Genomic DNA, 57671 nt, shown 5'->3' with positions numbered 1-57671 from the left:
GGAAAAACACACCTCGCCACCGGCCTCGGTTTGCGGGCCACCCAGCTCGGTCACCGGGTCCTGTTCGCCACGGCCATCGACTGGGTCGCCCGGCTCCAAGCCGCCCATCAGAACGGCCGGCTGCCCCAGGAACTGGTCAGGCTGCGCCGCTACGGACTGATCATCGTGGACGAAGTCGGCTACATCCCCTTCGAGCAGGACGCCGCGAACCTGTTCTTCCAACTGGTCTCGTCCCGCTACGAACACGCCTCGCTGATCCTGACCTCCAACCTACCGTTCGCCCGATGGGGCGACGTGTTCGGGGATCAGGTCGTCGCCTCGGCCATGATCGACCGCATCGTCCACCATCCCGAAGTCATCACCCTGAAAGGCTCCAGCTACCGCCTCAAACACACCCAGGTTGACTCGCTGCCCTCGACAAGACCGGAAAATACGGCAGAATAACCAGCGTCAAAGTGGCTCAATTTTCAGCCCGCGAAATGGCTCACTTTTCGACCATCGCTGACACCGGCCTAACCACGTTCATCTGCGAAGGGCCAGCTACGGGAACACCATGGCTGCTATGTCAGTGTCGTTGGTGGACGAGATGTGAGGCACGACGCCCAGGAGGATCACCCATTCCGTTGTCTGCGGCGGCTGCTCGCACAACCCGTGACTTTGGGCAATGCCACCTTGTTTTCAAGCCCACTCTGTTGTGCTGTGGGCAGATAAGGGGAAGGGGTGCCGCTACATGAGCGACACCCCTTCATTACTCCTGGCCTGGTTCACATTGCCGGTGGCCGTCCATCTGCCGGGAAGGAAGAATGCTGCGCCCTTAGGCCGTCGGTCGCGCATGCCAACGAAGGACGGGAATTTATCGACGACCGGATGATTTATCTCGAGGTATGCGATTTGGTATTCCTCGGACCGGGGGGAGTCGTTGAGGGCGTCTTGTCATCATGACGGGCTTGTCGAATGTGTCGATTCAGTCGCGGATATCGGCTTCGAGCTGCGCGGGTCTCCTGCATTTCGTCCCCCAACGTTTCTTGCAGGGAGGAGGGGGTGGATTCTTGGTGGTAACTTCGTCGGAAACGCCTAGGTTGAAGCCCACAGCGGCGGTTTCACCAATCACAACGTTGCCGTGCCTGTCGACATAGTCACGTACTTCCTCGGCCTATGGGTGGTGGGAGGTGCGGAAGGAGTTGGCCCCAATCCACTTCATGAGTTCAAAGTCGTGAACGAGGTAGGCACTGTCGTGGCCCTTGCGGGGAACTGGAGTGTCCTCGTGTTTTCCAAAGGCGGTGAAGTAGAGAGGCTTGCCGTTGGTGTGGAACGCAGCCTTTGCCACTTCGATGGTTCGAACGCCGACGTTCTGGACGTAGGAATCGGTGATCAGCCGAGGTACTTCCCTGTGGAGCCCCTAACGACAAGTTCCGTGTCGATGTAGTGGGTAGAGGCACTCTTCTCCGAGCCTTTGAGTGCTTTGAGCAAGAGACTAGTAGCTTCGATACCGCAGGTTTCCATCGGTGCTCGCACCGTCGTTAGCCCTGGTGTGGTGAAGTCAGCGCCGAAGATGTCGTCGAACCCTACGATGCTGATTTGGTCTGGAACTGCATAGGCGGCTGCTTGGAGCTCCTGCAGGAGGCCGATGGCAAGGAGGTCGTTGTAGGCGATCACAGCGGACGCCCCGCTGCCTACTATTGCTCGTGCAGCTGCCCGGCCGCCCTTTATCGTCGGACTGTCCGACTCCAGCTTGACTGACTCCAGGTGGGACCACTCGCACGCCTGCCGGACACCCAGCCATCGCCGTCCTGACATCCATGACGCTTCCGGGCCGGCGATAAAGGTAATCCTTCGATGTCCATGCCCGGCGAGATGGCGGACCCCTTCACCCAGCCCCTTCTCTACGTCGGGTACAACGCAGGTGATTCCCTCCACGTCGCGATTAACCACTATGACTGGCTTTTCTTCGGCTAGCTGCCTGATGTGGTCATCTCTCATACGGGGACTCGCCAGTATCAGGCCGTCCACGCTGGCCAACATGCGCTGTGCGGCTGATTGCTCTTTCCGGGAAGACTCAGCCGACTCGGCGAGGATTACCGAATAGCCATGATCTGCAGCCGTTGATTCTGCTCCCCGGATTGTTCCGAAGAAGGTTGGATTTGCGACATCGGCAACAATGAGCCCGATTGTGCTGGTTCTTCCCGTGGGAAGGGCCTTTGCGAAGGGATTCGCTTGATAGTTGAGTTCAGCAGCTGCATCTTCGATGAGCTTGCGGGTACTGACACTTACCCGGCCGGGCTTGCTGAGAGCTCTGGAAACAGTCGAGGGATTGACACCCGCCAGCTTCGCAATGTCGTAAATGGTGGCGTTGGCCCTGGACGGCCTGCCTTCGACTATGCCGCGGACGCTCTTAGCTTCCGCTTTTGGGGGTGAAAGTTCAGTCACTACTACAGCATCGGGAATATTCCCCATGAAATCAAGCGGTTGCCATACATCTCACTTTTGTTGACACGTTTTGATACTGGCCAAAGCGATCGACGGGCATACATTCGCCTTACCGCGCCGCTTCTGCCAGCTAGCACTTGACTGACTACCTGTTGGCAACCGGTTGACAAACAAGCGAGTCAGCCCGGACCATTGACGTATGCCACAGTCGATTGCCTCCCATCTGGACAGGCTCCTGCCCGCTGATCCAGGAACCCGACGCATTGCGCGCGAGCTCCTGCAGCGCGTCGAGGACCTCCCCATCATTTCCCCGCACGGGCACGTTGACGCCGCAGTCATCGAGCAGAACACCCCCTTCCCGGATCCCGCCGCGCTGCTGGTGAGCCCGGACCACTACGTCACCCGGCTGATCCACGCCAGCGGTGTCCCGCAGGAGAAGCTGCGCGGATCCAACACCTCCGAGCCCGACTCCCGCGCAGTCTGGCGTGAGTTCTGCAAGGCCTGGCCGCTGTTCGAAGGCACCGCTTCGGGCTACTGGCTCCGCACCCAGTTCACCAGTGTCTTCGGTTTGGAAGGCGAGCTGAGCGAGGCCACTGCGGATGCCAGCTATGACGCGATTTCCGCCAGACTTTTGGAGCCGGGCTTCAGGCCCCGTGAGTTGTTCAAGGATTTCAACATCGAGGTTCTGGCCACCACCGATGACCCGCTGGACACCCTGGCGAGTCACAAGGCCATTGCCCAAGATCCCACCTTCCACGGTCGTGTCCTGCCCACTTTCCGCCCCGACGCGTACCTGAACATCGCCCACCCGTCGTGGTCGGCGAACGTGGACAAACTCATCGCGGCAGCGGGCGACGGCGGCACCGGCTATGGCGCCTACATCACCGCACTGGAGAACCGGCGTCGTTATTTTGTGGAACATGGTGCAGTGTCCGCAGACCATGGCGTCCGCACCCCGGCCACGCACAAGCTCGACGTGGCGGACGCAGCCAGGCTGTTTGACCGCGCCCGCTCAGGCGACGCCACGGCGCAGGACCGCGACGATTTTGAAGCGCACATGATGTACCAGATGGCCCGCATGTCCGTGGAGGACGGCCTAGTGATGACGATCCACCCGGGCTCGTACCGCAACCACCACGAGCCCACCTTCAACGCCTTCGGCGCGGATACCGGGCACGACATCCCGTTCGCCATCAACTACACCGATGCCATCCGCCCCGTCCTGCAGGACTTCGGCACCGCCAAGGATTTCCACCTGGTTCTCTTCACGCTGGATGAGACCGTGTTTTCCCGCGAACTTGCCCCGCTGGCCGGCTTCTATCCGTCCGTGTATCTGGGTGCGCCGTGGTGGTTCCTGGACGCACCGGATGCCATGCTGCGGTTCCGCTCCGCCGTGACCGAGACCGCAGGTTTCTCCCGTTCCTCCGGCTTCATCGACGACACCCGCGCCTTCTGCTCCATCCCCGCCCGGCACGACGCCTCCCGCCGCGTTGAAGCCTCCTTCCTGGCCCGGTTGGTGGCCGAGCACCGGGTCAGCGAGGAGCGCGCCCACGAACTCATCGTGGACATCGTGGACGGCTCACCGCGGCGGGTGTTCAAGCTGTGAGGACTGAAGTGCAACCCCCGCCTATTTTGCCCGCGGACCTGCCGCAGCTGAACCGCGCGCTCCACCCGATGCCCAAAGCCCCGGTCCGGATTGTCCACCTGGGGCTGGGCGCCTTCCACCGCTCGCACCAGGCCTGGTACACACAGCAGGCTTCTGACGCCGCGGAGTGGGGGATCGCCGCGTTCAGCGGCCGTCGGCCGGATGCTGCTGACATACTCGCAGCCCAGAATGGTCTGTTCACGCTGGTGCAGCGCTCCGGTAAGGGAGACTCATTTGAGCTCGTCGGCAGCATCGCCGAGGCCGTTGACGGTGCGGACCTGCGGCGGCTGAAGGAACTCGTGGCCTCTCCGCAGACCTCGGTTGTCACCCTGACTATCACCGAGGCCGCATATACGCCGGACGAGGCCAACGGCGGCGCTTTGGAGTCAGCAACACCGCTGGGCCGCCTTGTCCTGGCACTCGCCGCCCGGCGGGAGGCAGGTGCGGGACCACTTGCTATCGTCTGCTGCGACAACCTTGCGCACAACGGAACGGTGACCCGGAAGGCTGTTCTCGCCCTTGCCGCTTGGCCTGCAGGCCAAGCTGGCGCTTTCGCCGGATTATCAGAATGGATCGACGCGAACGTGAGCTTCGTCAGCACGTCCGTGGACCGCATCACCCCAAGGACCACGACGGCGGACATTGAGTTGGTTGCCGATGCCTGCGGTTACCGCGATGCGGCGGCCGTGATTACGGAGCCGTTTCACAACTGGATCCTTAGCGGCAGCTTTCCCGCCGGCAGGCCCCGCTGGGAAGATGCCGGGGCCGTGTTCGTAGACGACATTGCGCCCTACGAGAACCGCAAGCTATGGCTGCTCAACGGGGCGCACTCCATCCTGGCGTACTCCGGATTGCTCCGGGGGCATAAAACTGTTGCCGAGGCGCTCTCCGACAGTGCTTGCCGGGCCGCCGTGGAGGAGTTTTGGGATGAGGCATCCCAACACCTGCCCATGAGGCTAGGCATCCCGGAGTACCGGGCTGCCCTGCTGGAACGGTTCGGAAACGAGAGGATCGCGCACCTCCTGACGCAGATCGCCGCGGATGGCACCACCAAGCTGCGGATGCGTTCCTTGCCCATCCTGGTCGCCGAACGGGAAGCGGGACGTTCCGGTGACGGGGCTGCGCGGATGATCACAGCCTGGCTGGCCTATGTGACTTCCGCAGTGGAATTCCAAGATCCGCGGGCAGGGGACATCAAGAACGCGCTCAACCGTAGGGGAAGAGAACGGACGGCGGCGCTTCTGGCGCTGCTTAGCCCCGAGCTCGCCAGTGACAAAGCCTTCGTTGAGCGCCTCGATTCCCAGCGGTCCACCTTAGTGGCCGCTTCTGCCCACAACTTGTGATCACCCCAGCATCCATAACTACTGGCCCTTTGCATCAAACCTTGGAGACTCCATGACTCAAACATCACCCACCGTATGGCCGCTTTCTGGATTTGGCGATGAAGTCGATCCCGACCCGGCGGTACAGTCAGCAGTCCTCTTAGCTCTCGGCGCCAGCCACATTGAGGTACGCAGCGCGTGGGGGGTCAACGTCTCCGAGTTCGAACCTGGGCAGGCCGCAAGGCTAAAGGAAATTCTGGACGGCAAAGGGCTCAAAGTCTCTGCCGTGGCGAGCCCCATCGGGAAAGTTTCGGTGACCCTTCCTGTTGAACATGAAGTGCAGCGGCTCCGTCAGATCATTTCCGTGGCCAACGTCTTGGAGACCAGGTACATTCGAGTCTTTTCCTTTTACCCGGGGGAGGGCCAAAGCCAAGACGAGGTCCGTGAGGATGTGATCCTACGAATGAGAGCGCTTGCCGCAGAAGCTGCCGGAGCTGGAGTTGTCCTCCTTCACGAGAATGAAAAGGGAATTTACGGGGACACCCCTGAGCGTGTTCTGGATCTCATGACCGAGGTCAACTCTCCAGCCCTGCGGGTCGCGTGGGATAACGCCAACTTCGTCCAGGTTGGAGTGAAGCCGTATACCGAAGGCTATGCCCTGTTGCGTCCTTACCTGGAATACCTTCAGGTAAAGGACGCCCTGTTGGCCAGCGGAGAGGTCGTACCAGCGGGACAAGGGGACGGTGAACTGAACGCAACCATAGCTGCGCTGAAGGCAGATGGCTATCGCGGCTTCGCCTCGTTGGAACCACACCTCGCCAGCGCCCATGAACTGGGAGGCTTCTCAGGGCCTCGCGCCTTCGGTGCTGCAGCCCGCGCGTTTGCGTCATTGGCCGCAGAGAATGGAATTGAGCTCTCGTGACCGTGCTGAAAGCGGCTGTTGTCGGATGCGGTGACGTTTCGGCGGTACACCTTCAGGCAATATCAGATCTCCCAGGCGCCCGGCTTGCCGCCGTCTGCGACACAGACCCTGCCAGGCTGGGGGCAGCATCGTCCGCCTATGGCGTCCCAGGATTCGCCGAGCACATCAGCTTGATTGAAACAGTGAGACCTGACGTGGTGCATATTGCCACACCACACAACACGCACGCATCCATCGCCGCAGATTGTTTGGAACGGGGCGTGAACGTCATCGTTGAAAAGCCGTTGGCGCACACTCTTGAGGAGGGCCGCCGGTTGGTGCAGGCCGCGAAGGCGAGCAGCGCAAAAATCGCCGTCTGCTTCCAAAACCGCTACAACGCCACCTCTCAGGCCATGCACCAAATGATTCACTCAGGTGAATTGGGCAAGGTGGTAGGGGCATCCGCCACTGTGCTGTGGCATCGCAATGCTGACTATTACCGCAACAGGCCATGGCGCGGCAGTTGGGCGGCCGGCGGCGGCGGGTTGATGATGAACCAGGCTATCCACACCGTAGACCTCCTGCAGTGGCTCGTGGGTGACGTGGTCTCCCTCGCGGGCAACTCATCCACTCGCGCATTGGGTGACACCATCGAGGTGGAGGACACAGCCGAGTTCTTGGCAGAACACGCCAATGGGTCTCGAAGTCTTTTTTACGCGAGCCTCGCGAACTCCATTAATGCGCCCATCACCTTGGACATCGTCACAGAAGAGGCAACCCTGAGCCTCCGCGGCGACCTGACCGTCACGCACATCGATGGTCGCAGGGAGGTTATTGCGGAAATGAAGCGAGATCCGCAAAAGGAAGTACCGACGGGCGGCCGGGCCTATTGGGGCTTGTCACACGAATTACTCATCAAAGACTTCTACACCAGAATTGGTGACCCCGAGCCGTTCTGGATTAATCCTGATGAAGCCCTTAAGTCACTGGTTATCGTCAAGGAGCTCTACCGCCAGAGTTACCCGACACGTCTTGAGACCGTGTCCTGAATTCCGAGCCGCTGCCCTCAGCCTTGAACGATCAAGCGGCGGCGATTGAGGGCGTTCTCCATTGAACGCCACCCGACAAAATCGATTAGACGGAGAAAGATAAACATGGCCAAAATTGGCGTCCAGGCAATGATGTTGATGCAGGACTTCGCGCAGGACGGGGCATTCGAAACGCTCAAGAAAGTAAGCGCGATTGGGTACAATGCGGTAGAGATTTCGCAGATTCCCATGTCCGCGAATGTCGTGGACGAGTTGGACCGCGCCCGGACTGAACTTGGCATGGAAATGGCGGCCCTGTCCGTGGCGGTAGATCTCCCCGCTGGTCGCCCAGGCGATACGCTCAAAAAGGACTTCGCAAAGATCGTCGACGACGCCAACCGTCTCGGATCCAAATTCCTGCGCATCGGTATTATGCCTTTCCCGGCCCTGAAGTCAATAAATGCTGTAGCCGACTTTGCAAAGGAAGCAAATGAATACGCGGAGCAGCTGAAAGAACACGGCATCGGTCTCTATTACCACAATCATCACATCGAATTTGCGAAGTTCGACGGAAAGTACATGCTGGACATTATTGCCGACAATTCCCCTGCGATGGGCTTGGAACTTGACGTGCACTGGGTTCAGCGCGGTGGCCACGACCCCGTGCGCACGATTAACAAGTATGCGGGCCGCGCCGCCATGATCCACCTCAAGGACTACCGCGTGGGCGAAGTGCCGGAGACCGCTTTCGCCAAGCTCGCCGCCCGGGACGCCGAGGGCTTCCGCAATGACTTTCGAAACGTTATTGAATTCGCTGAAGTGGGCGAGGGCAACCTCGACTTTCCAAGCATCATTGCCGCGTCCCAGGCCGCAGGCGCGGAGTATTTGCTCGTCGAACAGGATGAACTCTACGGCCGCACGGTATGGGAAGCGCTCCAAACGTCCTATGACAACCTCGTGGCAATGGGGCACTCAAACCTTTTCTAACCCCGGCTTTAAGCAGTCAAACAAGATATGGAGAATTATCAAATGAGCAAGAAAGTCCGCCTTGGCATAATCGGTCTTGGGCAGCAGGGCAGCATGTACGCTCACTTCATCAGCACAGGTAAAGTCCCCAACATGGTCATTGGTGCCGTCTGCGACGTCGACGCGTCCAAGAAGGAAGAAGCTGCTGCCAAGTATCTGGACATCCCGTTCTACGATGACTACATCACTATGCTCGACAGTGGAGACGTGGATGCTGTAGTGACCTGCGTGCCGCACTTCCTCCACCCCGAGATGGGTATCGAAACGCTGAAACGGGACATCCACGTGCTCGTCGAAAAGCCCGCTGGAGTGTACACAAAGCAAGTGTCGGAACTGAACGAGTTCGCAGCTAGCAAGCCCGAACTGTCGTTCGCCATCATGTTTAACCAACGGAACAACCCCCTGTACCAGCGGCTCAAGGAGATCGTGGAGAACGGGGAAATCGGCGACATCCGCCGGACCAACTGGATCATCACCACCTGGTGGCGCCCACAGGGGTACTACAACTCAAGTGAATGGCGGGCCACCTGGGGCGGCGAAGGCGGTGGTGTCCTGGTAAACCAGGCGCCTCACCAGCTGGACCTCTGGCAGTGGATTTGTGGTGTTCCCAAATCGGTGTACGCAAAGGTTGCATACGGCTTCCGCCGGGACATCGCAGTTGAAGATGAAGTTACAGCCCTAGTCGATTACGGCGACGGCGCCACGGGCGTCTTCGTCACCGCAACCCATGACTTGACCGGCACGGACCGCTTCGAGATCCTGGGCGACAAAGGCAAGATCATCGTCGAAAACTCCAAAACGGCCACTGTGACCCGACTGGTCAAGCCGGAGCGTGAACTCAGCGATTCGATGGGTATGGACGACATCCGCAAGGTAGTCACCGGGCAGCTGGACTCCGATGAGCTTTACGCTTCCGAAGTCATCGAATTCCCGTCACCTTGGGGGGTACAGCACGCGGGCGTACTGGAAAACTTCGCCGCCAATATCCTGGACGGAACCCCGCTTCTGGCCCCGGGCTCGGACGGCATCAAGGGTGTTCGTCTGGCTAACGCAATTCACCTGTCGAGCTGGACGGGGAGCGAAGTCGACTTGGACTTTGATGAAGACCTGTTCCTCGCTGAGTTGAACAAGCGCATCCTGGCAGAAGGCAAGTTCCCACAACGCTCCTAGTCATTGGCAGCGACACTTCCTCCGGCTCACGCGGAGTAGATGCGTAGGCGACCGTGACGATAGGGCCCTGGTGACCAGGTGGACCGGCCTTGCGGGGCCTCCGGCTCGTCCCAACTAACCGGCATCCGCGGTGCAGGTGGCGCCTATCCGCTCTTCGCGACCTCATAAATCAGACTTGAAAGGACCTGCTGTGAAAATCATTGCTGCCGACGTCTTCGTGACGAGTCCCTCCCGAAATTTCGTGACCCTCCGGATCACCACCGAGGACGGGGTGACCGGCATCGGCGACGCCACCCTCAACGGCCGTGAACTTGCCGTTGCCGCGTACCTGAAGGAGCACGTTGCGCAGCTGCTGATCGGTAAGGACCCGCACCGGATCGAGGACACGTGGCAGTTCCTGTACCGGAGCGCCTATTGGCGGCGGGGACCGGTGACGATGGCCGCGATCGCCGCCGTCGACATGGCCTTGTGGGATATCAAGGGCAAGATGGCCGGGATGCCCGTGTACCAGCTCCTCGGTGGGGCGTCGCGGAACGGGTTGCGCGCGTACGGGCACGCCTCGGGCGCGGATATCCCGTCGCTGTTCGATTCGGTGCGCGAGCACCTGGAGCTGGGGTACAAGTCGATCCGGATCCAGACCGCCGTCCCCGGGATCAAGGCCGTGTACGGGGTGGCGGCGCAGGCGCAGGCCTCGGGGGAGCGGTATGACTACGAGCCTGCCGGGCGTGGTGCGTTCCCGCTGGAAGAGGACTGGGACACCCGGGCGTACCTGCGGCACCTGCCGACCGTGTTCGAGGCGGTCCGGAACGAGTTCGGCCCGGAGATCCCGCTGCTGCACGACGGGCACCACCGCATGACGCCCATCCAGGCCGCGAAGCTGGGCAAGGCGCTGGAGCCGTACGACCTGTTCTGGTTTGAAGACTGCACCCCGGCGGAGAACCAGGAAGGCCTGCGCCTGGTCCGCCAGCACACCACCACGCCGTTGGCGATCGGCGAAATCTTCAACACGGTCTATGACTTCCAGACGCTGATCAAGGAACAGTTGATCGATTACGTGCGGGCCGCGTCCACGCACTTTGGCGGGATTTCCCCGTTGAAGAAGGTCATGGACTTCGCTGCGCAGTACCAGATCAAGTCCGGTTTCCACGGGCCCACGGACATTTCCCCGGTGGGCTTCGCCGCGCAGCTGCATGTGGGCCTGGCGATCCATAACTACGGGATCCAGGAATACATGCAGCACTCGGCCAGGACCAATGAGGTCTTCGAGCAATCCATGACGTTCACCGACGGTTACCTGCACCCGGGCGACAAGCCCGGCATCGGCGTCGAATTCAATGAAGAAGCCGCGGCCGCCTACCCGTACCAGCAGGCCTACCTGCCCTACAACCGCCTGGTCGACGGTACCGTCCACGACTGGTAAGGAAAACAGTGAGTAACAATCAACCCGGAAACGCCAAACCCCGTGTGGTGGTCATGGGCGTCTCCGGCTGCGGCAAGACCACCATCGGGGATCTCGTGGCCCGCGAACTGGGCGTCCCGTTCCTGGACGGCGATTCCCTCCATCCGGTGGAGAATGTCGCCAAGATGGCCGCCGGCACACCGCTGACGGATGAGGACCGCTGGCCCTGGCTCGCGACGGTGGGCACCGAGCTGGCCAACGCGGGAGATGGCGGGATGGTGCTTGCCTGCTCCGCGCTCCGCCGCAGCTACCGCGATGCGATCCGCGAACAGGCTCCGGACACCATCTTCCTGCACCTGAACGGCAGCAAAGAGGTCCTGAAGGCACGCACAGAAGGCCGCACCGGGCACTTCATGCCACCGGCACTCCTGGAGTCACAGCTTGCAACGCTGGAACCGCTCGACGCCAACGAAGCCGGCGTCCACGTCGACATCGCCGCACCCGTAAACGAAGTAGTGGCCACGGCGCTGGCCAACATCCCGCACACCCACGTCTGACCCTCTCGCGGCCGGTGATGGCTGCCGCCGACCAAAAGGGCTACCTGAATGCTGTTACCAATGAAGGAGAAAAACTGTGAAGATAACCCCGGGTAGCGTCGCCGTCATCACGGGAGGCGCCAGCGGTATTGGTTTTGGCCTGGCAGAAGCCCTCGCGGAACGAGAGGTCCGTCTGGTTTTAGCCGACGTCCGAGAGGATGCCCTTGAACCGGCTGCTGATGCCCTCCGGGCAAAGGGCGCGGAGGTTGCGACCGTCCGCACCGACGTCACCGACCGGAATTCCGTGGAAGGGCTTGCGCACCGCACCTTGGAACTATTCGGACGGGTCGACCTCGTTTGCAACAACGCCGGCCTGATATGTTCCGGCGCACCCCTCTGGGAGCAGAGCACACAGACCTGGGACCGAATGATCGCGGTCAAGGTCATGGGAGTTGTCCATGGAGTCCAAGCCTTCGCCCCCATCATGATTAAGCAAGGCGCAGGGCATTTTCTTAACACTGCATCGTCCGGCGGCCTGGCGCCATTGCCGAACCGCACACCGTACACCGCCACAATGCACGCGGTTGTAGGTTTGACCGAGACTCTCGACCTCGAACTCAAAGCAGAGGCGCTGGCCCTCGGGGCGACCGTGCTGTGTCCTGGCCTCGTGGACACAGCAATCGGAAAGAACTCGGCAACCTTGGGCGCAATCAAATTGTCGTCAGGCGCCGAGGGGGCGATGCGAAGCATCGCGGCTGCTTCCGGAGGGATCCTCACGCCGCTGGAGGTTGGCGAGGCAGCGATAGCCGGCATTGAGGAAGGCAGGGTCCATGTAGCCCCCGGTAATGACGTTTCCGCCCGCGCTAAAGCAAGGGTGCAAGGCCTGTTGAGGGACTTGGAAAAGTCAGGACAGGTTATTGAAACCCATTGATGTCATGACTCCCGGGAACAGACCTAAAAAACCAAGAGCCCACGCAACGAAGCACAAGAAGGGTTCATCCACTGGTTCGATCCTCAGGACATTGACCGGGCTGCTTACGGGCCTTCTTGTAGCGCTCTTGGCGAGCTCAATTATTTCCACCTCAATTCCTCGAATTGTTAACGACCTAGCGGGATCCCAGGCCACTTTCACTTGGATCGTGACCGCCACTTTACTGGCCATAACTATTAGCACGCCGATTTGGGGCAAATTGGCCGACCTACTAAATCGGAAGGCATTAGTGCAGGCAGCCCTGGTGATCTTTATCGCAGGTTCCCTGCTGGCTGGCGCTGCACCTGAACCAGGCACTTTAATCGCAGGACGCGTCATTCAAGGACTGGGCGCTGGCGGCTTGCTGACTCTGGTGCAGATCATCATGGCCGATATCATTAGCCCGCGAGACCGTGGAAAGTATATGGGCTTGACGGGCGCAGTCATGACAGCGGGCTCCGTGGGAGGACCGCTGCTCGGTGGAGTCATCACTGATTTCGCTGGGTGGCGGTGGAACTTCTTCGCCTCAGTTCCCTTCGCCCTGGCCTCGCTCGTGCTGATTCAACTTACTCTTCACTTGCCCCGGAAGCCTCGGACCGTGACCATCGATTACGCCGGAGCCGTCTTCATAACCGCCGGCGTGTCGAGCCTGCTGATCTGGATAACTTTGGGTGGCTCGCAGTTTGAATGGCGTTCACTTCAATCTTTGCTGTTGCTGGCGGCATCCCTCGTACTGCTTATCGCTGCCGTCCTGATAGAAAGAAAGGCCGCAGAACCGATTATCCCGCTGTCTCTGTTCCGGAATCGTTCCTTCTCCCTCACTGTTATCGCCAGCATCTCAGTAGGTGTGGCGGTCTACGGTACGGCAGTATTCATGAGCCAGTACCTGCAGCTCAGTCGCGCGGCCACCGCTACGGACTCTGGACTTATTGCCATGCCTCAGGTCATTGCAGTGGTGGTGGCGTCCACGGTCGTTGGCGCCCTGATCAGCCGCTCGGGTAAATGGAAATTCTGGATGGTCCTGGGAGCCAGCTTCCTCACCTTGGGCTTGGGTTGCTTGGCAACCATAGGCGTGGCGACACCGATACCACTCCTGTGGACCTATATGGCATTTGTTGGATTGGGCATCGGGATGGTTATGCAAAACCTCGTCCTCGTCACTCAGAACACGGCCGAGGTAGCGCACCTAGGCGTAGCAAGCGCCGGGGTAGCCTTCTTCCGCACTCTAGGCGGAACAATCGGAGTCACGGTACTTGGCGCAGCCCTTTCCTCAAGGGCAGCACAAGTCATAGCGGACAAATCCGACTCCTTGAGGGCGCAGGGGATTGACCCATCGGTGATCAGCACCGGACGGCTACCAGATATGGGTTCCCTAAGCGATCCCCTTCGTGCCGTGGTTGCGGAAGCCTATGCCCAGGGAGTGGCCGGAGTATTTCTACTATCCACGCCGCTTGCGCTGCTTACTGTTGTCGCCATCGCTTTCCTTCCCAATGTGCCTCTGAAGCGAAAGACAGGCCTTGAACAACTCGCGGAAACGGAAGCAGAAATCGCCGTGGACATCGCCGGGGGAGAGGCACGGCTAGCTGTTAGCGAATCGGAAGGTACGAGGGAATTGTCAACAGACTCCCGCCGCCCGTAAACCCTGACCCGTCCGAGGGCAGGCACCCACCGGAGCCCGTAGGGCAGCCCGGCAAGACACCAAAAAGACTTTCAGAAAGGAGAACCATCATGAGCAACGTTGCAGTCATCGGACTCGGAATCATGGGCCTGCCCATGGCCATCAACCTGGTCAAAGCCGGCCACACCGTCACCGGCTTCAACCGCAGCCAGGACAAGATCGACAAGCTCGTCTCCGAAGGCGGCAAGGGCGCCTCGAGCATCGCCGATGCCGTGAAGGATGCCGACGTCGTCATCACCATGGTGCCGGACTCCCCCGACGTCGAAGGCGTGGTCAGCGGCAAGGACGGTGTCTTCGCCAACGCCAAGCCGTGCGCCCTGTGGATCGACGCCTCCAGCATCCGCCCCGACGTCGCCGTCCGCCTTGCAGCAGAGGCCAAAGAAGCCGGCCTCCGCCCCCTGAACGCCCCGGTTTCCGGCGGCGAACAGGGCGCCATCGACGCCGTCCTGTCCATCATGGTGGGCGGCGACAAGGCAGACTCCGACGACGCCCAGGACGTCCTCAATGCCGTCGGCAAGACCATCGTCCACGTGGGCCCCTCCGGCTCCGGCCAGACCGTTAAGGCTGCAAACCAGCTGATCGTCGCCGTCAACATCGAAGTCCTCGGCGAAGCCATTGCGTTCCTTGAGGCCTATGGCGTGGACACCGACGCCGCCCTCAAGGTCCTCGGCGGCGGCCTGGCCGGCTCCAAGGTCCTGGACCAGAAGGGCCAGAAGATGCTGGACCGCAACTTCGACCCCGGCTTCCGCCTCGCCCTCCACCACAAGGACATGGGCATCGTCACCTCGGCAGCCCGTGAAGCCAACGTCGCCATCCCGCTTGGCGCCGTCGCCGCACAGCTCGTCGTCGCCACCGCCAACCAGGGTGACGGCGCACTGGACCACTCCGGACTCTTCAAGCAGGTCCTCCAGCTCTCAGACCGCTAGTAGCGGCCCGGGAAATCCGTGCGTTGCGTCCCGCCTCCTCCATCCGGGCATATTAGGAACAGATATGGCACTCGCCCCTGAAACGGCAGCAGACCTCGTGTATGAAATATTCGACCTCCAACGAGCAGTGCGTTGCATCGCTGCATTTACCTCACGAGGGGAAGGAATGGGCGCAGCCCAGCATTTCGTACTTCGGCTTGTAGGTGAGGGGGAGTGCCGGGCTGCTGTGCTCGCTGCGCGGCTCGGCATTGGTGCCCCAGTCCTGAGCCGGCACATCGCGGATTTGGAGGAGCAGAGTCTAGTCGTTCGTCGGAAAGATCCAGGTGATGGCCGTGCTCAGCTTGTTGCCATTACACCATGGGGTCTGGAAAGACTGCGACGCTTGGAGGCCGAACGATCAGCAGCCTTTCAAGAACATCTCTGGGACTGGAACGAGGAAGATGCCCGCAGTGCGGCGAAAACACTGCACCAGCTAACTCAGTCGCTCGTCAAATCTGCCGTGCAGGCCCGGAGCACAACTAGCTAACACCCACGGCCTTCATGCTGGAGTCCAGCCCAGGAGTATTGGTCTGCTGGAAGGCGCACGCTGCAAGTGGTCTGTCCCTCCGACCTTGCAGGCGTGCGCGCCTGGTCAAGAAAGCGCCTCTGCCTCCTCCCCCTTAGGACTGTCTCGTATGTCTCCCTCGAAATGTGTAGAGCCAGGCACCCTTAGGAGGGCTCTTTCCAGCGCACGTATAAACAGAAACGGGATTGCCAGTGGATTTCCTGCTTGAATACAACCTCGTTGATGGCGTTTTGATGTGGACCCTTACGGTGCTCACAGCTTGGCTCCTCGTTGTCCTCAGCTGGCGCAGGGTTCCCTTGTGGTGGCTGGCAGCCGCCTGGATTTTCACGGGCGGCGCGCTGCTGGCGTGGCTGACCCTGTGGGTGTTCGAGTTCGTTTTAGATGTCGTTAGCAACCTTCCATGGCAGGTTAGGGCATGGTTTACTTCCTTCGTCGGGGCTTCGGTACTGACAGGGGTAACCTTCTGGAAGTCTCCTCGGTGGAAAAAAGTTTTGGCTGTAGGTGCTGTCCCGATTTTTGTGGTCACGACCGTAGTCGGGATCAATTCCTACTACGGTCTTCGGCCCACCGTTGCGGCGCTGCTGGGTATATCGCTTGCCCCTCAGCTGGACATCAATAAACCAGCGCAAGACATGACCACCAGCATGCCGGTTCTATGGAGGGACTGGGAAGCTCCGCCGAACATGCCTGCCACCGGTGTCACGAGGACTCAAGTTATTCCAGGAACGTTATCGGGATTTACTCCCAGACCTGCCGGAGTGTACCTCCCTCCAGTCGCCCTTGTGGATTCCCCCCCGGCTCTGCCGCTGGTGGTCATGATGATGGGCCAACCCGATGACCCTGATCCCCGTTTCGCCGCGGATGCACTTAATGAACTAGCGGCCCGGAACCGAGGTCTGGCACCGATCGTAATCGTGGTTGATCAACTGGGTAATCCGCTTGTCGACGACCTTTGTTTGGATACAGCCCGATTTGGCAACGTTGAGACGTACATCAACAAGGATGTCGTGGAGTGGGCGCGAAGGAATTTGAACGTCATCGGTGACGCCAGGTACTGGACAGCGGGTGGATATTCACACGGCGGCCAATGCGCCATCTCATTCGCCGCCAAATACCCGGAAACATGGGGCAACGTCCTTGATGTATCAGGAGAAGAGTACCCCGGAGCCGAGCACCCCGGAAGCACTCTACGAGAGATATTTCACGGGGACCAGACCGCATACGACGCGCAAAAACCCGAGCACATTCTCAATATCCGCCAATACAAGGGCATCCATGCAGTCTTCACCGCCTGCCGCGATGATCCGGCCTACATGACCGCTGCCCGGAAGATAAGCACAGCAGCCAGCCACGCTGGAATGACCGTCAACCTCCTGGAGATCCCGGAAGGCGGGCACGGCATAGGTGCCCTTGCAACTGGCCTTCGCGACGGTTTTGGGATCCTATACCCCCGACTGGGCTTATCCAATCCAACGGACGGACCGGCTCCATGACAGTCAGGCACAGGCAGGCACAAAGCACAAAAGGCTTCTCCCGGCGGTATCTACTTGGCGCCGGAATTTGCCTAATGTCCTATCCGCTGCTGGAAACACTCAGCCAGAACCGCAAATTGGAACAAACAGAACCGTGGGAAGACGATAACGAGAGGCAGCGCGAATTTCCGGACGAAGACGACGTATCCATACCCCCTCAACTACCACGGACACTGTCTGTTCCAAGCCGTGGGGAAGTAATCAGGTCTTTCACCGGGCAGGTTCCCGTCTACTGGGGACTTGAAGCGCCAGGGGTGCTGAAACGGCTACCAGCAAGTTCGGGAGGGGTGGTCCTCACAGTGGACTTTTGCGGAGGACCCGGTGGCAACGCAGTGGATACGCTCTTGCTGAATGCCCTGCGGCAAAACGGGATTCCAGCCACCCTTTTCCTCAACTCCCGCTGGATTAGAGAAAATCCTTTGAAGAGCCAAGAACTCGCCAACGATCCTTTGTTCGAACTCGCAAATCACGGCTCCGCCCATTCTCCCTTGTCTGTGAACGGAAAAAGTGCCTACGGCATCCCCGGGACGAAAGGACCAGAGGAAATTTACGACGAAATAATTACAAGCAACGCCGTTCTGGAAGATTTAACCGGGCGGCCCCAACGCTTCTTCCGGCCTGGGACCGCATATATGGACGATGTAGCCGTACAAATAGTCCATGCCCTGGGGCTCATTCCAACCGGCTTCAGTATCAATGGAGATGGAGGAGCTACCTTCACTGCTTCAATCGTTGCCCGAGAAGTATCATCAGCTGCACAAGGGGACATCGTGATCGTCCACGGCAACCACCCCGAGGGTGGAACCGCCCAAGGACTCATTCAGGCCTTGGCCTCAACACGGGACCTAAACGGAAAATTCATGCACTTCCCGGCAACCGTAGCGTAAGCGAATGGTGCCTAGGAGTGCGCTGAACAATTGGCGGAAGTGAGGCGTGCCTGCTGGATCTTCGGGACTAGTGATTTACGGCTGGTTTCATGCAGGGACGTGAGGATGGGCAACGCGGATATTTGGATGTCGAGGCGCTGGCTCGGGAGTTGTTAGCTCCGGGCAGCGTTTTCGCTCATCTGGCCACGCATCGGGGCGGTTGTTTCCGGATTCGGTGATGGAGGATCTCTTTCCGTCGCGGCGGGACTGGCCTTCCGTTCCGGCGCCGGTGATCGGGTCGGTGCAGGCGTTGCAGGGCCTCTTTGACAGGGGAGACCGTCGAGGCGCTTTGAGCGCATTCTTGGAGGTTCGTGTGGAGCTGGTCGACAGACACCCGGAGATTTGGCGCCAGCAGAATGCCCGGCAGCACGATGACCCTGAATCAGGTCCACCGGGTTCTCCAGGCGGTCTTTGGTTGGGAGGACATGCACCTGCACAGGTTCACAGCCTTGGAGCCCTTTGTGAGGCTGCGGCCGGCCAATGGCGAAGTTCGCGCGACAACCTGACCGTGGCTCCCGAAGCAGGAGTGCCTTGATCCGGACGACAGACCTGAGGAGGAATTTTCACGGACGCCATTAGCCAAATTTTCCCGACCCAAATCAGGGTCACCGCTGGCGGCCTGTCCTACAACCTGTCAACCGGGCCTTGGCTGAGGAGTTCTGACTTCCGGTCTCTGGAGGAAACACCACGAAATGGTGCCAGAAAAAGGGCGCCTTCCGCAGCCACTCCCCCCGCACATTGTAAAGAGCCGATAGCCGAGATTCCGTCAAGCTACGGCCACGGGGGTTACGGCTCAACGACGGCGTCGGTAGGGGAGTGGTTCAGTCCAGCGTGGCGTGGCGCAGGTACTGGAAGACGGTCTCTGCTGATTCCGTAGTCACGAGCAAGTAAGGCCTTCGGGACACGTTGCCGGCGCGCTGTACCAGCTCGGCGGCCCGTTCCGGTGTGAGAGTCTTTCTCCTGCCTTTGTAGGCGCCGCGCTGCTTGGCCAGGGCGATGCCCTCCTTTTGGCGTTCCCTGATGAGGGAGCGTTCGAACTCGGCGAAAGCACCCATGACGGGGAGCACGAGGTTGGCCATGGGGGAGTCCTCGCCGGTGAAGACCAGGCTCTCCTTGACGAACTCCACCCGCACGCACGCAAGTCATCGAGATTTCGCGCGAGCCGGTCCATGCTGTGCACAACCACGGTGTCCCCGTGGCGGGCGAACCGCAGCAGTTCGGTGAGCTCCGGCCTAGCGGTGTCCCTGCCCGAGGCCTTGTCGGTGAAAACTCTGTCAAAAACTTGGCCTTCGAGCTGGCGTTTGTCATTCTGATCCAGCATGCTCACCCGCACGTACCCGATCCGCTGCCCCGCCATATGCGCCTCCGACCCTCGTCCTGTCAGGTTGAGTTCTAGGCTCGTGTAATGCTCATGGCGTTGGAGAGCTTGGTACCGCCGTTGTTGCCCGCGAAGAGCATTGCACCGAGAGAGGCGGCCAGTGGCGAGCTCCGGCAATTTCTACATGCCCGATGGGAAGCAGCCGCCCGGAGGCGGCCTCACAATCTAGCACTGCAACCGCTTGCCTCAGCGCCAGCAAATGCTCCTGCCATCCAATCTCGACCAAGCAATAACACGCCTTCCCTTGGCTTATCGCGGAAGTCGGCGCAATGCAATCGGTTGACATACTACCGTCGCGTTGTGATACTGGACACGCCTCCGCATAAATAGGTGGGGCTTTCGGTAAGACGTTCCACTTTGGCCACTAATCCAGAGGAACCATGGATCGGAGCTGTCCAATCGGGCAGAGCATCCCACCTTGGGTTCAGAAGCGCTTTCCATTTATTGCCTTGGCCTACCGGCACACCCTGGCTGACGAAGACAGAACTTCCCCGGCGCCTGTTCGCGTTGCTCCAATCAAGAATCTCCGATGCCCGAGTCACGACCAACGGCCAAGACGCCGCAAGCCACTCGCCCACTGATTGGGGGATATCCGGTGGCGAGTAGCATTCCCCGGCAAGGTCCAGAAATTTCTCGAGTACCAAAAGTTTCGCGCGGAGTGCTGATCAGTGTCACAACCAAGAACACCGGAGTTGGCGGGGAAACGAGCGGCACGTCCGAGAGGCTGCACTACGAAGGCAGTAGCGCCAGTTGACCGAGCTCCGTCGGAGACATGACTTCGGCCCGAGTACGACTTAGCTCGGCCCCCGCGCTACCAGAACTTAAGACCAAAGGAAGCCATGATGAAGCAACCCCGTCAGGGAACCCCGACCTACGCGCGCCGCACTGTGCTATCGGTTTCGTTCGTACTTGCGTCCAGTCTCGTGCTCCAAGGTTGTTCTTCGGGGAATAGTGAAGCTGACAGCGGTGACATCGAGCTGACAGTTCTCAACCAGTCCCGTGGACAGGCCGAAGCGCTGACTGCCCTTGCGGCGAAGTACTCTGAAGAAACAGGCATCAAAGTATCTGTCGACACCCCTGGTCCCGCGGACTTCATGTCCAAGCTCCAATCTAAGGCCCAGTCCAATTCCATGCCGGATTTGTTCTCCTCCGTTGGCAATTCAGAGATGGCACCCTTCTACAAGGCCGGTTGGGCATTCAACCTTGAGTCGGAAATGAATGGCGACTGGAGCAAGAATTTCCAGCCGGATCTCCTCAAGGTGACAAAATTCAATGAGGGCAACCCTGATGGGGTGAAGGCGGGAATTTACAGCGCACATTGGGAGATATCGGTATACGGGCTTCTCGTTAATCCGGACAAGGGAACCATAAATCCCTCTGTTGCTCCCGCGACTATGGCAGATCTGACGAAGAAGCTAGCCGAGGGAGGCGAAAAGGGGCAGGGTAAATTCTCAATCTCAGCCTCGATGGTTCCCAACCTGATCCAGTACTACGCATCAAACTATATGAGTGACGAGGAAATAGACGCAACTTTCTTGGGCAAAGCGAGCTGGAAAACGGAGGCCTGGCGAAAGACGTTCAAACTCCTTGAGGACCTTGCAAAGGCGGGAGCTATAGCAAGCAACACGATTCCGGGAGGCTCGGGGGATAACGCCGCGGTCGAGAAATCGTTCTTCAACACGCGAGATATAGGAGCAATTTTTGATGGCTCTTTCTCAATTGCAGTGGCAAGGTCGTCAGCGCCTGACTTCACAAATTACCGATCGCTTCCTCTTCCTAAAGCGGCGGATGCAACGCATGAACCCAGAGCGCGCTTTGATACGGGCAAGGGTATGTCAGTGAACGCAAAGGGCAAGCACACCAAAGAGTCCCTGGCGTTCCTGAAATGGCTCACGGCTGCAGAGCAGCAGACGTACTTTGCTAAAAAAATGGGAATACTGCCATCCAATCCGGAAGTCTTGAAGTCCGACACGATTTCTGCCCAGGCAGAAGGCTTCCGAGATCTGCTCCCGACTCTCCAAGTTGTCCCATCTTCGCTTTCGACGGACGTCAAGAATGTGATCCAACGTGGCTCTCAGAACCTCGTCCTGGGGGAGACGACGCCGGACAAGCTTCTTGAAGATATTCAAGTTGCCCAGGACAAGAGCAAATGACAAGCCAGCTAGAGATTCAGCCGCGGCTACATAGTCCGTTGAGGCAGTCGCGGCGATCACTGCGGCGTAACTCTACTGGTTGGCTGTTTCTCGCACCTGCCGTCCTGCTGATTGCCGCGTTAACTGTCATACCCTTTGGGCAAGCGATCCTACTGAGCTTTCAGGAATGGGACGGTATAAGCCCGGACTCTCCGTTCGTCGGGCTCGACAACTATTCCGCCGTCCTAAAGGATCAGGTTTTCTGGGCCTCGATGGGCAATGTCCTTGTCTTTGCGGTGGTCGGGTTCTTCCTGGGCAACGGTATCGCCCTCGCTATGGCCATAGCAGTCAACAAGGTGCCACGAGCAAAGGCGTTCTTCAGGACGGCCTTCTACCTTCCAGGCGCATTCTCGGTAGTAGTTGTAGGCCTGATTTACTCCTGGCTGCTGGAACCGCGGATTGGGATTGTTAACCGTGGTCTTGAAGCAATTGGCGCCGGTTCTCTCTCGCAGAACTGGCTAGGTAACCCGGAAATTGCGCTTTTCAGCGTTGCGCTGGTCTTTGTCTGGTACCACTGGGGCTTTGCCTTTATCCTCTTTCTCGCCGGACTGCAGGACATCCCGAACGAACTCTACGAGGCCGCCAGCTTGGACGGCGCACCCGGTCGGACAAAGTTTCGCTACATCACATGGCCGCACCTCGCTCCCGTTACTAGCATTGTGAGCGTGCTGACGCTGCTCTCCGCCTTGCAAGTTTTCGGCACAGTACAAGTCCTCACCAATGGAGGCCCTGGCTACCACACCATGGTACCGACCCTTCAGATATACATCGAAGCATTCGCCAATCACCGTTATGGAACAGCTGCTGCAATGTCTGTTTTGTTCGGCGGTGCACTGGTCGTCCTATCACTTGTGCAACTCGGAATCTCGAGGCGGAGCTCCCGTGCCTAGTTCTCTCAGAAAGCTGACCCCTCATGTCCTCAGTTGAAGTGAAGGATCAACCGCCAACTTCAGAGGTGCTCACAGCGCGTACAGATGCAAAAGTCCACAAAGGCGGGCGTCCGCGTAAAATGGATAGATTGGGTCTGTACGGGCTACTTGCTGCCGCCACTATCATTGCTTTGTTTCCGATCTTCTGGCTTGTTTCGGGCGCGTTCCAGACGATAGACGAACTGTACAGTGGGACAAGCCTCTTGCCGAAGGCGCTTCAATGGTCCAACTTCGTTGACGCTTGGACCAAAGGTGACCTAGCAACCTATCTCACAAACAGTGTTATATACACACTGTGCGCAGTAGCCGGCATCCTGATCATTTCAAGCTTGGCAGGATACGCCTTAGCTCGAATGGATTTTGCCGGCAAGGGAATGTTTACTGTGGTGATCTTGGCTGTAATGGTCATACCCGCACCGGCAATGTTCCTCGCCCAGTATAGGCTTTTGATTTCGCTGGGCCTGACTAACAGCAGGATCGGGTATGTGTTGATCCTTATGACTGCTGGAGTTCCCATGGCAACTCTAATTATGCGGAGCTTTTTCTCGAGCCAGCCAAGAGAACTTGAAGAGGCGGCGGCACTTGACGGCGCCTCTTCATTCGTAATCTTCTTTCGCGTGATAATGCCCTTAGCCCGACCAGGGCTTGCGGCGGTTGGTGTGATTCAAGGACTGAATGCCTGGAATGAGTATCTTATGGCCCTGGTCCTGTTCGATGATGATGCTCTTATGCCGATTCAGCGCGGACTCACCAGCTTCGTGTCGGCCGACTCTCCGCAACAGCACATCCTACTTGCTGCTACAACAATTTCGATTGTGCCAATTATCGTGTTCTATTTGCTGGCCCAGCGCCACATTGTTAAAGGCCTCGGAGCTGGGGCCACGAAGTAGAATTGAATACTTACACCGAAGCGATTGAAATGCATTTCGCGTATCCGATTCACAGCTTCCTTATGCAACCGACGATCAATCGGGGGGCCGCCGAGGTTCCTGAGCACCGCTGGCGGCCTGCCCTACAACCTGTCAACCGGGCCTTGGCTGAGGAGTTCTGACTTCCGGCCTCTGGAGGCAACACCACGAAATGGTGCCAGGAAAAGGGCGCCTTCTGCAGCCACTCCCCCGCACATTCTAAACAGACATGAACGGGTATTCAGGAGCCGGGAATAGCGCCCGGCTTGCCGCATGACGGCAATTAACCTTTCAGCACCGGATGAGAAAGAGCAAATGATTCAAGCACCCAGCACGATCCGTCGCGTAACGACGACGGACGCCTCCCGGATCGACGATCTTCTGAACTCGACCATCGGCAGAATCATCCCAGACGCCGTTGAGCTGAACCACGGCATCAGAGTGACCCGAACCGGACCAGGAGAATACACTGTCGAAACCGCCGCGGATATTGCTTGCGGTTACACCGTCTATGAGGACAGTGTATGAACACTGTTTTAGTGACGACTGAGGCGCCCGAGCCATTGGCCCGCCGAGATCGACGACCAGGCTCGGTGCTAGTAACAGCCGGGCCGTGGAACCATGCATTAGATGCAGGAGACCTACGGGCGCAAGGCATCCAAGGGCACTTCCTGACCCAGTCTCCGATCACGAGCAGTTGCAAGAACGAATGATTGAATGCGGAAATACCGAATTCGTCAGCAGGCGGGAGTTCTCGCAGCCACTTCTACTCCCGTTATTTAAGAGCCGATAGTTGATCTTATGTAAAGCTGGCGCTGAAAGGGGCTCCCGGACCGGCTTCCGGCGACCCCCTGGACGGCCCTTCAGAATTGCGTCAACAGCAGCAATTCGCATGGGTGTTCGGACGCGGTCCCGACCCCGCACGTTCGGCCCGCAATTGGCGAAGCTCCAGTCAAATAGCGGTTGACCGGAGCTTCGGTCCATTATGTGCCGGTGAACCTTAGGATTCCCTGTGAGGCTGGCAGAACCGGGTATGACAGCGAATTATGTAAAGCTCACGCTGACAGGGCTTCACGAAGGCTCCCGACTAAGCCGCCCTAAGATGGCGAGCGATTAGGATCGCTAAGTTGAATCACCCCCCCCATGAAGGAGGCCTTGTGAGCGAATACGCTACGCCGAAAGTGTTTGTCCGCTATATAGGAGACGACGGTGAGGAATGGGATGCCGAATACTCCGAGTTCGCGCCAGTTGCCGGTCAATTCGTCTTTCACGGAACGCAGGCCTACCGCGTCGCAGAAGTCTGGGACATTCAAGCAAAGCACGGCGCCGTGGAATACGGCCTGACCGCCTTCCTGGATGCCGTCGACGTTATGGAACACCGCCTAGGCCAGCACGCGCCGTCGTACTACGGCGGGTAGCCTGGCGGGTGCCTCATGCCCTTCAGGCGTGAGGCACCCCATCCGCTAGCCCTCCCAGGCGTTACCCCAGCGAGGAAGTCCAGATTCCCCACAATCTTGACATCGTACGCGGCCGGTCCTAGAACTCAACCTGACAGGTCGAATGTAGGGAGGCTCAGGTGGCTGGACAGCGAATCGGATACGTGCGGGTAAGCACCCTGGACCAGAACGAGAAGCGACAGCTCGAAGGACAAGTTCTTGACCGCGTCTTCACGGACAAGGCCTCCGGCAGAGACATAACAAGACCGCAGCTCACGGAACTCCTGCGGTTCGCCCGCGAGGGAGACATCGTCGTCGTGCACAGCATGGATCGGCTCGCCCGCAACCTCGATGACCTCCGTGCTCTGGTCCAGGGCCTCACCCGCCGGGGCGTGCAGGTGGAGTTCGTCAAAGAGAGCCTGGTCTTCACAGGCGAGGACTCCCCCATGGCCAACCTCATGCTCTCCGTCATGGGTGCCTTCGCCGAATTCGAACGTTCCCTCATCAGGGAACGCCAAAGGGAAGGAATCGCACTTGCCAAGCAGCGCGGAGCCTACAAAGGACGGAAAAAGACCCTCTCACCCGAAAGTGCGGCCGAACTCGTACAGCGGGCGGGCAGCGGCGTTCCGAAAACCCTCCTGGCCCGTGACTACGGAATCAGCAGAGAGACGGTGTACCAATACCTGCGCCAAGCCAGACTGGAGTAAACCGCTCCCCTGCCGTGAGAACGTTTGCAGCGGTGTAAGCCTAAAAGGTTGATCGCCCATCAGTTTCTGATGCCTAGAGGCGTATACCCGAAGCGTTGGGCAGAGGCCTTCTAAACGTGCCCCTTCTCTATCTGATGGGCTCTCCACCGCAGCAGGGCCATCGTGATTGATCGGAAAGGGCCAAGTCCTTTGAATATGCCGCTGTTGAGGTCCTTACTTGACTCCAATACAAACCTAACCTTGGCGTGGTGAGTCCTCTGGAATGCCTTCTCGACATGTTCATCCCAGACCGCGTCAGGACCGACTCTCGACCGTTCTCCCACGAGTGTCGCAAGGTCAACAATCGCCTCCCGATACTTACCCGCGGCAGAGGAGACATCCATGGGACTGACCAGGGTAAGTCTGGAATGACTGAGGTGGTGGGCCCCCGATAAAGCCGAAGTGATCAGCGGTTGGCTTCGGCTCTTGAGGTCATGGTCTACGAATCGCTCGGCGGCAGCAAGAAACTCTGAACATGCCGCCATCTTCTCGTTTCGCAACCATTGATTGTGCTCGTTGACGTGAGAAAAACGGCTCCCTGCCCACGTCCCCGCGAAGGCAAACAGACCCGTCAGCAGCACAGGTACCAGATTCAGATACTCCCCAAGGTTCATGGTCGGATGGTAGCGCGAGGGGGTGACCTTTTTTGCAAGTATCCGTGATTCACTCTGTTTCACCAACAAATCAGATGTGGAAGTCTTGTACTGCACTCACACTGAGATCATGCAGCCTTCCAAGCCTCTTCTCCGATTAGTCCAGGTTCCGCGTGAAAAGCGGTGCGGACCCCGGGCGTGCACAGGCGATTATGAAACACGCGCAGCTGGATCTGTGGCGGACCAAGACCGGGAATAGCAGGGGAACTTGGCCACCCGGTGAATGGCCGCCGACAGAGTTGAAAACACAGTCGGAGATCCGGTGCCAGGGCACTCCTCCAGTGCGGAGACCGTTCACTGATAGGGCGCGTTATGTAAAGCCGAACTCTGCGTACCTCATCTGATGCATCAGTGCGTGCGCCCACTCTCACTTCAGCTCCTGGCCCCAATAGGCGACTCCCCAATCGAGAAGGATTCACAAGCGGAGCACAGCATTCACATGACGAGGGAACGCGGAGAGTCGATTCGCAGGGGTTCGATCACTAATTACCGTTGCCCCTGAGGCAGCCTCATCAGGTCAGAAACAAAACGTGACGGTCCGTGAAATCTGTCGTTCCAACCTTCGAGTTCCCAACCCGGCCCGTGAATCAGGATGACCAGTCGCAAGGCCCTGGTTACTGCTACGTAAAAGTTGCGTCGCGCCTCATCCACTGACTGGTCGGCTGGCGGAACCCAAACCCTGCGTCGTCGATCAAATGCCCAACGCGGTATTATGCCTTCACACAAACCGGGCAGGATAACTGTGTCAAACTCTCTTCCCTTCGCGCTGTGATACGTCGTGAGCATCACCTTGCCGCGCGCCTTTCCTCCGGCAATGTCGACCACAGTCATAGCGCTGTCTGCCCTCGTAGCGTCCCGGAATCGGTCCAGGGTCGACCGGTCACGTTCGTCTGGCGACGCGGTGCTGAGTTCTTCTAGCCCTGCATTCTCCACCAATTCCTCAAGGAACGCTGCAGCCGACACAGTCTCCCGCGTGTTTGCGTGGACTTCCACGAGGGAAACGAGCGAGCGACCGATTTCTCGAATCGAGTCATTAGCGTGTCCAAGCCCCGCCGCCACTCGCAGGGCTCGTAAGTGGGCCGCTAAATCCGAAATCGTTGGTATTGCCACGTCAGTACAGTCGCTGCTAGCGCTCAAAGGACCGGCAGTCCTCCTGGCAGCACAGGACGAGATAAAGTCTGCAAGTGGACCTGATGGCAACTCTCGCGCCCGCTCTACGAGGACAGGTAAGTCTTGTGCTTCCAGTTCATTCAAGAGAGCATCCAAGAGTGGTCCCTTGGCAGGGTACAGCAGCGCTATGTCTTCTGCCGGGACACCGTTGACGATCTGGGCCTGGACCAACCGAGCGGCGGCTTTCGCGTGAGCAGCCAGTGAGGGGCCGACCGCAATTGAGTCCACCTGACCCTTGTGCTGATTTCCTGGGGCGGCGCGATAGCCTCTCGATTCGTTGAGGAGCCTTTGGCTCGCGGAGACTATTACGGGTCCGCTTCGATAGTTTGTAGTCATGGGTATTGCCAAAAAATCCCCACGCGAGGCGAGGTCGCGAAGAAAACGAGGATCCGCTCCATCGTGAGCGTACATAGTCTGGTCCGGGTCACCTACGGCTGTGACTGTCACATTGTGGCGGAGGAGGATCAGAATAATCTGATGCAGGACGGGTCCCAAGTCCTGGTACTCGTCAACAATCAAGTGTGGAAGGCGGGTGGCAAGAAGTTCAGCCACGGCCGGGTTGGACGAAAGGATTCGCAGAGCGTTGCCGGCCATTGACTCAAAATCAACCAGCCCCTGAACGCGCATCTCGCGCTCTAGGTCTCGAACAGCCTGGACCATCTTTTCGTCCGCGAACTCGTCGACGTTCAGGCCGGCGGCGTCAAGACGCCGAATTTTTCCAACACGTGTCGTCTCATATTCGATTTTGCCGAACTGCACGTTGCGCGCCAGGAAACAATTTTCGAGGAGTTGAAGCCACTGCTCCCGGCCTATCAGCCGGGTAGCCCCCAGGGTCGGGTCGCCCGAAAGTTGCGCCAGAGGCTGAACGATTTCTCGGAGACAAAAGGAGTGCAGAGTACGATTCACCAGCCGCCGCCCAGGGCGAACACCCAAGCGCCGTAGTCGCAGACCGACCTCTTCGCTTGCTTTCGTCGTGTACGTGATTGCAGCAATTCCCGCACGGGAACCTAGTTCCGTTGCGAGGACATATGCGGCTCTTGCCACTAGAGTTCGTGTCTTCCCCGCACCCGGTCCTGCTAGGGCAACCACGCTGCCGCTATGCAGCACGATTTCCCTCTGCTGGTCATTTAGCTCCTCGAGCTCGACGGAGAGTTCCTTGGGTAGCATGTCACCTTCCGTCGGCGGTAGAGCTATTCTTAAGGTCAAATAGAGGCGAGTCGCGCACGTGCCAGCTGACATGATCTAGAGCCGCCAAGATGTACCCCCCAGAAAGACCCATCAAGTCAGAAGGACCAAGATCGGTTATGAGTTCTGGGTCTTCATACAGGTCTAGAACGCGACGGCGAAGATCCATGTTTTCTACATGAGCAGCAACGCGCTGGGCGTAACGCCCTTTGCTGATGGCGCCGATTCGCCTAAGAATGATTTCTCGATGCGTTGCGGCCTCACTGGCGCTCAGAACGTGATCGGTTAGAGCCGTCGTCGAGGCTGAGAACTGAGATTGCAGCTTATCGCTGACGTCAAAGTCCAGGAGCGCCGAGTTCATTTCCTTTGAGATCAGTGGGACTACGTCAGTTTCCATCGTGAAATCACCCACGAAGCATCCTCGATAGGCCGCCTCAAGCGCGACGGCTTGCCGGCCCGCGCCCAAGTCAACGATTTTTCGGGCGTCTGCTGCTAACAGGTTGGAAACCAAGTTTTGTAGCTCAGTTTCATAGCCCTGGTCCGCTGTGAGTGCAGAGGCCCGGGAGAGACCGGGTTCTGCAGCATCCGTCACATCCCCGTCTGTTATGACCACATAGGGTCTGTTGAGTCCCGCAGGACCAAGCAGCTTCACGTAGGGAGCGAAGTCTGTTCCAGCGACACTAGAAACCAGTACTCCGTGAGCATCAAGGTCGAAGCCGGCTGCGGCGGCGAGAGCAGGAATCAGGTACATCTCGGCTGTTCCCTCAACGAGAATTATGAAGCGAGCAAAGAGACACTCTGCTCGCGTCACGTCCAGGTACCGTTCGAGATCTTTTTCTTCAGCCGGGGTCAGGTACCCGGGCTTCAGAGAGGATCCCACCGTCGCCCTATCCTGTCTGGATAACAGCACAAGGCTCGGCAGCTTGGCGACTGCCGCTATGTGTGGACTGTGCGTGGTCAGTACAAGTCGAGTGGGTTCGGATAGTAGGTGACGGAATAAGTGTCGCTGAAGGCCGGGATGCAAGTGAGCCTCGGGTTCCTCAACCCCCAAAAACGAATCAACGACCGCGTCGTTCTCCCTCCGCAGGCGAAGCGTTTCGAGCAGCATTCCGAGGTAAAGAACGTTGGCGGTGCCAGTAGATGTCAAGGTAACTCCTCGAGTGCCAGCAGCGTCTACGAACAGCTGTAGTGCTCTCAGCAGCCCCTCGTTGCGCCGGGAAGCAAAGCCCAACGTTGGGTCCAGCTCAAGCTGAGGGCCTGACATTTCACTTATTCGTCCGGATATCGACTCCTGAGCTTTCTGGATATTTGGATCCTTCCGGAGGACGGCCATGGCTGCGTCGATGGCGGCATAGGCCGCTGCAACGTTCGTCTCTTCGGGGGGAAGCTGCTCCAGCAAGCGAGCAAGGGGACTCCGGTCAAACCTCGCTAAGTCAGCCTCAGCGTTACGCAAGGCAGGCAACACAGAGAGAGTTACGTGGTCCCTGACCCGCCTCATTTCATGGGCGCCGGCGTCGCCTCCAAAAATGTTCCATTCATAGTCATCTACCGTGAGTTCCTTGAAGTCCTGGCCGTCGTTGTCCCGATCGATCTTCGGCCTGAATCGATACGTTAGCCGGGCGACGTAGGGATTCACGGCGATAATGGAGCCATCGAGCTCGCTGATGGCACCGGCGTCACCATCGAAATCCGTAAGATCCACTACGACCTTCACTTCGACACCTTTGGGGATGCCTCCGGATTCTTCGTGGACGTCAGCCGGAGTAAGTCTGCGTTGCCGGTCCGAAAGATCAGGATCTAGAACAAGTCTGAGAGCGTGTAGGAGATTGCTCTTACCTACGGCATTTTCTCCAACAATGACAACTGGGGTCGGAAACGGATCAATAATTAAATCACTGAAGTTCCTGAAGTTCTGAACCTGCAGTCTGCTTATTCGCATATTTCTTATCCCCAAATTCTGCGGTGGTAGCGACGCCAGATCCCCTCACCATCACATCCTGACCCCGAAGCTTACTCGCCAAAAGCGTACCGCCCCTCCTTGCAACGCAACCCATCAAGCCAGGAAGATGTACACGTACATGTCGCACCGATGGGCGAAAATGCTGCTGCCGGCCGTCCCACGTCGACCATGCGCCAACCGGGAGCAGGGGTACCGACGGTCGTCCGATGAGACACTTTTGCTCATGAGCAAGATCGAACGCACCGCGAAGAACGCTGAAACCCCTGCGCAACTGACAACCTTGATAGGGCTCAGTGTCGCCTGCGCCCTAGCCGCGATCCTCACGGTCTTCGTTCTACTGAATAGTATGGGGCCAGCGCATCAAGCCTTTTGGTCCGGCCTTGTAGGGAGCCTCGTCGGTAGCCTCCTCGCGTTCATCTTGGCGATCGTTCTCTGGACGATCGAACGTAAGGTCGTCGTGAGGGAACGAATTCTCGATCGACGGGAAGCTCGTGAGGACGACCTCCGCCGGAGCGACCTGGCTGCCCTGCGGTCATGCCTCGCCCTGGTCGGCCACATCCGTGCACTGAGGTACGGGCTCCCGAACGAGGACCCACATGTAACAGCACGGGACCGCTATCTTTTCGACATAAAAGTCCAAGAAGCTGTATCCCTCATCAGAGATGGAGACCTTCAAGAAGATACTCAATTCATTGCTCGTTTAGTATCCAATGATGAAGCGGTCGCCTATTATGTCAGCCCCAACCACGCGCGTTTTCATGTTGCCGCCGATTGGTTAGTCCGTCTGATCAACTGCGACTCACAAGAACCTGTTACGGCGGCGAGACCGCATGACTATGCCGAGCTCTGTAAGGGATTTGAGCAACTTGACGAAGATCAGGAGGAGCAGCGCGCTGAAGACGCTTACTCGGAAGCGGAGCGCGCACAGGCTGCCGAGTGCGCATCTGCTGGTACCAGTGATAGCAAGTCTTAGGTCGTCTCACCGCTGCAATCCCTGCAGCAGCTGCCGGTGACTGAAAGGATTTGACCGCTACCCATTGGCGCCAGGCCGTACAGGCCCTAGAACTCAGTCACGCGTGTTGTGGTGGGGAGGCAAAATGAATGGTCAGCGGAGGACTCCCCCATGGCCAACGTTATGCTCTCGGTCATGGGGCATTCGGCAGCGCGAGGCATCACCCTGGCTCAGCATCGCGGCTTTTACAAGGGCAGGAAGATGACGCTTTCGCCCGATCGGGCTGCCGAGCTGGTCCAACCCGCCGGCACCGGGGTCCTAAAGTGGCCCGTGCCCGTGAGTACGGGATCAGCAGGGAGACGGTCTACCAGTACCTGCGCCACATCGGTCTGGAGCGAGTCCACTCCCCTGCCGATTTGAGGCTGGTGTGCCGAAGCCTGCAGCTTTACAGAATCGCTGTTATCGGCTCTTTAAATCAGGCCCGGGAGGGGCTTTTGCGGAACAGCTAAGACCGACCTGTCGGTCGGGTTTGGTGCGTTGCATCCATCTCTGTTTTGGCAGCTAGGGCGATCGTGCAGTCATCACCAAGGGGATTGTAAAGGGCCTTGAGGCCATTGCGGTTGTTGCCGGTCACCGGGAAACCGCCGGCTAGTTGGCTCGGATGCCGTCAACAATGAGGTCCGCTAGGGCGAGACTGCGGATCCGGTAGGTGCCCGTGACCGAGGCGATGACTAGTGCCCCCACCTTTTGGATGGGGGCACTACCTGTTCTGGTCATCGCTTAGCGCCTGGCAGCGCGTGGTGAATCGGTGCGGGCTGTGTTGAGCATTTAGCACCGGATCACTGAAAGCGGGTTAGCCGGTTATGAAGTTGAGGAGCAACCGGATGGACAGGGCGAGCACTGCGAGGAGGCCGATTACGCCGAAAAGGTTCTGCCACCACTTGTTGCGTAGCGAGCCCATCAGGTCGTGGCGATTCGCCATGATCACGATCAGTGTTGCCAGTAGGGGTGCGACGAGGATGGTCAGCGCTTGGGCGATCACGATGACCTGCACAGGGGAGGTTTGGAAGATGACGGTGATGGTGAGGCCGAACGCGAGGATGATCGCGCTGATCAGTTTCTGTGTGCCGGAAGTGATGCCATTGGTGCCGCGCCGGTTGAGTGCGTCGGAGAGCATGGTGCCACCGGCGGTGCAGTTGGCGGTCATGGCGGAGAAGGCGGCGCCGGTGAACCCGATGGCGAAGATCGCGGTGCCGATCGGGCCGGCGAGGGGTTCGAAGACGCTGCCGAGCTGGCCCATGGTTGTGGCGACTTTGCCCGTGGCACCGAGGACGGAGGCGGCAACGATGATGACGAGGGAGGTCATGATGCCAGGGGCAACGATGCCGGGGATCGTGTCGATCATGGTGATGTCGCGGTAGTCGTCCTCGCTGCGTGTGCGCTCCTTCGTGCCGTATGAGGTGTAGAAGGCGGCGTTCACGGAGAAGTTGGTACCGACCAGGGCGATGACCAGCAGCCACGCATTGCCAGGAACGACGGGCATGAGCCCGGATGCTGCCGCGGCCCAGTCGGGGTTGGCGATGAACGCCGAGGTGACGAAGGCAACCGCCATGACCCCGACCATGACGACGAGCACCTTCTCGATGACCCGGTAGACATTGCGGAACAGAAGAATCGTCGCGACGATAGCGGTGCCGATGATCGTCCACATGACCGGTGATCCGCCCAGCAGCATGGATGCGCCCAAGCCGAGGCCGACGGCGTTGCCGACCGAGAAGCACAAGGTGACCAGGAAGACGCCGATGCCGGCGATCACCCCGACCTTCTTGCCCAAGTGGTCCTTGATCGACTGGATGAGTGACACGGGCGATTTGATGCCCAGGCGCACGCTCATGTCGGTCAGAAAGATCATGAGGATGGTGGAGACGATGATCACCCAGATCAGGGTGTATTGGTAGCCGCTGCCGGCCTGGACGGCGGTGGCGAGGTTGCCGGGGCCGAACTGCCAGGCACCGGCGACGAAGGCTGGACCGATCAGGGCAAGTTGGCCCCAAAATGACCGACGGGCCTTTCGGGCCTCGACGTTGGCCTGGACGCTGCTGGTGGACAGATGTCCGAAGCCGGTTCCCGGCTTAGAGGTGCTAGGCGTCTTCGTGTGCTCAGTCACAGCGCGCCCTCCTTCCGCGGGATTATTCTCCCGCACAGTCTTCTTTGACTTTTTCATTTCCGACCTCAATGTCGGGTGGGCGGCCTACCGAAGTGGCCGGTCGCTCGCGTAAAAGCGGGCGGTAGTCGAACCAGGGTGTGCGCGGTTTAACATCTTCCCGCGCACACCCTGCGGTTGGTCAGGCGCTGACGGTGACCTTGCCGATGTTTGCGGCGGCGAAGGCTTCCGCGATCTCGGTATCGGCGCCCTCGGGAAGGGGCAGGAGCGGGGTGCGCACTGTGGCGTGGTCCAGAATGCCGCGGTTCACGAGTCCCCACTTCAACGCGACGGTGCCTTCCATGTGGGACCCGCGGTGGTAGACGTTCTTGGTCACCGGGAGCAGCCGCTCATGAATTGCGTGGGCACGTTTGTAGTCCTGCGCCTTGCCGGCCTCGATCAGTTCGACGAGCAGTTCGGGGGCGATGTTGCCGTAGCCGACGAGCAGGCCGTCCACATCGAACATGGTCGGCAGCAGGTACTCGTCATGGCAGGACAGCACCTGCAGTTCGGGGTACGCGGCGCGCAGCGCGGGGATCTCGGTGTACCACCGGCGCATGTTCCGGACACCGTTCTTGGTGGCGAAGACGCCTTCCTGGCCGGCGATCTCCAGCTGGGTGTCGAGGTTGTAGCTCGCCTTGGTGTTGTCGGGGTACTGGAACAGGATCAGCGGCAGACCGGACTCTTCATAGATCTCTTTGTAGCGCGACTGGGGCGCGCCGTCCTGGTATCCGAAGCGCAGCCACCCGTGCGAGGGGTAGACCAGGCCAGCTGAGGCGCCGGCTTCGACGGCCTTCTTTGCCTCTAGGGCCGCGGTCTTGTTGCCCTCCTTGGTGATGCCGGCGACGACCGGCACGCGGCCGTCGGTGGAGGCAACGAACGCGCGGATGACGTCCAGCTGTTCCTCTTCGGTAAGGAACGTGCCTTCGCCGGCGTGGCCCAGGACGACGAGGCTTTTCACGCCTTCAATCGATCCGAGCCACGAACCCAGACGCTGGATCGCCGGGTAGTCGATAGCGCCATCTTCGGTGAACGGGGTGACAGGTGCGGGGCTGAGTCCGCGGAGATCGAGTGTCATTGCAGCTACCTCTTGTCTTCATTGATGGTCGGCAGTCCCGCTATTGTGAGAACGTTTGCGGGAACGTTTTCGAGTTTGCACGTGTCGCAGCTCACTGTCAAGAGAACGTTTGCAAGTCAGGAGGATTAGAGTGTCTGTTACACCCTTGCTGAAGAGGAGAACCCTTATGGATCCGGCTGCCACCGGCACTGTCGTCACGCTGAAGGACGTCGCAGCGGCCAGTGGCGTGAGCATTTCCACGGCCAGCCGCGCCCTGGATGAGAGGACCACGTCCCGCTCAGCAGCTGCAGCGAACGTCCGGAAGGTAGCCGAGGAGCTCGGTTACCGGAGGAACTCCTTCGCCTCAAGCCTGCGCCGCGGCGAAACCCGCACCCTGGGCGTCCTTGTCCCCCGCTTGAGCGACACCGTCATGGCCCTCATGTTCGAAGAACTCGAAAAGGCCGCTTCCTCCCGCGGCTACTTCGCAATGGTTGCCACCAGCGGAGATGACCCTGACGAGGAACGCAGCGCAGCCGAAACCCTGCTCGACCGCAACGTGGACGGATTGATCCTGGCCACGGCCCGGCTCGACGACAAACTCCCCCGGCTCCTGCGTGAACGCCGGGTAGCGCATGCGCTGGTACTGCGCACCGACGGCATCAGCCCATCCGCCCTCGGAGACGACGAAGTAGGCGGCTACCTCGCCGTGCGCCACCTCATCGACCTAGGACACCGCGAGATCGCTGTCGTCACCGGCCCTGATTTCACATCCTCCGGGAAAGCCCGCCTCGCCGGCGCCCGCAGAGCCATGGAAGAAGCCGGCATCAAACCGGCCGACAAATGGCTTATCGCGGCAGGCTACGGCATCGAAAACGGCTACACCGCCGGCGAAACACTCCTTAGCGCTGGCCATCGTCCCACAGCGGTCTTCGCGGCCAACGACAACATCGCCATGGGCGTGATGGCGGCAGCACACCGCAACGGCATCACCATCCCCGATGACCTCGCACTGGTCGGGTACAACGACACACCCCTTTCGGCGCGGCTGCCCACACCCCTAAGCTCCGTCCACGTTCCCTTGGACCAGATCGCGGCCACCGCCATCGACCTCATCGTCAACCCCGGTACCGAACCCCTCATCAGGCGATCCATGCCTACCCTCATCCCCCGCCAATCCAGCGGAACACCCAAGCACTAGACCGCTGGAAGCCATGAGCAAGGAGCCATTATCGGCGCGCTTCACGTTAGTAATAAGGGGACCGGCGCAAAGAGGCTAATGAGCAAGAACCAGGCTTCTTTAGCCTCTTGTGGACATCGCCAGTCCGGCTGCGCGAGCAGCAACTCCTGCATCATTGCAATAGCCAAGCCCGGTTCGCTTACGGCGGAGCAGGCCCAGAAGCTTCCCCTCATCATCCACTACAGCAAGTCGACGGCGCCCTGCTGACTGCAGAGCTGCGGTGGCAGCACCAAGAGACCGTTGCGGCTCTACTGTTCTGCCAAGGATCGTCCCAAAACCACTTGCCTTTGCACTACCAGTTGCCTTCGCAGGAATATCAGAACGCTCCAAAGTCGTTAGGAGCCGCCCGTTGAATCCACGATGAGCGCCAAATGAACGTGGTCATCAGCGAAGAACCTGCGGACTTCTTCGATGTTGCTGTCTTCCGATAGGGTCTTCGGGCAGGTAATCATGGCGTCTTTGACACAACGCGGATCGAGGGTTTCAACCATGTGGGCGTCCAACAAGTCGAATAGGTGCCTGGCCTGTCGCAGGCTAGAGGAACCGGATCATGCGCGTGTTGCCCAGGGTATTGGGCTTCACGCGGGCCAGGTCCAGGAACTCCGCAACGCCTTCGTCGTGTGAGCGGAGGAGCTCCGAGTGCACCACCGGATCTACGACGGACTGGTCAGCCATGACCTCGAAGCCGTGGCCCTTAAAGAAGTCCACCTCGAAGGTGAGGCAGAAAACACGGGCAACACCCAACGCGCGGGCCTCCTCCAGCAGACTCTCCATCAGCGCGTGCCCCACGCCCTGTCCGCGCCAGTCCTTGGCAGCAGCCAATGTGCGGACCTCTGCCAGATCCTCCCACATGACATGCAGGGCGCCACAGCCGACTACCTCGTCCTGACTGGACTCCGCGATTCGGAACTCCTGCAGGCTTTCGTAGTAAGCCACCGTCTCCTTCGCCATTAAAATTCGTTGCTCCGCCAGGGGGACAACCAACTTTTTAATGGCGGACACGTCGCTAGTGCGGGCAGGCCGGATGCGGAAGGACTCGGTCACAGGCTAATCCTATGGCTGCCGCCCTGCTAGTTTCGGCGATCTGTACAGCCAGAACCACGCCTTTTGACGAATCGTACGGCGACACGTCTAAAGGCGTCCCCCTACTATCGGGGCATAACTGTGCGTCTATTCTGCATGGAGCTAAACCGCGCTGTCTAAGTCGTCCGCAGCGTCAGCTCGTACAGGTTTCTAGCCTTATCGCTAACTCCTTAAGAGAATTCTGGCCCGTGTACCGCAGGCGGACGCTACGTATCAAAAGCAAGACCGGCCTGCGGTGTTGCGCAAAGAAAGGTAGACAGTGAAGTTCGGTAAGCAGCCCGCCCCCGTCGCGGATATCAACGAGGACGACCTCGAAGTCCACAAGCCCAAGACCGAGGCGGCCGGGGTTAAGGCCGTGATGGTGGCGCTGGAACGCGCCGTGGCGCAGGCCGGGGTGACCAGGACGGCGCAGTCGTTGCTGCGGTTGAACCAGCGGGGCGGTTTTGACTGCCCTGGGTGTGCGTGGCCGGAGTCGGACAAGAAGCGCAAGGCGGCCGAGTTCTGCGAGAACGGCGCCAAGGCCGTGGCCGAGGAAAACACCCTCCGCACGGTCGGCGCCGAGTTCTGGGCAAAGCACTCCATCGCCGAGCTGTCCACCAAGACCGAGTACTGGCTTGGCAACCAGGGCCGGCTCAGTGAACCCATGGTGATCCGCGCAGGGGAAACCCACTATTCACCGATTTCCTGGGCCGACGCGTTTGAACTGATCGGCGAACACGTCCGGGCCTCCACGCCGGACCGGTGCGTGTTCTACACCTCCGGGCGTACCGCGAACGAGACAGCCTTTATGTACCAGCTGTACGCCCGGGCCCTGGGCACCAACAACCTGCCGGACTGCTCGAACATGTGCCACGAGTCCTCCGGTTCGGCGCTGAACCCGACCATCGGGATCGGCAAGGGCACCGTGTCACTGGATGACATCCACGACGCCGAGCTGATTTTTGTGGTGGGCCAGAACCCCGGCACCAACCACCCCCGCATGCTGTCCGCGCTGAAGGAATGCAAGGACAAGGGCGGCAAGGTGGTGGCCGTCAATCCGCTGCCCGAGGCTGGACTGTTCAACTTCAAGGACCCGCAGACCGTTTCCGGCGTCGTCGGGGGCGGCACGCCGCTGGCCGATGAGTACCTGCAGATCAAGGTGGGCGGGGACCTTGCCCTGTTCCAGGCCCTGGGCCACCTGCTCCTGGCCGAGGAGGAACGGAACCCGGGTTCTGTCGTCGACCATTCCTTCATCGAGGCCCAGACGGACGGGTTCGACGCCTACCGCCAGGCCCGCGCCACCCTGGACTGGGCCGAAACCGAAAAGGCCACCGGCCTGACCCGCGCCCAGATCGAAACAGTGGCCGGGATGCTCATCAAGTCCAAGGCCTCCATCTTCTGCTGGGCCCTGGGCGTCACGCAGCAGCCGCACTCGGTGGACACCATCAAGGAAATGGTCAACGTCCTGCTCCTGCAGGGCAACTTCGGCAAGCCCGGCGCCGGCGCCTGCCCGGTCCGCGGGCACTCCAACGTCCAGGGCGACCGGACCATGGGCATCTGGGAAAAACCCAAAGAATGGCTCCTCGAAGCCCTCGACACCGAGTTCGGCATCACCTCCCCACGGCACCACGGGTTCGACGCCGTCGAAGCGATGGAAGCGTTCGAACGCGACGAAGTGGACGTCTTCGTCTCGATGGGCGGCAACTTCTCGCTGGCCTGCTCGGACACCGAAACCCTCGAAGCCGGGATGCAGCGGATCGGGCTGACCGTGCACATCTCCACCAAACCGAACCGCTCCCACATCGTCCACGGCCGCACCTCGCTGATCCTGCCCACCCTAGGCCGGACGGACAAGGACGACAAGCACCCCAAGGGCGCCCAGTTCCTCTCCGTGGAGGACTCCATGTCCGTGGTCCACTCCACCCAGGGCCGGCTCACGCCGGTCTCCGAGCACCTGCTCGCCGAACCGGTGATCGTGGCCCGCATGGCCGAGGCGACCTTCGGCCCGGACCACTCTGTGGACTGGAAAGCCATGGCCGAGGACTACGACGTGATCCGCGACCACATCGAACGCGTCCTGCCCGGCTTCGAGGACTTCAACACCCGGGTCCGGACCAAAAACGGGTTCGTGCTGCCCAACCCGCCCCGCGACACCCGGTCCTTCAAAACCGACATCGGCCGCGGCCGGTTCACCGTCAGCCCGCTGGAATACCTCACCCCGCCCGACGGGCACCTGGTGCTCCAGACCATCCGCAGCCACGACCAGTACAACACCACCTACTACGGGCTGGACGACCGCTACCGCGGCATCTCCAGCGGCCGGCGCGTGATCCTCATCCACCCCGAAGACCTGGCCGAGCTCGGTTTCAAGGACCGGGACCTCGTGGATGTGGTCAGCACCTTCCGCGGACACGACCGCACGGCGGACAAGTTCCGGCTCGTGGCCTACCCCACCGCCAAAGGCTGCGCCGCCGCATACTTCCCCGAAGCCAACGCCCTGGTCCACAAGGAAAACGTCGCCCGCGAATCCAATACCCCCGGCTTCAAAGCCATGTTCGTCCGCTTCACCCCGCACGTCTCCGAAGGCGCAGAGGCGGAGGAAGCGGCGCTGTCGGGTAGTTACGTCTGACTCTTCCGAGGACAGGTAGCCGGGGAGCACTGGCCGCGTCCGCTGTGTAACTGTCGCCGCGAGGGTGGCCCCGCTAATTGCGGGCACGGAGAGGTGCGCAAGGATCGCAAATCCATTGCTGCGACAGTAGCTTTCCTTCCCTTAATGGTGCTGCATGGCGCTAGTGCGCTCTTGGATGTTCCCAAGGACACCGGACGTATTTTTGGCCGCGGAAGCCCGGGGGTTGTATGCCGATTTGATGAAGCGTTCTCTTTCAGCTGGAGTTGTCGCCGCTCCAGCGATGGTCCACGCCAGCGCAGTAGCTGCCTCAAACATCACCCTGTATGCCTCAGGTGAATCGGCAAATGCTGCAAACCCGTGTGAGTGGATGGGTACGTTCGCACCGGGAATGCTCAGCCAGGGATGCAAGACGGGGATTACTTGGGAGACATTGCCCATATCAGTTGAGCCCCCGCTCATGCCGGCCGAGCTGGTTGTGTCTTTACCGAACGTGCGCATGGCCTCCGTCCAATGCGCTGCCAGGGCGTTGTCTTGGACTAACGGCTCGTATGCCGGTTCGGTCGGCTCAACAGCCAGCGTTGTTCCAGTTGCCAGGGCAGCGCCCTCGAAACAGGCGAGGACGCGCTCAAGCAGGGCTTCATATTCCCCGAGGGTGAACGCCCGGCACTCAAACTCAACTACCGCCCGTTCCGGGATGATGTTCGTGGCGTGTCCGGCCACGGCTACGTACAGAGCTATGCGGTGGTCACCCGGTATTTGCTGGCGCAGTAACCCCACGGCGACTTGGCTCAGCACAGCCGCATCTGCCGCATTCACGCCCAGATGGGGGGCTGCTGCCGCATGGGCAGCCTTCCCAATGAACGTCGCCCTGTACCTGCCCATCGCCTGGGCGCTGGTACCGGCCGGGTTATAGGTCACTCCGTCCTGGACAGGGTGAACCATCAGGGCAAGGCAGATACCGTCAAACACTCCCCGTTCCAGCAGAAGCGCCTTGCCCCCGCCGCTTTCCTCAGCAGGAGTTCCAATGGCTTTTAGCGTGATGCCCAGCTCATTTACATGCGGTCGCAAGGCAAGGGCGGCGGCGACCGAGGCACCAGCAATCAGGTTGTGCCCACATGCATGTCCGATGTTTGGAAGCGCGTCGTATTCCACGCACAGTGCCACCTTCAGCTCGCCGCTCCCGGCGGTGGCTGTGAAAGCTGTAGGAAGGCCACCAGTGCCTCGCTCAACCTCGAAACCGCCTTCAGCCAGGAGCGCCGCAGCGGCCTCCGAGGAACGAACCTCCTCGAACGCCACTTCGGGGTTGGAATGGATGTCGTGGGCCATTGCCTGGACAGGTAGCTTCCACTCCTTTACTCCCGCTGCAAGGGCGGTACGCAGACTTACCATAACGGTGCTTTGCCTCCTGTTTTCCATGCGTATCATCTGCCCAGCAGGACATTTGAAGAGTTGGGCCGACCGCCTTTGAACGGTCCGAAACATCCAACCACTCAGTAGATACGCTGAAGTGGCGACCATCATAATATCCGTGGCCTATGCCCATAAGAGCAGTGCGGCGGTTCATGCGTTAGTGATGCAGGAGCTCCTTACACAAAGCCAGCCACTGCTCCTTCGTCCAACTATCCCTTCGGGAAACCCGGACCTCTAAGACGATAATCGGTAACCGCCGCGCAAGAAGGGTCATTTCCGATCTGGCAGGAAGAAGCCTTGAGGCTAATCAAGCCACCCCTCCGTTGCAGGCGTAAGGGAAAATTCGGGTACGTGGTGCGGACCAGCCAGCGGCTCAATTCGGAGCCGAGAAAGCTTCAAGAATGAGATCCGCCATCCCTCGGCCGTCCGGACGTACTCTTCTTCATAGTGGCCGTAGCCCCTGATCCCCCACATATCCGGCACATGAAAGCCCTGCTCTTCGCGCGACTCGGGCTCCCAAGTCAGCTGGTCAAACATGCTCCAAACCAACGCTTAAGGTCGATATAGCGAAAATACCGGGCCTTTAATCTGCGGACGTCCTCGTAGTCGTCAAAGGATATTTCGGGCCATCTAGTCGGTGCCATGAAGGGACTCTACCGGCGCATGGAGAGCGAAAATCGACTGTTTCGGCGATCAGTACAGACAAAAGCGGAAGTCTTGACGAACTGTACGGTGACTCGTGCTTATGACCTCCTTACGATCATGGGACAGCCTGATTCTCCCAGGCAGCATTTGACGTTCAGGCAGTCACAGTCAGGGCCACGCTGAAAGAAGGGGCAACCATGCAGCTCCAGATAAACCGTTCAAACCGCTTGACCATCATTGCAAAAACCGGGCATCACGCCCCTTCCAGCGGTTGGTGGCGGCCTGAGAATGACTACTTGCCAATCCGTTACTTGCAGCAGGGAGAAATCATGCCGGCGCTCCGGGGCTCACAGACGGTATGGACACTCCTTCGGGAGTTGGCCCCTTCCCTAAAAAATGCCTCCCGGAACACATACTCCTAACGCGATAACGCACTTCCCCTTTTGGACTACCGGATTTAGAGGAAAGAATAGATCATGAAAAGCAGGACTCTTGTACAGAGCAAGAACACCTCCCGGCGTCGCGGGTCAACCGAAGAAGCGCTCGGTACTTCCTCCTTGGTGGGTGGTGTGCAGCAGTCCGGGTGGGCAAGCTCCCCCGGGAAGCAAGAGCACTCCGATCGGCGGAGTGAAACGACACACCGCGCTGCCGCGCACGGCAGCCAGAGCCGTTAGCAGAGCCTCCTCGCTTCTTCCGAGGCCTCGCTTTGTGCCGGCGCTCCGCATCTGGCAAAAGAACCTTGGGGCTCGCCAACTCAGTTCTTCCCCGCCGTTATCTACAGCGCTGATGGTGATGGTGCGCCGTGTTCGTGCGGTCCCTACAGGACCAGGGTTCCCTGGCGAGTCCCATCATCGGGTCTGGGCTTTAGTTAGGTAGGACCCACTGCTGGACCTCAGCCAGGCGACCGCTGCTGGGGGCCACCCTCTCGCCTGCCTGCAGGCAGGCTTTCATGACCGTCGTGTTCGGAGAATGAAGACAATAGTTCTACGATTCCACCGACCAGACGATGAGGCCATAGGGGTCCCGGGGGCGAGCTGGGCACCAGAAGTATTACCGGTGCGCATGACCTCATGGCACCACTATATTGGCACGCTGGTCCGGTGCTGACGGGAAGAAGGTAGTGGTCATCACCACCGCGGAAAGACGTGCGTCTCTTTATGCGCCCCGCTGCAAGGTATGGCTGCAGAAAGACCGCGGCGATGACGAGTCGAAGGAATGATTCCACAAGCTGGCGGATTGCGCGGTAATCCGCGAGCCATATCTGCTGTGGAAAGCCGTACCACTGAAGCCACAGCGATAAGCCAATAAAAGCCCGCCGGGACGGCCGCGCTGACCGACGCACATGCCCGCAAGGCGAGTCTTCTAAAGACGGGCCGCTCGGCCGGACGTTCTGCCTGTCCGCGACGAGCGACCCGAATCCAGCCAGGACACTATTGACGCCCAGGAACCACCAGGAATGAAGAGCCAGCAACCGGGAACCCCGGGCCGATCATCATGCCGGTGACAGCATGCCGGCTGCGGGCAGCTGGTGTTGAGGTGGAACTCGAAACGGTGAAGTGTTCGAATGTGATTTTTCACGCGAACACTGCACCATTTCACGGGAACTCTGCCCCTCAGCCGACTGCTGTTGGATCCCTCCGTACTAGACCCAAAGTTCGTAGCCAAGATCTTTATGGAAGTACTCCCTGCGGTCGGTGGCGTCTGCCGCCAGCCACAGGCCTGAGCCGTCCGGCATTTCTTCTTCGACGATCCCCCGGCGAACAACGCGGGTGTTGTCGCGGATTTCTACGACATCCCCTACATGGCTCTGCCAATCTACGGTCCGGCGGAGGTGTGTGTCGGTGTTCCACTGCTCGAACATCAGCGTTCCAGGAGCAGGGCGTCGCCCTGGCCCCCGCCTCCACATAGTGCAACCGCGGCCCGGCCGGTCTCCCGCCGGATGAGTTCGTGCACTGCCGTGACAACCAACCTGGCACCTGAAGCACCGATTGGGTGCCCAATGGCTATGGCGCCACCGTGTATGTTGATCCGGTCATCGGGCAGACCAAGTAGTTCAGCGGAATGGGACGCAACTGAAGCGAAGGCCTCGTTGATCTCAACCACGTCAAGTTCTTCGGCTGTCCAGCCCTCGCGCTCCAGAGCCGTTCGGATGGCTTTCGCGGGTTTATCGGGCAGGGACGTGTCAGGACCGGCGATTTGGCCGTAGGCCCGCAGCGCTGCGATGACGTCCCACCCATGCCTCTGAGCAGTTTCCCGGGTGGTCAGCACGACTGCCGCGGCGCCATCGGTCAAGGGGGAAGCGTTGCCCGCCGTCACCGTCCCATCCGGGGAGAAGGCGGGGCGGAGCCGGGCCAGGGACTCCTGTGAAGCGTCGGGACGGATGCCTTCGTCCAGGGTTACTTCGAGGACGCCCTTTCGGGTGGGAACCTTCACCGGGATGATTTCCTGGGCCCACACTCCTGATTCCTGCGCCGCCGCCGCCCGTAAATGAGAGGTAACGGCGGCGGCGTCCTGTGTTACACGTGAAATACCCAGTGCGGAGTTCGCACGATCAGTAGCCAGGCCCATGGCCTCGTGGTCGAACGGGTCCGTTAAGCCGTCGTTGGCAGCTGCATCAACCAGCGTGAGCGTCCCGTAGGCATTCCCCGCCCGGGTTCCTGCAACGAGGCGGGGGGCTTGGCTCATGGACTCCTGGCCGCCGGCGACGACGACGGTTGCGTCGCCGAGGCGCAGCATTCGGGCGGCCTCGATGATGGCCGACAGTCCCGAGAGGCACACTTTGTTCACTGTGACCGCCGGTGCACTCAGGGGTATTCCCGCAGCGACTGCACTCTGCCGGGCGGGATTTTGACCGGCCCCTGACTGGAGAACTTGTCCCATGATGACGGCATCGACAATGTCTGCCGGGACGTCGGCCTGTGCAAGGGCACCAGCGATGGCTGCTCCGCCCAGTTCAACTGCGGAAAGTGGTGCCAGTTGGCCCAGCAGGCGTCCCTGAGCGGTGCGGGCTGCGCCCACAATAACGACGTCCCTTGGGTCGGTCAATCGGAAGGCGGTCTCTGTTTTCAATCAATGCTCCGGGTTTCGATGGTGGAGATGGCCGGAAGTAACTTCGGGTGGCCGTTCTTCGGTCATGCAGGTCATGTTGTGAGTAGGCGGGTAAGGCCGCCGGACGGGAAATTGGCACCGAGGGTCATGCAGCGGTCGATGTCCTCCGACGTGCCGATGACTCCCTCGTCCAGCATCAATTGGGCTTCTTGGGCCAAGGCATCGCGGACTCGACGCCGCACCCGGTCCGGGTCCACTTCGTGCGGCTCCGGGGGCAGTATCAGGGCTGCCGGCGGTACCTTGCCGTTTTCATCGAAGAAGCCCGGCAGCCCGGCCTCGACTACCGCAGTGAGAGAAGCGGACCGGCCGAAACGATCGGGGTAGGCGCGGTGCAACGTGTCGCAGATATGCCGTTGTACTGCGGGACCGATGTAGCCAATCAGGTGCAGGGGCGTCATGGGCAAACCCCATGTTTCGAGGGAGCGGTCGACGGTGGCGGGGTCCCCGCCTTTATCGATTTCGGCGAGAATTTCGCTGAACAGGCGCGTGAGGAGCCGGTTGACGACAAAACCAGGCGTGTCAGCGACCGGTACGGCTGTTTTACCCAGGCGTACGGCGAGATCCCCCGCGGTCAACAGAGCTGCATCGGATGAGAACGCAGTTCGGACCAGTTCGACGAGCGGGAGGACGGCGACTGGATTGAAGAAATGGAACCCGAGCACCCTTTCGGGGTGCCTGAGGCCACGTGCCATCCCGGTGACCGATAGCGAGGACGTGTTGGTGAGCAGGAGCGCGTCGGGCGCGATGGAGTCCTCCAACTGCCGGAATACTGTCCGTTTCGTCTTTTGGTCCTCAAAAACCGCCTCGATTGCGACGTCACACCCCCTGAACCCCGAGGGATCCGTTGTGCCGCGGATCAGCCCGGCGATTTCTGCTGCCTCCCCCGGTTGGAGCCTGCCTCGATACTCCTGCCTTTCGAGGTGCCCGCGGATCCGGTGAAGGGCGCCGGATACCCGCTCCGCGGAAAGATCGCTGATGAGGACCGGAACGCGGAGCTTGTCCGCGACCAACAGAACGAGCTGAGTTGCCATGAGACCTGCGCCAACGACGCCGAAGGTTCCAATCGTTTTCGGCCGCCCAAGATTGTCGGCTGAGACGGGCACGGCGTCGGCCGTTCGTGAAAGTGTATGAGACATCTGATCCTGCTTCCGTTCCTACCCTCGGAGGTAGACCGTTGTCGTGTGTGTGTAGAAGTCTTTTGCCGCGCCACCTTGTTCCTTTGGCCCGAGGCTGCTTTTCTTTGATCCGCCGAACGGTACATGGGGATCTGAACCGGCAGATTCCGAATTGAGGTGCAGGATGCCCACATCGAGAGCTTCGACTGCTTCCAGCGCTGTCGCCAGATCACGGGTAAACACTGCCGCGGACAAGCCGAACTCGGACTCTTCTGCCAGACCGAATGCCTCCTCCGTGGTCGCGGCCCGGCGGACCGCCAGGACAGGGCCGAAAAGCTCTTCTCGCCAGGCGAGGTTGGCAGATCCGGCTTGGCCTGCAGGGAGCTCGAGTACAGTGGGTGCGATGAAGGCGCCGGGAGTGCCGGCAAAAGGATTCTTCGCAGACGTGCCGGCGACGGCGACGGCACCGGCCTCTACGGCTGTGTCGACTCCGCTCGTGATCGACCTGCGTGCCGCTTCGTTGATCACCGGCCCCATCTGTACTTCCGGGTCAACGGGGTCCCCGGTCTGCCAAGTGCCGAGGCGGAGCGTGAGGCGCTCCAGGAATTCGTCGGCGATGGAGTCCGCGAGAATGAGTCGTGAGGTTGCGGTACATTTCTGTCCGGTGGAGCGGAACGCCCCGAAAAGCACCTGCTCCGAGGCTAGATCCAGATCAGCATCGTCCAGAACCAGCGCCGCGTTCTTGCCCCCCATTTCTCCTTGCATGGGAATCCCCCGGACGGCAGCCTGGGCTGCCAGTGCGCGTCCTACCCCTGACGAGCCGGTAAAGGACATGGCGTCCACGCCTGGGCTCTGAACAAGGGCTGTCCCGAGAGTGCCGGGGCCAACGATCAGGTTGAGTACCCCGGCGGGCAGCCCGGCGTTGATGAGAGCGTCGGCAAAGCGTATGGCGAGAAGCGGGACGGTGGAAGCGGGTTTCCACACCACCGCGTTCCCGTGCACCAGGGCGGGAGCGATCTTCCATGCCGGGATGGCGATCGGAAAGTTGAACGGGGTGACGATTCCGACGACGCCCAGCGGCTTACGCGTTACAAGGATACGTTCCCCGGGCCGGGGCGAAGCAAAGTGTTCCCCGGCGGCGCGGTCACCCTCGGCGGCGAAGTAGCGCAAGATCTGAACCGCACGGAGCACCTCTGCCCGTCCCTCGGTTAGGGTCTTGCCTTCTTCGCGGGAAAGTTCGAGGCCAAGTAGGTCGGCTTGGGACTCCAGGGCTGCGGCCGCGCGAGACAGGACCGCGCCCCGTTCGTGGATCGGGGTGCGGCTCCAGGCCCGCTGTGAGCCGTACGCCGCCATGATGGCTTTGTCGAGATCCTCAAGGACGGCAACACCGCCTTCGGCAACTACCTCCTCCGGGCGGCTGGGATTGACAGAGGTAAGGTGTCCGCCTTTGCCTGGTACCCAGTTTCCGTCGATGAGGAGCCTGAGCTGCACCGTCACCGCGGCACCGGGGTCGGTGCCTGACGCGTCGGGTGCATCAACGGCGGCACTCACCGAAAGGCTCCTATACCTGTTAGCTTCTGGCCGAGGATGAGGGTGTGAACCTCGTCAGTGCCTTCGTACGTACGAACGGATTCAAGGTTGTTCGCGTGGCGAAGGGGCGAGTGTTCGAGGGTTATCCCGTTGCCGCCCAGGATTGTGCGTGCTTCACGGCAGATTTCGATAGCTTCCCGGCAGTTGTTGAGCTTGCCAATGCTGATCTGATGATTCTGCAGCTTGCCGGCGTCTTTCAGCCGTCCCAGGTGCAGAGCGAGAAGGAAGCCCTTGTTGATCTCCAGGGCCATGTTCACGAGCTTCTGCTGGGTCAATTGGTAACCGGCCAGGGGCCGTTCGAACTGAAGCCGATTCTTGGAGTAGTCCAGGGCATCTTCAAAGGCGTCGCGCGCGGCACCCATGGTGCCCCAGGCAATGCCGTAACGTGCTTCATTCAGGCAGGTAAAAGGGCCGCGGAGGCCAGTGACATTTGGCAGGACCGCGTCGGCAGGCAGGCGCACGTCATCCAGAGTGATGTCACATTGGACAGAAGCGCGCATTGATAGCTTCGGCTGAATTGGGGTGGCGGTAAAGCCACGGGTCTGGGTTGGTACCACGAATCCGCGCGCGCCGGTGTCTGTCTGGGCCCAGATAACTGCCACCTGGGCAATGTTGGCGAGTCCGATCCACCGCTTGGAGCCGGTCAATATCCAGTCCTCGCCGTCGCGGCGGGCAAAAGTGGCCATGGCAGAGGGGTCTGAACCGGCAGTGGGTTCGGTAAGGCCAAAGCATCCTATGGCGGTGCCGGCAGCCATCTGGGGCAGCCATTCCTCTTTCTGTTCCTCAGAACCATGCTTCGAGATTGCCGACATGGCCAGAGAGCCTTGGACGGAAACGAAAGTGCGTATGCCTGAATCGCCGGCCTCGAGTTCGGCAGCGGCCAACCCGTAGTCCACTGCGCTTCCGCCGGCGCAGCCGTAACCTTTCAGATGCATTCCGAGCAGGCCGAGTTTGGCCAGATCAGGGACGATTTCCAGCGGGAACCGGGCCTCTTCATACCAGCTGGCGATGTTGGGTTTGATTTCCTCCCGAACATAATTCCGCACGCGGTCGCGCAGGGCGATTTCCTCGTCCGTGAGGAGGGTATCGAAGGAGATCAGATCCGAGGGCTCGAGTGCGGTAGCGGCCTCGACGTCGGCGGAACTAGGGGCGAGAGTCATGATGTGGTCCCTCCTGGGCATAAACGACTTCTGAATGGGCGGCACTTTGAGGGGTGTAGGTAAACGTTTTGCTTTGGGGATGGTTCCGTAGCCAGTCCCGCACGTCTGCGGTGTGCTCACCGAGGGCGGGTGGAGCTTGGGTCCGGGGCGGCAGTGCCGGCGTCCAGGTGATCGGATGGCGGATCTGGCGGCCGGTAACGTTCCCGTCGGCGTCATGGACGTGAATGGTCGGCTCCAGGCCCAAAGCTTCGGCGTACGCGATGCCTTCACCTATGCCGGCGACGCGGCCAGCCGGTACTCCCACAGAAACCAACCGGTCCTGCCATTCCTTCGCTCCAGCGTCCGCGAGCCCGGCTTCCAGCAGCGTGACAAGCTCCCGCCTATGCCTGACCCGCGCAGAGTTGGTGACAAACCGGGAATCAGCGGCAAGCTCCGGATTGCCGATGGCGCTGCAGAGCTTGGCGAACTGCGAGTCGTTACCAACGGCAACGGCCAGTGGGTCATCACCTGTGGCAAGAAGTTGATAAGGGACGATGGAAGGGTGGTCATTGCCCAGCCGGGTCGGAGTAACACCGGCGCCCAGGTACGCCTGACCCTGGTTGGCAAGGGCGCCCTGGAGGCTCGATAGAAGATTGACCTCGATCCGCCTGCCCCGACCCGTGGAATTACGCTCGGAAAGGGCCGCGAGGATACCGATCGTGGCGTCTTTCGCTGTCAGAACATCGACCAGAGCGACGCCCACTTTATAGGCGTCGCCCTGCGGGTCACCGGTAATACTCATCAGTCCGCCGACAGCCTGCACGATGAAGTCGTATCCGGGCAGATCACGACCGCCTTCCGAGCCGAAACCCGAAATTGACGCATACACCAGCCCGGGGTTCTCCTCGGCCAGTGACTCATATCCGAGGCCCAGCTTGGCGAGCCCTCCAGGTTTGAAGTTCTCCACCAGGACGTCGGCGCGGCGGGCCAATTCCCGGGCAAGCTCCAGGTCTTCCGGGTCGGTCAGGTCAAGGGTGACGGATTCCTTATTCCGGTTGACGCTTTCGAAGTACGTCGCACCTGTCTTTGAGGAAGGTGGCGCCCACTCCCGGGTGTCATCTCCGGTTCCGGGGCGCTCGACCTTGATGACCCGGGCGCCGAGATCGGCCAGGGTCATGGTCGCGAGCGGACCGGCGAGCACGCGGGAGAAATCCGCGACGACGATCCCCTCCAGTGGTGCGCCGGAGTCCGCTCCCGACCTCATAGCTGACCCCGACGGGTCCACCTTCCCCGGAAAATCACGACAATACCGACCGAATGGATGCTTCCAGCACCGCAAGGCCCTCATCAAGGACGTCCGCTTCGATGCCAAGCGGAGGCAGCAGCCGGATGATGTTTCCGCTGGTCCCGCAAGTTAGAGTCAGGACACCATGAGCGTTGGCTGCCTTCGCGGCCGTGGTGGCAAGGTCTTTACGAGGCCCGGAAGCATCGCTGAATTCGATCGCCATCATCGCACCCCTGCCGCGAACGTCTGCGACGCCGTCAAGCTCAACGAGCGGCTCCAGACGGCGCCTGACTGCGGCTTCAATGGCAGTGGCGTTCTCCAGAAGCTTGCCGTCTTCGAGGAGTTCGAAGACAGCCAAAGCGGCTTCACAGGCTACAGGGTTGCCAGCGTAGGTCCCGCCGAGACCACCGGTGTGGACAGCGTTCATCAGCTCGGCGCGGCCGGTCGCGGCCGAAAGCGGCAATCCGCCGCCAAGAGCTTTCGCGGACAGTGTGATGTCGCCGGCTATACTTTCGTGCTCGGAAGCGAACAGCGTGCCGGTGCGGCCCATTCCGGCCTGGATCTCATCGATAACCAGCACGATGCCGTGGCGGGTTGCGATTTCCCGGATGCCTTCGAGGAACCCGGGGGCCTGGACAATGAAGCCGCCCTCGCCCTGAATCGGTTCGATAACCATAGCGGCGAAAGTTTCCGCCCCGTGTTCTGCTAGAAGCGCCTCGATCTGTTCCAGGGCCTTCCCCGGTCCGTCAGGAGAGGTGTGTGCGGGCGCCGTCGGTCCGCGGAAAACTGAGCCCGGGAGAGGTCCGAAGTTGAGCCGGTACGGGTTCTCCTTTGCCGTCATCGCCATCGTGAGCTGGGTGCGGCCGTGATATGCCTCGTCGAAGACGAGAACATTGGGCCGGCGGGTAGCCGACCGGGCGACCTTAATGGCGTTTTCTACAGCCTCCGCGCCGGTGGTGAACAGCGCGGTCCGCTTTTCGAAGTCACCGGGGGTGTGCTCGTTGAGCCACCGGCAGACTTCAACGAAGGACTCATATTCGGTCACCATGAAGCAGGTGTGGGTGAAGCGCTCAAGCTGGGCGGCGGCGCGCTTGGCCACCTTCGGGTTTGCAGCACCAACGCTGGTCACGGCGATGCCTGAGGCGAAATCAATGAGGTGGTTTCCGTCAACGTCGACGAGCAGAGCGTCCTGCGCGTGGTCGATGAACACGGGCAGAGTGATACCAAAAGCGTCGGTGACATGCTGGCGGCGTTCGGCCTCCAGCTCGCGGGAACGCGGGCCCGGAAGCTCGGTGAGCAGGCGGCGGGCTGTGGCCTTAACGGCGGCCGGATCTTTGGCCTGGTTTGCGGCGAGTTCTGATGTGACAGTCATAGGTCCTCCTCGTGTGGTGAAATCCACCATAGGGACAGTCCGATGACGTGTCGTTGGACGATTCATCCAGAGATAATCAAGGATCAGTCCCAACGTACAAAAGACGGTCACCTATGATTTACCTATGATCACCCTCGCAAGGCTTGTTGAGGCTGCAAAGCGCGACTTGGCGCCCTACTGGCCCATTCCGCTCCCCCGCGTTGAACTAACGGGCGTGCACGTCTCCGAGCTGGAGGATCCCACAATGTTCCTCTACGGCGGTGAGCTTCTCCTCACTGTCGGACTGCAGCTCACCGGTCTTGACGGAGATGCGCGCCAAGAGGCGGCTAAGAACTATGTGCAACGTCTGGTGGAAGGCGGCGTTGCTGCTCTGGGTCTCGGGTTGGGTTCAGGACATGCCATGGTGCCGGACGAACTGCGGGCGGCATGCGTGGAAGCTGGCCTTCCTCTTCTGACTATTCCCCGCGAGTCCCCGTTCCTGGCCGTTTCGCGCGCATACTGGGAGCTTGTCAGGCAGGGCGGCGAGGCCGAACTCACCGCTCTGTTAGGGCTTCAGGTGGCACTGACGCGGGCCGCCGCACAGGATGATGCGGAACCGGAGATCGTCCGGGAATTGTCCCGCGCTCTGGGGACCTGGGTTGCATACCTGCCTGAAGGCGACGGGGCCCCATCCTCGGCTGCCAACGGCGCTGAACTCCCGCCGGGACTGCTGGCCGAACTCACACGGGAATCTGCCATTTTGCGCAACGCGCGCCGGGGTGCCACCGGCAACATTCAACTGGCCGCCGGTGTTGCTTCTCTCTACCCGGTATCTGATGGTCCGGCCGCCTCGGGCTACCTTGCGTTAGGCAGAAGCGGGCAACTGGCCGCTGCAGAGCGGCACTTGTTCCTCACCGCATCCACGCTCCTGGCGGCCAGAGCAGCCGGACAGCGCAGCGCCGCGGCCGAGCGTCGACGCGCAGAGGGTATGCTCGCAGCGCTGGTCCTGGAAGGCCATGACGATGCAGCCCGGCTCCTTGCAAAGCAGATGGACTCCGACCCGCTCCCGGAAACAGCCTTCGTCGCCGTCCTGCCCGATAGCGAACAGCTGGCGGCACAGCACGCCCTGTCCGGGCTGGTCCTCGAACGTTCCGATGTCGTATTTGTGCTTCAGGCAGCCTCGAGCCCTTATCCGACGTTGCCGAAAGGTGTCCGCGGTGCATGGGGTGGACCTATGCCTCTGCGGCGGCTTCACGAGATCGGATCGCAGGTAGCCGAGGTCGCCGCCTCAGCGGCCCCCGGCCAGCTGATACGCGTTGGTCACGGCCTCGACCTGCCGGCCGATGAATGGGTGGACGAGTTGGCCTCCCATCCCGGGCAGCTACTGGAAACGGTCCGCTGCTACCTGGCGCACCGCGGGCAATGGGAGGCGGCGGGCCGCGAACTGGGAGTGCACCGGAACTCGGTGCGCTACCGAATTGCCCAGGCGAAGGAACTGCTGGGGGTTGACCTGGACGACCCCGACGTAGCAGCCCAGCTCTGGCTCGCCCTTAGAGGTCGCTCCCAGGCGACCCGGAACGACTAGGTCGCACCGCCAGCCGGAACCACCGGCCACTGGACGAAGCGACCCCGATAATGCTGCTTATACTGCGCCGGATGTGGGCCTCCCCTAACCGTGGCGTGGTTACACTCTACGACGACCCCCCCTTTGACGCTTCGTACAAAAGAAAGCGCATATATCGACTTTCTGCACCGTGACGCAACCCTCGCGGCTGCCTAATCTCAATGGACAGTGCACAGCCTTACTGCACCACTGAGAGGACAATCGTGACGATCGAAGATACGAAGTCAGCCGCGACGCCGGCCACCGGCACCAAGACCATACGCGGGGCTGTACTTGAGGCCATAGGGGCAGAGCGGCCCTACGCGGACTCCCGGCCCATCCATGTGCAGAACCTCGAACTCGAAGGTCCCGGCAAGGGCGAGATCCTGGTCCGTATCGAGGCAGCCGGCATATGCCACTCTGACCTTTCCGTCGTCAATGGAAACCGGCCACGACCAGTTCCGATGCTGCTAGGCCACGAGGCGGCCGGCATCGTTGAGGAACTGGGCGAGGGCGTCAATGACATCTCCCTGGGCCAGCGCGTCGTTATGACCTTCCTCCCCCGCTGCGGTGAATGCTCCGGATGCAATTCCAACGGCAAAACGCCGTGCGAGCAGGGCAGCGCTTCCAATACTGAAGGAACGCTGCTGGGTGGAAACCGCCGACTCTCCCGGGAGGGTGAGCCCGTCCAACACCACCTTGGAGTCTCGGCATTCGCCACCCACGCCGTGGTCTCCCGCCGTTCAGTTGTGCCGGTCGGGTCCGATGTCCCGGCGCACATCGCCGCTTTGCTCGGATGTGCCCTTCTCACCGGCGGAGGAGCCATCCTCAATGTCGCCAAGCCGGCGCCTTCCGCGCGGGTAGCCATCGTCGGTCTTGGCGGAGTAGGCATGGCGGCGCTCATTACGGCCATCGCCACCGGAGTTGAACACGTCGTTGGCGTCGATACCCTGCCGGCGAAACTGGACGCCGCCCGGAACCTGGGTGCCGCGGACGCCATAACCTCTGCCGAGGCCCTGGAACGCGGCGAAAAGTTTGACGCCGTCATCGAAGCCGCCGGACACCCGCGGGCTCTGGAAGCTGCCATCGCACTGACGAAGCCCGGTGGCATCACCGTCACCGTGGGATTGCCGGCGCCGGGCCAGTCGGTCTCCATCGACCCCCTGACCCTGACAGCAGAGGCCCGGTCAATCGTGGGCAGCTACCTCGGTTCGGCAGTCCCCGAACACGACATCCCGATCTACGAACAACTCTGGCGATCCGGCCAGCTGGCCGTTGAAGGCCTGGTCTCAGACACGATCCCGCTCGAAGACATCAACCGCGCCATGGACACCCTCGACGGCGGCCACGCACTGCGCCAGATCATCACCTTTTCCTGACCACCCACACTCCAGCTCCGAAGAGAGAACATCATGACCTCCACAAATGACCACATCTACAGCGCGATCATCATCGGCGCAGGCTTCGGCGGCCTGGGCCAGGGAGCCCAGTTCGTCCAGGAAGGCATCGAGGACTTCCTGATCCTCGAGCGCGGCAACGATGTAGGAGGCGTATGGCGCGAGAACACCTATCCCGGTGCCGCTTGCGACACGCAGGCCCTGGTCTACTGCTACAGCTACTTCCTGAACCTCAAGGTAACCCGGATGTTTGCCGGTCAGGAGGAACTCCAGGGCTACCTGCGTTCCATGGTTGAGGAATTCGGGCTCGGCAAGCACATCCACTTCGGCCAGAACATCACCGCGACTGAATGGGACCAGGACCGCCGGCTTTGGACCGTGCATACGGCCGACGGCTCGGAGTTCCTGACCCGTTCCGTGGTGGCCGCCTGGGGCCAGCTGAACGAACCAAACGTCCCCAACTTCCCCGGCACCGAAACCTTCGAAGGCGTGGCCTTCCACTCCTCCAAGTGGCGGCACGACCTTGACCTGACCGGCAAACGCGTCGCTTCCATCGGCTCCGCTGCAACTGCCGTTCAGTACGTGCCGGAGGTTGCCAAGATCGCATCGAATCTGACCGTATTCCAGCGCTCAGCCAACTACATCCTCCCCCGCGACCAGTACATCTTCACCGAGGAAGAGAGCGCCCGCTTCCAGGAAAACCCGGATACCTACCGCCAGCTGCGGCAGGAAATCCACGAATTCCGCGAAGCCGGATTCGAACGCACCCGCAAACATACTTCAGCTTCCGAGGAAGGGGTCGAACTGGCTCGCCAGCACCTCGAGACCCAGGTCTCCGACCCGGAACTGCGGGCCAAACTCACCCCCGACTACGACTTCGGCTGCAAGCGCATCCTGCGGAGCGACGATTTCTACCCCGCACTGACACGCGAGAATGTAGAACTCGTGACAGAGGCAATCACGGAATTCACTCCCAGTGGCCTCCGAACCGCTGACGGCGTCGAGCACGAATTTGATGTCATCATCTACGCCACCGGGTTCAAGAGCCATGCCTTCATGGGATCCATGCGCGTCTCAGGGCGCGACGGAATCGGTCTCGACGAGCGGTGGGGCAACGCCCCGGAAGCCTACCTGGGCATCACCGTCGACAAATTCCCTAACCTCTTCCTGGTCTACGGCCCCAACACCAACCTCAACCACAACTCGGTTGTTTCTATGCTGGAGGCCCAGCACCGCTACATCGCCCAGGCTGTCCAGTACATCGCGGCCGATGAATCACGGTTCCTGGAAGTAGATCGGGCGGTAGTGGAGAAGTTCAACGCACACGTTCAGGAAGAACTCCAGAAGTCCGCGTTCTCGTCCGAATGCTCCTCTTGGTACAAGAACGAGGACGGCCGGGTCATCAACAACTGGTCCGGAACCGTCGAAGAATACCGGGCCCAGACCCACGACCTCCAGCTTGACGACTACCTGCAGCTGGCCGAATCCGGGCCCGCGAAGTGACAAAAACGGACCGGTTCAGCGGCAGGCCCGTAGCACCGGACGCTGCAGAGGTTCTGCAGAAATTCCGGGCCGCTGGCGGGCGCCCGTTTCACTCCTACCCTGTGAAGCAGGTGCGCGAGCTCTATGAGAGCGGCTGCGCGGCCAACGGACTGAGCGGTGACCCGCTGTCGTCGGTCACAGATCACAACGTGGAGGAATTCAGAGTTCGGGTTTATGACCCCCGCAGCACCGGAAGATCCACCCCCGCCGTTCTGTTTTTCCACGGCGGGGGATGGGTCATGGGGAGCCTTTCAACTCATGACGGGTTGTGCCGTCGATTGGCCTCGCTGACCAACCTTCCCGTTATTGCGGTGGACTACCGGCTTGCCCCGGAGCACCCCTACCCGGCCGCGATTGACGACAGCCGCCGCGCGATCCATTGGCTGTTTGATGCCGGCAACGAGCACGGCCTAGACGTGACCGAGGCTGTGCTCGTCGGTGACAGCGCGGGTGGGCAGTTGGCCGCAGTCCTGGCCAATGAGAACGCCACCGCGACGGATCCCCTGCCCGTCGTTGGCCAGGTCCTCCTGTACCCCATGGTGGATCTGACTATGTCCTCGCCGTCCTACAACCGCGTCACTGATGGGTTCCCCCTGGTTGCCGACACCATCGCCTGGTTTGCGGGCCACTATCTGCCAGCCGGTGTAGACCGCTCTGCACCGGATATCAGCCCCGCCATGGCTCAGCTCCCTGCAGGACTGCCGCCAACATACGTGATTACCGTGGACAACGACCCGCTGGTTGATGAAGGCGCAAACTATGCCGCCGCACTAGCCCGGGCAGGCACGGAAGTCCTGTACCAGCACCTTCCCGGGTACGCCCATGGGCTGTTCACCTCTGCGGGACGAATTCCCCGGGGAGAACAAACAGTGGACCAGGTCGCTGCCTTTATCAGGGACCGCACTATCTGACTGAGATGAAGTGTGTCCCTCATCCGATCAATCAAGGACGGCGATAGCCCGCCACCCAAGGGCGGGGGCTATCGCCGTCACTCACGTTCTTTAGGAATCTCATGACTACTGCCCTCGTTGATCCGACCGCTGTCCCACGCCAGCGTGAGGCCGATCTCCTCGCCTCTGTCCCCACCGGTTTATTGATCGGAGGTCAGTGGGGGGACGCGTCCGACGGCGGCACGTTCGATGTTCACGACCCCGCCACCGGAGAGGTGCTCGCTACCTTGGCCTCGGCCACGAGCGAAGATGCCATCGCCGCGCTCGACGCTGCGGACGCCGTCCAAGCAGCCTGGGCGCGCAGCGCGCCTCGGGAACGCGCGGAGATCCTGCGCCGTGCCTTTGAGCTCGTTACCGAGCGGGCCGAGGACTTCGCGCTGCTGATGACCCTGGAGATGGGCAAACCGCTGGCGGAATCCCGTGGCGAGGTGGCCTACGGGGCGGAGTTCCTGCGTTGGTTCTCCGAAGAAACGGTCCGGGATTACGGGCGCTACCTCACCACCCCGGAAGGCAAGAACAAGATCCTGGTCCAGCACAAGCCGGTGGGACCCTGCCTGCTCATCACACCTTGGAATTTCCCGCTCGCCATGGCCACCCGCAAGGTGGCCCCGGCCATCGCCGCAGGATGCACCATGGTCCTGAAGCCGGCCAAGCTGACCCCGCTGACCTCCCAGCTTTTTGCGCAGACCATGATCGAGGCCGGCCTTCCCGCTGGCGTCCTGAACGTGGTGTCCTCCTCCAGCGCCTCGAGCATCTCCGGACCGCTTTTGAAAGACTCGCGGCTCCGC

48 protein-coding genes and 3 pseudogenes (2 of these 51 cut by a window edge) are annotated in these 57671 nt (G+C 60.4%); 32 read left to right on the top strand and 19 right to left on the bottom strand.

Annotated features, from left to right (window positions below; all coding sequences use genetic code 11):
- Positions 1–444, top strand: the 3' portion of a protein-coding gene (istB, locus tag QFZ57_RS20735) for an IS21-like element helper ATPase IstB (RefSeq protein ID WP_306901794.1). It extends 345 nt beyond the left edge of the window; only the last 444 of its 789 coding nucleotides appear in the window; its start codon lies off the left edge, out of view; its stop codon occupies positions 442–444.
- Between the two features lie 709 nt (positions 445–1153).
- On the opposite strand, the gene QFZ57_RS20730 is transcribed toward istB, so the two are convergent.
- Entirely contained in the window at positions 1154–1327 is a 174-nt protein-coding gene (locus QFZ57_RS20730; RefSeq protein ID WP_306637173.1) for a glycoside hydrolase family 2 TIM barrel-domain containing protein, read from the bottom strand.
- A 44-nt stretch (positions 1328–1371) separates the two neighbouring features.
- A complete protein-coding gene (locus QFZ57_RS20725) occupies positions 1372–2427 on the bottom strand; it encodes a LacI family DNA-binding transcriptional regulator (RefSeq protein ID WP_306901793.1) in 1056 nt (351 codons plus the stop codon).
- A 199-nt stretch (positions 2428–2626) separates the two neighbouring features.
- On the opposite strand from QFZ57_RS20725, the gene uxaC reads away from it, so the two are divergent.
- From uxaC to QFZ57_RS21655, 16 genes and pseudogenes are all read left to right on the top strand, one after another.
- Positions 2627–4033: a glucuronate isomerase gene (gene uxaC, locus QFZ57_RS20720; RefSeq protein WP_306901792.1), complete on the top strand. Its 1407-nt coding sequence runs from the start codon at positions 2627–2629 to the stop codon at positions 4031–4033.
- A gap of 68 nt (positions 4034–4101) precedes the next feature.
- The gene (locus QFZ57_RS20715) at positions 4102–5415 is read left to right on the top strand and encodes a mannitol dehydrogenase family protein (RefSeq protein ID WP_306901911.1); all 1314 of its coding nucleotides are present in this window, start codon (positions 4102–4104) and stop codon (positions 5413–5415) included.
- 52 nt (positions 5416–5467) lie between these two features.
- Positions 5468–6316, top strand: a complete 849-nt coding sequence (locus QFZ57_RS20710; RefSeq protein WP_306637183.1) for a sugar phosphate isomerase/epimerase family protein — start codon at positions 5468–5470, stop codon at positions 6314–6316.
- Positions 6313–7344 carry a Gfo/Idh/MocA family protein gene (locus tag QFZ57_RS20705; RefSeq protein ID WP_306901790.1) on the top strand — a complete coding sequence of 344 codons (1032 nt, stop codon included), beginning with the start codon at positions 6313–6315 and terminating at the stop codon, positions 7342–7344. The genes QFZ57_RS20710 and QFZ57_RS20705 overlap by 4 nt, the downstream gene beginning before the upstream one ends.
- 105 nt (positions 7345–7449) lie before the next feature.
- Complete coding sequence (locus QFZ57_RS20700) at positions 7450–8310, top strand: sugar phosphate isomerase/epimerase family protein (RefSeq protein ID WP_306637186.1); 861 nt, start codon at positions 7450–7452, stop codon at positions 8308–8310.
- Positions 8311–8352: 42 nt separating this feature from the next.
- Complete coding sequence (locus QFZ57_RS20695; protein ID WP_306637187.1) at positions 8353–9519, top strand: Gfo/Idh/MocA family protein; 1167 nt, start codon at positions 8353–8355, stop codon at positions 9517–9519.
- Positions 9520–9709: 190 nt separating this feature from the next.
- Positions 9710–10939, top strand: a complete 1230-nt coding sequence (manD, locus tag QFZ57_RS20690) for a D-mannonate dehydratase ManD (RefSeq protein ID WP_306901789.1) — start codon at positions 9710–9712, stop codon at positions 10937–10939.
- A gap of 8 nt (positions 10940–10947) precedes the next feature.
- Entirely contained in the window at positions 10948–11475 is a 528-nt protein-coding gene (locus tag QFZ57_RS20685) for a gluconokinase (RefSeq protein ID WP_306901788.1), read from the top strand.
- A 76-nt stretch (positions 11476–11551) separates the two neighbouring features.
- Entirely contained in the window at positions 11552–12385 is an 834-nt protein-coding gene (locus QFZ57_RS20680) for an SDR family NAD(P)-dependent oxidoreductase (protein WP_306637190.1), read from the top strand.
- A 4-nt stretch (positions 12386–12389) separates the two neighbouring features.
- Positions 12390–14063, top strand: coding sequence for an MFS transporter (locus QFZ57_RS20675; RefSeq protein ID WP_306901910.1), 1674 nt, complete (start codon positions 12390–12392; stop codon positions 14061–14063).
- Positions 14064–14152: 89 nt separating this feature from the next.
- Positions 14153–15028 carry a 2-hydroxy-3-oxopropionate reductase gene (locus QFZ57_RS20670; protein ID WP_306901787.1) on the top strand — a complete coding sequence of 292 codons (876 nt, stop codon included), beginning with the start codon at positions 14153–14155 and terminating at the stop codon, positions 15026–15028.
- 64 nt (positions 15029–15092) lie between these two features.
- The gene (locus QFZ57_RS20665; RefSeq protein WP_306901786.1) at positions 15093–15554 is read left to right on the top strand and encodes a MarR family winged helix-turn-helix transcriptional regulator; all 462 of its coding nucleotides are present in this window, start codon (positions 15093–15095) and stop codon (positions 15552–15554) included.
- Positions 15555–15784: 230 nt separating this feature from the next.
- Positions 15785–17086: an alpha/beta hydrolase gene (locus tag QFZ57_RS20660; RefSeq protein WP_306901785.1), complete on the top strand. Its 1302-nt coding sequence runs from the start codon at positions 15785–15787 to the stop codon at positions 17084–17086.
- Between the two features lie 74 nt (positions 17087–17160).
- Positions 17161–18012, top strand: coding sequence for a polysaccharide deacetylase family protein (locus QFZ57_RS20655; RefSeq protein ID WP_306901784.1), 852 nt, complete (start codon positions 17161–17163; stop codon positions 18010–18012).
- Positions 18013–18101: 89 nt separating this feature from the next.
- A pseudogene (locus QFZ57_RS21660) lies at positions 18102–18319 on the top strand (IS5/IS1182 family transposase); the annotation flags it as partial.
- 88 nt (positions 18320–18407) lie between these two features.
- On the top strand, positions 18408–18557 hold the full coding sequence (locus QFZ57_RS21655) for an IS1096 element passenger TnpR family protein (RefSeq protein WP_373461332.1): 150 nt from the start codon (positions 18408–18410) through the stop codon (positions 18555–18557).
- 315 nt (positions 18558–18872) lie between these two features.
- Here the strand turns inward: QFZ57_RS21655 and QFZ57_RS20650 are convergent.
- Positions 18873–19408: pseudogene (locus QFZ57_RS20650) on the bottom strand (recombinase family protein).
- 860 nt (positions 19409–20268) lie between these two features.
- On the opposite strand from QFZ57_RS20650, the gene QFZ57_RS20645 reads away from it, so the two are divergent.
- From QFZ57_RS20645 to QFZ57_RS20620, 6 genes are all read left to right on the top strand, one after another.
- The gene (locus tag QFZ57_RS20645; protein ID WP_306901783.1) at positions 20269–21582 is read left to right on the top strand and encodes an ABC transporter substrate-binding protein; all 1314 of its coding nucleotides are present in this window, start codon (positions 20269–20271) and stop codon (positions 21580–21582) included.
- Positions 21579–22511, top strand: a complete 933-nt coding sequence (locus QFZ57_RS20640; protein WP_306637199.1) for a carbohydrate ABC transporter permease — start codon at positions 21579–21581, stop codon at positions 22509–22511. Before QFZ57_RS20645 ends, QFZ57_RS20640 begins: the two co-directional genes overlap by 4 nt.
- Before the next feature lie 23 nt (positions 22512–22534).
- On the top strand, positions 22535–23440 hold the full coding sequence (locus QFZ57_RS20635; RefSeq protein ID WP_306901782.1) for a carbohydrate ABC transporter permease: 906 nt from the start codon (positions 22535–22537) through the stop codon (positions 23438–23440).
- Between the two features lie 291 nt (positions 23441–23731).
- Complete coding sequence (locus tag QFZ57_RS20630; protein ID WP_306637204.1) at positions 23732–23986, top strand: hypothetical protein; 255 nt, start codon at positions 23732–23734, stop codon at positions 23984–23986.
- Between the two features lie 629 nt (positions 23987–24615).
- Complete coding sequence (locus QFZ57_RS20625; RefSeq protein WP_306901781.1) at positions 24616–24876, top strand: hypothetical protein; 261 nt, start codon at positions 24616–24618, stop codon at positions 24874–24876.
- Between the two features lie 158 nt (positions 24877–25034).
- A complete protein-coding gene (locus QFZ57_RS20620; RefSeq protein WP_306901779.1) occupies positions 25035–25601 on the top strand; it encodes a recombinase family protein in 567 nt (188 codons plus the stop codon).
- A 110-nt stretch (positions 25602–25711) separates the two neighbouring features.
- On the opposite strand, the gene QFZ57_RS20615 is transcribed toward QFZ57_RS20620, so the two are convergent.
- The 3 genes from QFZ57_RS20615 to QFZ57_RS20605 form a co-directional block, all read right to left on the bottom strand.
- Positions 25712–26317, bottom strand: coding sequence for a hypothetical protein (locus tag QFZ57_RS20615; RefSeq protein WP_306901778.1), 606 nt, complete (start codon positions 26315–26317; stop codon positions 25712–25714).
- Positions 26318–26779: 462 nt separating this feature from the next.
- Positions 26780–28630 (bottom strand): UvrD-helicase domain-containing protein, encoded by a 1851-nt coding sequence (locus tag QFZ57_RS20610; protein ID WP_306901777.1) that lies wholly within the window; start codon positions 28628–28630, stop codon positions 26780–26782.
- A gap of 1 nt (position 28631) precedes the next feature.
- The gene (locus tag QFZ57_RS20605; protein WP_306901776.1) at positions 28632–30587 is read right to left on the bottom strand and encodes an ATP-dependent nuclease; all 1956 of its coding nucleotides are present in this window, start codon (positions 30585–30587) and stop codon (positions 28632–28634) included.
- Between the two features lie 244 nt (positions 30588–30831).
- On the opposite strand from QFZ57_RS20605, the gene QFZ57_RS20600 reads away from it, so the two are divergent.
- Positions 30832–31581, top strand: coding sequence for a hypothetical protein (locus QFZ57_RS20600; RefSeq protein WP_306901775.1), 750 nt, complete (start codon positions 30832–30834; stop codon positions 31579–31581).
- A 129-nt stretch (positions 31582–31710) separates the two neighbouring features.
- Positions 31711–31955: pseudogene (locus QFZ57_RS20595) on the top strand (helix-turn-helix domain-containing protein); the annotation flags it as partial.
- A gap of 253 nt (positions 31956–32208) precedes the next feature.
- On the opposite strand, the gene QFZ57_RS20590 reads toward QFZ57_RS20595, so the two are convergent.
- The 3 genes from QFZ57_RS20590 to QFZ57_RS20580 all read right to left on the bottom strand — a co-directional run bounded on the left by QFZ57_RS20590 (position 32209) and on the right by QFZ57_RS20580 (position 34841).
- Positions 32209–32337 carry a hypothetical protein gene (locus QFZ57_RS20590; RefSeq protein WP_306901774.1) on the bottom strand — a complete coding sequence of 43 codons (129 nt, stop codon included), beginning with the start codon at positions 32335–32337 and terminating at the stop codon, positions 32209–32211.
- Positions 32338–32413: 76 nt separating this feature from the next.
- Positions 32414–33727 (bottom strand): Nramp family divalent metal transporter, encoded by a 1314-nt coding sequence (locus QFZ57_RS20585; protein ID WP_306901773.1) that lies wholly within the window; start codon positions 33725–33727, stop codon positions 32414–32416.
- Positions 33728–33905: 178 nt separating this feature from the next.
- Complete coding sequence (locus QFZ57_RS20580; protein ID WP_306901772.1) at positions 33906–34841, bottom strand: dihydrodipicolinate synthase family protein; 936 nt, start codon at positions 34839–34841, stop codon at positions 33906–33908.
- A gap of 166 nt (positions 34842–35007) precedes the next feature.
- Here QFZ57_RS20580 and QFZ57_RS20575 point away from each other — a divergent pair, with 166 nt between their 5' ends.
- Entirely contained in the window at positions 35008–36018 is a 1011-nt protein-coding gene (locus QFZ57_RS20575) for a LacI family DNA-binding transcriptional regulator (protein WP_306901771.1), read from the top strand.
- 374 nt (positions 36019–36392) lie between these two features.
- On the opposite strand, the gene QFZ57_RS20570 is transcribed toward QFZ57_RS20575, so the two are convergent.
- Entirely contained in the window at positions 36393–36548 is a 156-nt protein-coding gene (locus tag QFZ57_RS20570; RefSeq protein WP_306901770.1) for a hypothetical protein, read from the bottom strand.
- A gap of 43 nt (positions 36549–36591) precedes the next feature.
- On the bottom strand, positions 36592–37101 hold the full coding sequence (locus QFZ57_RS20565; protein WP_306901769.1) for an amino-acid N-acetyltransferase: 510 nt from the start codon (positions 37099–37101) through the stop codon (positions 36592–36594).
- Positions 37102–37399: 298 nt separating this feature from the next.
- Here QFZ57_RS20565 and QFZ57_RS20560 point away from each other — a divergent pair, with 298 nt between their 5' ends.
- On the top strand, positions 37400–39748 hold the full coding sequence (locus tag QFZ57_RS20560) for an FdhF/YdeP family oxidoreductase (protein WP_306901768.1): 2349 nt from the start codon (positions 37400–37402) through the stop codon (positions 39746–39748).
- 141 nt (positions 39749–39889) lie between these two features.
- On the opposite strand, the gene QFZ57_RS20555 is transcribed toward QFZ57_RS20560, so the two are convergent.
- The 8 genes from QFZ57_RS20555 to QFZ57_RS20520 all read right to left on the bottom strand — a co-directional run bounded on the left by QFZ57_RS20555 (position 39890) and on the right by QFZ57_RS20520 (position 51412).
- Positions 39890–41074 (bottom strand): amidohydrolase, encoded by a 1185-nt coding sequence (locus QFZ57_RS20555; RefSeq protein ID WP_373461326.1) that lies wholly within the window; start codon positions 41072–41074, stop codon positions 39890–39892.
- Between the two features lie 2371 nt (positions 41075–43445).
- Complete coding sequence (locus QFZ57_RS20550; protein WP_306901767.1) at positions 43446–43664, bottom strand: hypothetical protein; 219 nt, start codon at positions 43662–43664, stop codon at positions 43446–43448.
- Positions 43664–44872 carry an acetyl-CoA C-acyltransferase gene (locus QFZ57_RS20545; RefSeq protein ID WP_306901766.1) on the bottom strand — a complete coding sequence of 403 codons (1209 nt, stop codon included), beginning with the start codon at positions 44870–44872 and terminating at the stop codon, positions 43664–43666. Before QFZ57_RS20545 ends, QFZ57_RS20550 begins: the two co-directional genes overlap by 1 nt.
- Positions 44873–44943: 71 nt before the next feature.
- A complete protein-coding gene (locus QFZ57_RS20540) occupies positions 44944–46047 on the bottom strand; it encodes a 3-hydroxyacyl-CoA dehydrogenase (protein WP_306901765.1) in 1104 nt (367 codons plus the stop codon).
- An 18-nt stretch (positions 46048–46065) separates the two neighbouring features.
- Entirely contained in the window at positions 46066–47577 is a 1512-nt protein-coding gene (locus tag QFZ57_RS20535; RefSeq protein ID WP_306901764.1) for an aldehyde dehydrogenase family protein, read from the bottom strand.
- Positions 47574–48776: an acyl-CoA dehydrogenase family protein gene (locus tag QFZ57_RS20530; RefSeq protein WP_306901763.1), complete on the bottom strand. Its 1203-nt coding sequence runs from the start codon at positions 48774–48776 to the stop codon at positions 47574–47576. The genes QFZ57_RS20535 and QFZ57_RS20530 overlap by 4 nt, the downstream gene beginning before the upstream one ends.
- Positions 48760–50019 (bottom strand): CaiB/BaiF CoA transferase family protein, encoded by a 1260-nt coding sequence (locus QFZ57_RS20525; RefSeq protein WP_306901762.1) that lies wholly within the window; start codon positions 50017–50019, stop codon positions 48760–48762. Before QFZ57_RS20525 ends, QFZ57_RS20530 begins: the two co-directional genes overlap by 17 nt.
- 34 nt (positions 50020–50053) lie before the next feature.
- Complete coding sequence (locus tag QFZ57_RS20520) at positions 50054–51412, bottom strand: aminotransferase class III-fold pyridoxal phosphate-dependent enzyme (protein WP_306901761.1); 1359 nt, start codon at positions 51410–51412, stop codon at positions 50054–50056.
- 124 nt (positions 51413–51536) lie between these two features.
- Here QFZ57_RS20520 and QFZ57_RS20515 point away from each other — a divergent pair, with 124 nt between their 5' ends.
- From QFZ57_RS20515 to QFZ57_RS20495, 5 genes are all read left to right on the top strand, one after another.
- On the top strand, positions 51537–52976 hold the full coding sequence (locus QFZ57_RS20515; protein WP_306901760.1) for a PucR family transcriptional regulator: 1440 nt from the start codon (positions 51537–51539) through the stop codon (positions 52974–52976).
- Positions 52977–53218: 242 nt separating this feature from the next.
- Positions 53219–54373, top strand: a complete 1155-nt coding sequence (locus QFZ57_RS20510) for an alcohol dehydrogenase catalytic domain-containing protein (protein WP_306901759.1) — start codon at positions 53219–53221, stop codon at positions 54371–54373.
- Positions 54374–54406: 33 nt separating this feature from the next.
- Positions 54407–55894, top strand: coding sequence for a flavin-containing monooxygenase (locus QFZ57_RS20505; protein ID WP_306901758.1), 1488 nt, complete (start codon positions 54407–54409; stop codon positions 55892–55894).
- A complete protein-coding gene (locus QFZ57_RS20500; protein ID WP_306901757.1) occupies positions 55891–56844 on the top strand; it encodes an alpha/beta hydrolase in 954 nt (317 codons plus the stop codon). The genes QFZ57_RS20505 and QFZ57_RS20500 overlap by 4 nt, the downstream gene beginning before the upstream one ends.
- A gap of 101 nt (positions 56845–56945) precedes the next feature.
- On the top strand, positions 56946–57671 hold the 5' end (the start) of the coding sequence (locus tag QFZ57_RS20495) for an NAD-dependent succinate-semialdehyde dehydrogenase (RefSeq protein ID WP_306901756.1). It continues 783 nt past the right edge of the window; only the first 726 of its 1509 coding nucleotides appear in the window; the start codon lies at positions 56946–56948; its stop codon lies beyond the right edge, outside the window.

It is taken from the genome of Arthrobacter sp. B1I2 (assembly GCF_030816485.1).
GTDB lineage: Bacteria > Actinomycetota > Actinomycetes > Actinomycetales > Micrococcaceae > Arthrobacter.
This window is presented reverse-complemented; position numbering and strand designations above follow the sequence as displayed.

Excerpts from the sequence above, each read along its gene's own strand:
- uxaC (WP_306901792.1), top strand. The coding sequence starts at position 2,627 with ATGCCACAGTCGATTGCCTCCCATCTGGACAGGCTCCTGCCCGCTGAT.
- QFZ57_RS20715 (WP_306901911.1), top strand. The coding sequence starts at position 4,102 with ATGCCCAAAGCCCCGGTCCGGATTGTCCACCTGGGGCTGGGCGCCTTC.
- QFZ57_RS20710 (WP_306637183.1), top strand. The coding sequence starts at position 5,468 with ATGACTCAAACATCACCCACCGTATGGCCGCTTTCTGGATTTGGCGAT.
- QFZ57_RS20700 (WP_306637186.1), top strand. The coding sequence starts at position 7,450 with ATGGCCAAAATTGGCGTCCAGGCAATGATGTTGATGCAGGACTTCGCG.
- QFZ57_RS20695 (WP_306637187.1), top strand. The coding sequence starts at position 8,353 with ATGAGCAAGAAAGTCCGCCTTGGCATAATCGGTCTTGGGCAGCAGGGC.
- QFZ57_RS20675 (WP_306901910.1), top strand. The coding sequence starts at position 12,390 with ATGACTCCCGGGAACAGACCTAAAAAACCAAGAGCCCACGCAACGAAG.
- QFZ57_RS20670 (WP_306901787.1), top strand. The coding sequence starts at position 14,153 with ATGAGCAACGTTGCAGTCATCGGACTCGGAATCATGGGCCTGCCCATG.
- QFZ57_RS20665 (WP_306901786.1), top strand. The coding sequence starts at position 15,093 with ATGGCACTCGCCCCTGAAACGGCAGCAGACCTCGTGTATGAAATATTC.
- QFZ57_RS20655 (WP_306901784.1), top strand. The coding sequence starts at position 17,161 with ATGTCCTATCCGCTGCTGGAAACACTCAGCCAGAACCGCAAATTGGAA.
- QFZ57_RS21655 (WP_373461332.1), top strand. The coding sequence starts at position 18,408 with ATGCCCGGCAGCACGATGACCCTGAATCAGGTCCACCGGGTTCTCCAG.
- QFZ57_RS20645 (WP_306901783.1), top strand. The coding sequence starts at position 20,269 with ATGATGAAGCAACCCCGTCAGGGAACCCCGACCTACGCGCGCCGCACT.
- QFZ57_RS20640 (WP_306637199.1), top strand. The coding sequence starts at position 21,579 with ATGACAAGCCAGCTAGAGATTCAGCCGCGGCTACATAGTCCGTTGAGG.
- QFZ57_RS20635 (WP_306901782.1), top strand. The coding sequence starts at position 22,535 with ATGTCCTCAGTTGAAGTGAAGGATCAACCGCCAACTTCAGAGGTGCTC.
- QFZ57_RS20630 (WP_306637204.1), top strand. The coding sequence starts at position 23,732 with ATGACGGCAATTAACCTTTCAGCACCGGATGAGAAAGAGCAAATGATT.
- QFZ57_RS20610 (WP_306901777.1), bottom strand. The coding sequence starts at position 28,630 with ATGCTACCCAAGGAACTCTCCGTCGAGCTCGAGGAGCTAAATGACCAG.
- QFZ57_RS20605 (WP_306901776.1), bottom strand. The coding sequence starts at position 30,587 with ATGCGAATAAGCAGACTGCAGGTTCAGAACTTCAGGAACTTCAGTGAT.
- QFZ57_RS20600 (WP_306901775.1), top strand. The coding sequence starts at position 30,832 with ATGAGCAAGATCGAACGCACCGCGAAGAACGCTGAAACCCCTGCGCAA.
- QFZ57_RS20590 (WP_306901774.1), bottom strand. The coding sequence starts at position 32,337 with ATGACCAGAACAGGTAGTGCCCCCATCCAAAAGGTGGGGGCACTAGTC.
- QFZ57_RS20580 (WP_306901772.1), bottom strand. The coding sequence starts at position 34,841 with ATGACACTCGATCTCCGCGGACTCAGCCCCGCACCTGTCACCCCGTTC.
- QFZ57_RS20575 (WP_306901771.1), top strand. The coding sequence starts at position 35,008 with ATGGATCCGGCTGCCACCGGCACTGTCGTCACGCTGAAGGACGTCGCA.
- QFZ57_RS20570 (WP_306901770.1), bottom strand. The coding sequence starts at position 36,548 with ATGGTTGAAACCCTCGATCCGCGTTGTGTCAAAGACGCCATGATTACC.
- QFZ57_RS20555 (WP_373461326.1), bottom strand. The coding sequence starts at position 41,074 with ATGGCCCACGACATCCATTCCAACCCCGAAGTGGCGTTCGAGGAGGTT.
- QFZ57_RS20550 (WP_306901767.1), bottom strand. The coding sequence starts at position 43,664 with ATGTTCGAGCAGTGGAACACCGACACACACCTCCGCCGGACCGTAGAT.
- QFZ57_RS20540 (WP_306901765.1), bottom strand. The coding sequence starts at position 46,047 with ATGTCTCATACACTTTCACGAACGGCCGACGCCGTGCCCGTCTCAGCC.
- QFZ57_RS20530 (WP_306901763.1), bottom strand. The coding sequence starts at position 48,776 with ATGACTCTCGCCCCTAGTTCCGCCGACGTCGAGGCCGCTACCGCACTC.
- QFZ57_RS20525 (WP_306901762.1), bottom strand. The coding sequence starts at position 50,019 with ATGAGGTCGGGAGCGGACTCCGGCGCACCACTGGAGGGGATCGTCGTC.
- QFZ57_RS20520 (WP_306901761.1), bottom strand. The coding sequence starts at position 51,412 with ATGACTGTCACATCAGAACTCGCCGCAAACCAGGCCAAAGATCCGGCC.
- QFZ57_RS20515 (WP_306901760.1), top strand. The coding sequence starts at position 51,537 with ATGATCACCCTCGCAAGGCTTGTTGAGGCTGCAAAGCGCGACTTGGCG.
- QFZ57_RS20505 (WP_306901758.1), top strand. The coding sequence starts at position 54,407 with ATGACCTCCACAAATGACCACATCTACAGCGCGATCATCATCGGCGCA.